Origin of the sequence: Sulfuricella denitrificans skB26 (assembly GCF_000297055.2) — a bacterium.
Taxonomy (GTDB): Bacteria; Pseudomonadota; Gammaproteobacteria; order Burkholderiales; family Sulfuricellaceae; genus Sulfuricella; species Sulfuricella denitrificans.
The window spans coordinates 1,489,088-1,546,758 of the sequence record NC_022357.1 but is presented as its reverse complement, the minus strand read 5'-3'; the positions used below and the strand labels follow the sequence as shown (position 1 = coordinate 1,546,758).

Below are 57,671 nucleotides of genomic sequence, written 5' to 3'. Positions count from 1 at the left end.
GATGCACTGACGCAGCGCCTGTTGACTATTTCGATCAAGACGCCGCAAATTCCGGTGGTGCATAACGCCGATGTCAAAAGTCACGGCGATGAGGCTGGCATCAAGGATGCACTGGCGCGCCAACTGTACAGCCCGGTGAGATGGGTGGAAACAGTCAGAGGCTTTGCAGATCAAGGCATCGTCAAGCTTGCAGAATGCGGACCCGGGAAGGTGCTGGCCGGACTGAACAAGCGCATTAATGGCGACATGCAGGCATTTGTGCTGTCTGATGAAGCAGCGCTGCGCCAGGCAATGGATACATTGAAATAATCAGGAGAATAGTTAAATGCTGGATGGGCAAATTGCTTTGGTAACAGGCGCCAGTCGTGGAATTGGCCAAGCTGTCGCGCTGGAACTCGGCAAGCAGGGCGCAACCGTTGTCGGTACGGCGACCAGCCAGGCCGGCGCAGACAATATCAGCAGTTATCTGAGCCAAGCCGGCATCAAGGGTGCAGGGCTGGCTCTTAACGTCAAAGATCCTGCGCAGATCGAACAGGTGTTGCAAGCGATACGTGCCCAATTCGGTGAAATCTCGATTCTGGTCAATAATGCCGGCATCACCCGTGACAATCTGCTGATGCGGATGAAGGAGGAAGAGTGGGACGATATCATGGATACCAACCTGAAGTCCGTATTCCGCTTGAGCCAGGCTGTTCTGCGCTCGATGATGAAGGCACGTTATGGCCGCATCATCAGCATTGCCTCGGTGGTAGGCGCGATGGGGAACGCCGGCCAGACTAATTATGCCGCTGCCAAGGCAGCTATCATTGGCTTCAGCAAGTCGCTGGCACGCGAAGTCGGCAGCCGAAATATTACGGTAAACTGTGTCGCGCCGGGTTTCATCGACACGGACATGACCCGCGCCCTGAGCGAGGAGCAGCGCAATGGCCTGCTAGGCCACATCCCGCTGGGACGACTTGGTACGGTCCAGGATATCGCAGCTTCGGTCGCGTTCCTAGCTTCGCCGCAAGCAGGTTATGTTACGGGTACCACAATGCACGTCAATGGCGGCATGTACATGAGTTGATTGGGCAAACTTCCCGTTTGGTGAAGTGGGCAATTTTTGGTAAAATGCGTCAGCTTTTTTATAGCGATTCAAGAGAGGGTACTTAGATGGAAAATATCGAACAACGCGTCAAAAAAATCGTTGCTGAGCAACTTGGCGTGAACGAAGCAGAAGTAAAGATTGAATCCTCCTTCGTCGACGACCTGGGCGCTGATTCCCTGGATACCGTTGAGCTGGTCATGGCACTGGAAGAAGAGTTCGACTGCGAAATTCCTGACGAAGAAGCGGAAAAAATCACCACCGTCAAACAAGCCGTTGATTACGTCAATGGTCATCTGAACTAAACTGTTCCATCTATCCTGTAACCACTCGCAACTGGAGCCGTCTTGTCTAAACGCAGAGTCGTCATCACCGGTCTGGGCATAATTTCGCCTGTCGGTAATACTGTTGAGCAAGCGTGGTCGAACATTCTTGCCGGCAAGTCTGGAATAAGCCGGATTACCCGGTTCGACCCCACAGCTTTTTCCTCCCAGATTGCCGGTGAGGTCAAAGGGTTCGATATCACCGAATACATTTCCGCCAAGGAAGCTCGCCGCATGGATATTTTTATCCATTACGGGCTTGCGGCGGGAGTGCAGGCGATCAAGGACTCCGGCATTGTGGTTACCCCGGAAAACGCCGAACGCATCGGCGTTAATATCGGTTCCGGCATCGGTGGTTTACCGATGATCGAGGTTACTCATAACACCTATCTGGAAGGCGGTCCGCGCAAAATTTCCCCGTTTTTCATTCCAGGCACGATCATCAATATGATCTCAGGCAATCTGTCCATCATGTTTGGACTAAAAGGCCCGAATCTGGCGATGGTTACAGCCTGTACCACGGCGACTCACTGCATTGGCGATTCCGCGCGCATGATCGAGTACGGCGACGCCGATATCATGATCGCGGGCGGAGCGGAATCTACTGTGACACCACTGGCGGTTGGCGGCTTTGCCTCGGCACGCGCGCTATCCACTCGCAATGATGATCCCGAAAGGGCGAGTCGCCCCTGGGATACCGGTCGGGATGGCTTCGTGCTTGGAGAAGGCGCAGGGATACTGGTGCTCGAAGAATACGAACACGCCAAGGCGCGCGGAGCGAGAATTTATGCCGAAGTGCCGGGTTTCGGCATGAGCGCAGATGCCAACCACATGACGGCTCCCTGCGAAGACGGTAGCGGCGCCGCTCGATGCATGACGAATGCCTTGCGTAACGCGGGTATTCCACACGATCAGGTTGATTTCATCAATGCCCACGGCACATCCACGCCTTTGGGCGATTTGGCAGAAACCAAGGCGGTCAAGCTGTGCTTTGGCGAACACGCCAAAAATATCGCAGTCAATTCGACAAAATCCATGACCGGGCATCTGCTTGGTGCTGCCGGCGGGGTCGAAGCGGTATTTTCTGCACTGAGCATATATCATCAAATTTCTCCGCCGACCATCAATATGGTCGAGCAGGACCCCGAGTGTGATCTTGACTATGTGCCGAATATTGCCCGCAAGATGAAAATCGATGTCGCCCTGTCGAATTCCTTCGGGTTTGGTGGCACCAACGGTACTCTGGTGTTTCGCAAGATCTGAGCCTGCAGGGGCTCACGTCTCTGGGGTTTTCTTGTCATTAAGGTAGCTTGTGCCCGTCATACAGCTCCCCGGTACGCCTGACTTGCTTGGCCTCCATGCGGCAAATCCGTTGCGCTATCCTTATCTGCTGCAAACCCTGAGTTGTCCTGGTTGGGATATTCTTTTCGCTTTTCCAGTGCAGTCACAAATATTCCCCTCCGATCCGGCAGGATTGGAAAAATCATTTTTTTTTGTTCTGGATGAAGAGTGGGGGAAATCCACGCGCCCACCAGAGCAGGAAGCGAGCAAGCTTCCCTTTCACGGGGGCTGGTTCGTTTATCTTGGCTATGAATTGCTACACCAACTAGAGCCCTCCGTCGCAGAAAGACAGCAGACAAGCCAATTCCCGTTGGCCGCCCTTGTCCGTATCCCTGCGGCGATCATGGTCGACCATGTCAAGAGGCAGACCTACTTGTTTGCTGAGGAGGCCCATTCGCATCTTCTTGAAGACCTGCGCACCGATTTGAGTGATGTTACCGAATATGAGAGCAACCCGGTAAGGGTGGAGGAACTTGAAGAGGAAGACGAACAGATTTTCCTGCAAGGGGTGGCTAAGATTAAGCGCTACATCCTGGAAGGGGACGTGTTCCAGGTCAATCTTGCACGCCAGTGGCAGGCACGGATCGAACATCAAGGCAGTGCGATCGGTGTTTACGCACGCCTGCGCGAGAGCAATCCGGCCCCTTTTGCGGGTATCGCCGACTTCGGCAGTTACCAGATTATCAGTTCTTCCCCGGAGAGACTGGCGAAGATACGTAGTGGCGTGATCGAAACGCGCCCGATCGCCGGCACGCATCCGCGTGCTCTGCTGGCAGAAGAGGATGAACTGTTGCGTCAACAGTTGATAGCCAGCCCCAAGGAACGCGCCGAGCACATCATGCTGGTCGACCTCGAACGCAATGATCTGGGGCGGGTGTGCGAGCCAGGCAGCATCGAGGTCAGTGAGTTGATGACGGTGTGCAGCTACGCTCACGTACATCACATCGAATCCAGCGTGCATGGCCGTTTGCGCGAGAACACGACTCCTTCTGAAGTGATACGTGCGTTGTTTCCAGGAGGCACGATTACCGGCTGCCCCAAGGTCCGTACCATGCAAATCATCAGTGAGCTTGAACCCTCATCCCGTTACGCTTATACAGGCAGCATGGGATATCTTAATCTCGATGGCAGCATGGATCTCAACATCTTGATCCGCAGCTTTATGTTCGAAGAGAATGCGCTGACCTTCAAGGCCGGTGCAGGTATCGTTGCTGACTCCGACCCTTTACGTGAACTTGCCGAAACTCGCGCCAAGGCAAAAGGGTTGCTCAGGGCGTTAGGAACTGCTCAATGATCCTGGTTAATGGTCTTCCGAGCGAATATGTCCGGGCCTTTGACCGAGGGTTGATGTACGGTGATGGGGTTTTTCGTTCTTTGCTGGTGAGAGCCGGCCATCCATTGTGCTGGCCACGTCATTATGACAAGCTGTACGCGGATTGTGCGGCGCTCAACATTGTTTGCCCGCCGGAAACCATCCTGGCTGTAGAAATGGCCCAATTGCTAGCGGAAGCACCAGACTGCGTGGTGAAAGTAATTGTCACTCGTGGCGAGAGCCAACGTGGCTATGCTATCCCAGAGCACATGGAACCGACCCACATCCTGATGGCGACTCCCGCTCCGCAGTATCCGGCAAGCTATTTGACAGAGGGGGTGAGGCTGCACCTTTGTTCCACGCGCCTTGGCATACAACCCCAGCTGGCTGGGATCAAGCATCTCAATCGACTGGAAAACGTGCTAGCGCGACGGGAATGGAGCAATTCCGAAATTGCCGAGGGTTTAATGCTCGACATAGGTGGAAATGTAATCGAAGGCACGATGAGCAATCTGTTTCTTCTTAAGGGCAAGACTTTGCACACCCCGGATCTCGTGCGTTGCGGCGTGGCCGGCGTGCAGCGGGAACGCATCATGGATCTGGCTGGCAGGCTCGGCATGGCGGTCAGGGTGGAAAACCTGCCGTTGGCCCGAATTTATGACGCGGACGAGGTTGTGCTTTGCAACAGCGTATTTGGCGTCTGGCAGGTCAGGGAACTGGCCGGAAAAACATGGCCGGCCGGCAAACTGGCGGCGCTCTTGAGGAATTTGCTGGATGATGACTGTCATTAAGCGCGGCGTTGCCACGCTCATTGTGTTGGGAATGATGGCTGCGGGCTGGATACTGTATTTTGCCAACACCCCTGTACACCTGCCCCAAGTGCCTTACGAGTTTACGCTCAAGCATGGTAGCAGCCTGCGTACCGTTGCCAGACAATTCAGTACTGAAGGACTGATTTCAGAGCCATGGAGCTTTATCACCTTGGCAAAATCCTTTAGAAGGGAAGGGGAAATCAAGGCTGGCAATTATCAACTGGATCATGAAATTACCCCGTTCCAACTGCTTCAAAAGATCACGAAGGGCGATGTCAGCCAGAGCGCAATTGTGTTTATAGAGGGTTGGAATTTCAGCCAGATGCGCAAGGCGCTAGACGAGCATCCGGCTATCAGGCACGACACCACCGGCCTGAGCGACAGGGAGTTGTTAAATCGCCTGGGGATCGAGGAAGAGAGCGCCGAGGGGCTCTTTTTTCCAGACACCTATTATTTCAGCAACGGGATGAGCGACTTGTCAGTACTAAAACGGGCCTACCAGATCATGGGGCAACGACTAGCCGATGCCTGGCGTGAACGCAGCCCGAATCTGCCGTATTCCACACCTTACGAAGCTTTGATCATGGCCTCCATCGTCGAGAAGGAAACCGGGCAATCCGTAGAACGTCCGATGATCGCTGCCGTCTTTATCAATCGCCTGCGTATCGGCATGAGGTTGCAAACGGATCCAACAGTCATTTACGGCCTTGGCGAGACGTTTGATGGCAATTTGCATAAGAGCGATTTAACCGCCGATAATGCCTATAATACTTACACTCGCAGCGGACTTCCGCCCGGTCCGATTGCCATGCCGGGATCGGCTTCTATTCATGCGGCTTTACACCCTGACGAGACCTCCGCGCTGTATTTCGTAAGCAAGGGGGATGGCACCCACCAGTTTTCCCGCAGCTTGGCGGAGCATAATCAGGCTGTGGCGCGTTACCAGAAAAATTTATCCAGAAAAAAGATTAATTAAATATCGCAATATAATGATATTAAATACAAATAAATCAAAATTCATCACCCTTGAGGGAATTGATGGTGCCGGTAAGAGCACCCACCTGAATTGGCTGGCGGAGCGTTTGCGCAGTCAAGGTAAAAATGTCCTTGTCACCAGGGAACCGGGCGGAACGCCGCTTGGCGAAGCATTGCGCGAACTGCTCCTGCATCAAGCCATGCATCTTGAAACCGAGGCTCTGCTGATGTTCGCTGCCAGGCGGGAGCACTTGGACAAGGTCATTATTCCTGCGTTGAGTGCAGGAACCTGGGTAATTTCAGACCGCTTTACCGACGCCAGTTTTGCCTATCAGGGCGGGGGCAGGGGACTGGAAGAATCCAAACTGAAAATCCTTGAGCAATGGGTTCAGCAGGATTTGCAGCCGAACTTGACCTTGTTATTCGACGTTACACTCGAAGTTAGTCGGCAGCGCTTGTCCGGCAATGTTTCTCTGGACCGTTTCGAACAGGAAAAGCAGGAATTTTTCCAACGCGTGCGGGACGCATATTTGAAGCGCGCATCGCAATTCCCTGAACGAATCCGGGTGATCGATAGTGGGCGGACGTTGAATGAAATTCAAGTTGATCTTGAAGATATTATTTCATCGCTCTGATTAATATGATTTATTCATGGCAAATTAATATTTGGCGGCGACTAATGTCGACCAAGGCGACTTTGCCTGGCGCGCTGTTGCTGCAAGGCCGTGGTGGAATTGGGAAATTCAATTTGGCCTATACGCTGGCACAAGCGTTACTGTGTGAATCCCCACTGGATTCGGGTGAAGCTTGCGAACATTGCGGCTCATGCCATTGGTTCAAGATCGGCGGACATCCCGACTTTCGTCTGCTTGAACCTGAAGCACAGAGTTCTGCGGCTGAATCTACGGGCGAAACGGCAGAGCAGGGCAAGGCGACCGACAAAAAAGCGAGCCAATTTATTACTGTGGCCCAGATTCGTGAATTAGCGGATTTCGTCAACCTGACAACTCACCGCAATGGCATGCGCATTATTCTGGCTCACCCGGCGGAAGCGATGAATGTTCACGCAGCCAATGCGCTGCTGAAAACATTGGAGGAGCCGCCGCTTGGCACTTTGTTTATTCTTGTGTCACATCAGCCCCAACGCCTGCTTCCTACAGTTCGCAGCCGCTGCCAAAAGATTGATGCACCGCTTCCTGGGCGTGCAGAGGCATTGAAGTGGCTACGGGAGCAGGAGGTCGCAGAAGCGGAGGCTTGCCTGGCGCAATCGGGCTACGCACCCCTTGCCGCCCTTCGGTTAAGCGCAGAAGATTATCAGATTAAACGCCGTCAAATTCTGGAACAGCTTGGTGCGCCGGATCGATTTGACCCGCTTGCCTTGGCAGAGCAGGGCGACAAGATGGAGTTGGCCTGGATACTCAATTGGATGCAGCAGTGGGTCTATGATCTAGCAAGTATTGGTATGGCGGGACAGGCGCGATACCAGCCTGAGTCGTCAGCGGAAATGAATCGCTTGGCAAAAGCTGTTAACTTGATAGAATTGTTTCGGTTCCAGCAGGAGTTATTAACTGCACAGCGCGCTGTGCACCATCCGCTGAACACCAGATTGGTGCTGGAGCAATTGTTTTTTTCTTATTGGCAACTCGTGAATCGTCAGGAAGCCGCTTATGTCTGATTCAAAAACTTCAGCCTCTCCGCGGCCAGGTGTACTTTCTTTGAGCATCAAGGAAAAAACTGCACTGTATGCGGCATATATGCCTTATCTGAAGAACGGCGGGATCTTTATCCCAACCAACAAGCCTTATCGACTGGGTGATGAGGTTTTCATGCTGCTTTCCTTGATGGAGGATCCGAACAAGTTGCCGGTAGCTGGCCGTGTTGTCTGGATTACCCCGGAAGGGGCGCAGGGCAACAAGGTCCAGGGGGTAGGCGTGCAGTTCGGCGATAATGAAAGCGGTGTCTCGGCACGCAACAAAATCGAGGGCTTACTTGGCGGCAGCAAAACAACCCGCCCAACCCATACTATGTAGATAGTACTCCACTCAAACCACGCCGCCGCCCACGGGCGGCATACTCCCGTGCAAGCCATGCTAGTCGATTCCCACTGCCACTTAAATTTTCCTGAACTCGCCTCAAATCTGCCCGAGATATTCGCCAACATGGAAAACAATGGCGTCGGTCTTGCGCTATGCGTAAGCGTTAATCTCTCAGATTTTCATGCGGTTATCAGCCTGGCTGAAACCCACCCTCAACTCTACGCATCGACCGGAGTTCATCCCGACTATGAAGACGAGGAGGAACCGACAGTTGAAAAGCTGGTTGAATTTGCGAACCATCCCAAGGTGATTGCAATCGGTGAAACCGGTCTGGATTACTTCAGACTGAAAGGCGACCTAGAATGGCAAAGGGAGCGCTTTCGCAACCATATCCGGGCAGCAAGACTTTGCGGCAAGCCATTGATTATCCATACCCGCGAGGCCGCGGCCGATACGCTGCGCATCATGGAAGAGGAGGGGGCGGCAAGCGTAGGTGGGGTAATGCATTGCTTTACCGAAAGTCTGGAGGTTGCGGAACGTGCGATAGCTCTTGGATTTTATATCTCCTTTTCAGGCATAGTTACCTTTAAGAAGGCGATACAAGTTAAGGAAGTTGCAAAGGAAATACCGCTGGATAGAGTGCTGGTCGAAACCGATTCACCTTATCTTGCACCCGCTCCATTTCGTGGAAAAACCAACCAACCGGCATATGTGAAGCATGTCGCGGAGGAAGTCGCACGATTGAGAGGAATCAGTAATGAAGAATTAACTGAGGCCACCACTCGTAATTTTATGCGACTGTTTAAAGTAAAATGATATATAAAATAGTAGGTAAGGCGTTATTTATCCTAATGCTGGTTAGCAATATTTCTTTAGCTGATGGATTTATTGATGATTTATTTATATCGATACCTCTTGGTGATACTGGTGCAGTCCAGGATTTTCTTGCCAGGGGTGTCGATGCCAATGTAATGGATGCTAATGGCAACACGGCTTTAATTATTGCCGCACGCGAAGGGCAAAACACTATTTTACGTACGCTTCATATGTCCGGCGCGAAACTAAACACCAGAAACCAATTCGGTGAGTCGGCACTCATGCTTGCGGCGCTTAATGGACATATTCATGTAGTCAACACGTTGCTCGGCTTTGGGGCTGATGCAGGCCCAAATCATCAGGGCTGGACACCGATGATGTATGCGGCATTTTCTGGCCATAGCGAAATTGTCGGGATACTGTTGCGGGCTGGCTCGGAAGTTAACTCCGCGACCCGCAACGGTACAACCGCGTTGATGCTGGCATCAAAAGGCGGGCACATCGAAGTAGTTAAAGTGTTGCTCAATTATCACGCCAATGTAGGCATCAAAAATGAAAATGGAGCAACAGCCTGGAGTTGGGCAATGGAGAGCGGTAATACTGATATTGCCGATCTACTGCATGGAAAAAGGTAATTAGATGTTAAATGTCAAACATGAAAATATAAATTCACTTCGTATAATGTATATTATGTTAAATCGATCTGGTTTGATGAGCACTAAATAATGGTGTTGTAGCTCCCACGGAATTTCGGTAACCACCACTGAAATTTTAGTAGCCTACTCAAACCTGAGCCTACCATCACAGTAAAATAGCTTCTCGATTAACCGGATCGATGTCTTTAAAGAACTGGGCTCTTTAGAATTGGATTCTTATGAGCAATGGTTCTTCTATCTTCCAAGCCTGCACAAAATACTCCGCTACCTCTCGATGTTTTCTGATCAAACCTCTATAGGATGAACTAGGCTAAGGCTTAGATGTCGTTTGTTTAAGCTTACCCTGCCTCCGGCAGAACCGATCCGTGAGCATCAGACCCAGAGGCCGGTTCTATGCAATTGCCAGGATGTGCCACCGCCATCCAGATAGACTCCAATTAACAAACTGAGTATGGCAATAAATATGCTGGCAAAAAAAGCGGTCCAGAATCCCGAAATCGTGAAGCCCTTAACCAATGATGAAACCAGCTGTAGCATCAGCGCATTGATCACCAGCAGGAAAAACCCCAGCGTCAGCAAAGTGAACGGCAGGGTAATAATAATCAACAGCGGCCTGATGATGGCGTTGGCAAAACCCAGCAACAGAGCGGAAATGACAAGCGAGGGGGTATCCGCAAACCGGATTCCCTTGAACACGTAGCTTGCTACCCAGAGGGACAGGGACGTGATACCCCAGTGAATCAGAAACGGCATCAAATTGTGGAGCATGTGCAGGGCGTATCCTGGGCTAACGGCAAGGTATTAACAGCTTGATTCGGTAGAACGAAGACGGGTGGATTGTTGTCCGCCCGTCCTGGCACTACTTCTTCTTGGTTACGCCAGCAACGGCATCTTTCATTTTGCTGCCGACCTTGAATTTGACGACTCTCTTGGCGGGGATCTTGAGTTCCTTACCCGTAGCCGGATTGCGACCGATACGGGCGGCGCGTTCCTCAACAGCGAATGTACCAAAGCCGATCATCTGGACACTATTGCCACTAGTCAGCGAGTTTTGTATAACCGCCATAAACGCATTAAACATCTCTTCTGTTTGTGTTTTTGGGTGCTGGGTCATTTTAGACACAGCATCGATCAATTCGCCTTTGTTCATATTATGGACTCCCCTGAAATTAACTGTGAAGACATTGTAAGGCTATAAGAGTAGCACACCCTGAATCCCCCGGCTTTAGTAGACACTCTCCTGCCGGTTGAAAAACTATTTTTTTAACTCTACCGGAGTAGTCCGGTTGGCGTAACCATGACGGCGTTTTGGGTTATAAAAAAGCTCGATGTAATGAATCATGTCGCACCGAGCTTCTTCCCGGTCAATGTATATCTTCCGCAACAGGGGAGATTCATCCTTAGCCCCATTCTTGCCTAGTAATATTAAGGGAATCCCCTATTTGATAAAATCAGAATAGGCGTAGAGTCATGATCATAATTACTGGCGTAGCTAAATTATGAACAATCCAAAAAGAATGCCGCACTTTTCATATAATCTTTCAAGTCCATCGCAAAAGGATTTTGGATACATAGTGGCAGATGACACCCTGTTTCACCGTGTCAGTAATTTTGAGGATTTTTATAGGGCATTGGGCTACACAGATGAGATAAGGATGGCTGGTTCAATATTGCCAGATGAGTTTGTTTGGGATAGGTATACTCGTGATAATGCTGCAAAGTCCGTTCAATGCCTTCAATCCCAAATCACGGTATATTTAATGAACCAATCAGAAAGGTTTAGAAAAGAATTCGGTAGTGAATATGCCAATATGATTGGTCAATGTTTTTCTGGCCAAATGGATGACAGTGACTTTTGTGTTAACTGTCCCATGCATCCTCGCCTTATTTCATTATCTAGCCAGAGATCTCACCCCGTTTAAGGTTCCAGAGATAGGGTATTCCCCTGACACGCACGAAGCACGAACTGGACGCTTGAGATTTGAAGGTTGCCAGAATATTTTGAGTTGAATTTTCCGGAAATAAAGCGTATAAAATAAGTGTGGTTCTCGAGTAATCACGGGTTCTGTAAACAGGAGATGCCTATCGACACTTCAACGATTAATTGTCTGTAGTTGCTACCCTAGTCAGTATTCGATTACTGACCTAATCGGCATCCCTTAAGCCGACACATAACGCCGCTTCAAGCGGCGTTATTGTTTTAGTGTTATTCGCACATCCGAATCTAATCGAATGGCGCACCGTAATACAATTGGCCTCTTCGCCTGCCTTCTCGCGATTACACTAATCAGCGCCACCCTAATGTATCAAAACCAGATTTCCGGATAACGCCTTGAATTCGGAATATTATTTACCAGGATTGCTACCATCAGTAGAATCAGGGGGCCTACAGTGGCGGGTATCAATACGTACAAAAACCCCAAATCATGAATCTCTTTGGAACCTATTACTGCGATTAAAGCCGTGGCACCGCCAGGTGGATGCAGTGTCCGGGTAGCGTGCATGAGGGCTATCGCGGTAGCAACCGCCATCGCTTCCGCTAGCCATGGGTACGAATGAAGCAGTTTCCAGCAGATGACGCCAACGATTGCCGATATGACGTGTCCGCCCACCAAATTGCGCGGTTGGGCCAAAGGACTGCGCACCGCGCCGTAAACGAGTACGGCAGATGCGCCAAAAGAACCAATCATCAGAGATAGATCAATACCTTTGAAAAAAAGCTGATCCACCCAAGCCACTAGCGCAATGCCCAGGAATGCACCGGTCCAGGACCATACAATTTCGGTGTTGCTTACCCGCGGTGGGCTGCCCCGTGTGGTGCCACGCATCTTACGGAAATATTCAGGAATTTTCATCGAATATTTTCCAGATTATAGGCAGTAAAAAAGTCTTTGCGTAGCAGCAAGCCAAGCAGCCGTCCATCGCTTTCCACGACGGGTAGGCTGCGACCATTATGTTTGTGGAACGCACCTATAACTTCCCCAAAGCCGGCATCACGGGTTACCGTTATGGCGGGGGCGGTCATTGCTGAACTCACGGGTGTCTCATGACAACGATGCTTTAATTCGAATGCATTATCCAGCATGCTCAGCAGCAACTCCAGGAAAGTATCGACTTTTAGCCGCCGTAAGAAGTCGGTTTCAGTAAGCATTCCTATCACGCAGCCTTTTTTATCAACTACGGGAAGTGCCTTGTAGCCGGATCGAACGAGAGCCTTCGCCGCTTCGTCAAGGGGACTGTCGGCAAGTAGCGGTTCAATCCCCGCACGCATCAGATTTCCTGCCTTGAAATTGCCCAAAAGACGCCCCAACGCATGGCGATGCGCTAGGTGATAAATCGTCCGAAAATCTTCCGTAGTGATGTCGAGGTAGCCGGGAATGTGCCGCATCGCATCCAGAATGTCTGCGTCGGTCAATTCCAACTCCGGCATCTCATCGCCAACAGAATCAGCGTTGGAAGTGTCGTTAGAAGATTCTTGCATGGAGGGAAACCAACAGTAATGAAATTGCCATAATTTCGATATCCATCTTAAGATAGGGCATTAGGTTATAAGTGTAATAAACTGTATATATTTATATTTAATAAAATAAACTTTGAAAGTTCAGCCAGATAATTCTTAAGAGGCTTATATATTTTAATGATTGTTAGCGAAATTTCAAGGAAGCCACATTATCAACTCACGATTCGCTCTCAACCCATTGCACTGCAAACCTGACCAGTTCCGTAGCATTTTTTAGCCCCAATTTTTCCTTGAGATTGGCGCGATGCGCTTCGACGGTTTTCACACTGCGACTTAGCTCCGCAGCAATTTCACTGGTCCTGAGACCCTTCCCGATGAGCCGCAGAACATCAATTTCCTTGTCGCTTAGGTGAGAGACTGGGGACGATGGGGTTTCGAACCTGTTATCAATGATCCGCTGCAGTATTTTCGAACGCATTTTCTCACTAAGGTAAACTTCACCACTCAATATATGCCTGATTGCAATCAAGACTTTTGCTGTGGCTTCCTGCTTCATTATGTAGCCTTTTGCGCCGGCCCTTAACGCTCTTTCAGCATAGAGAGATTCATCATGAGTGGAAATTACCAGAATCTGTATTTCCGGGAAACGTGATCGCAGGGTTTTGACTAGCTCGAGACCAGATATGCCCGGCAACGACATGTCGACAAGTGCGATGTCAGTATTGCAACAACTGTCGCATTTAGCTATTTCTTCCAGGGCCTGATCCGCATCTCCCGCCTCGCAGCAGACTCGCATGTCGTCTTCGCGATTAATGAGTTGAGCGATGCCCTGCCGCACAATAGGATGGTCATCAACAATCAGTACATTGCTTTTTTTTCTGGGCGCAGTAGATATCTGATGTCGATCTGCTAGTGGCATTATTTTTTCCTTAGTGGCCACGAAGGGATATCTGTTCTTGTTTTTTTTGATTTCTTTTATTTTCGCACACTATCATGTGATCATGACATGTATAAAGTGCATTCAATTGACATCTTCTCATTGTTTTCTGTATTCCGAGAAGGAAACGCCATTCTTGACCGCGAAATCGGCAATCTGACCGAGCAACTTTGGCAACATCAGATTGGCAGCGATGACCCCTCCGTAAGGGTCATTGGTAGGCGCAGTTTCAACCGCATCGAATACCTGGGTTGCCAATACACGGTAATTCGACTGCTCAACCAACTGGACGCGCAGCTTCATGTGCAGGCGACTGGGTAAGGTAATAAATTCTTGTTGCAGCAAGGTGATTTCGGTATCCAGACGCACGTCACCCTTCACCATACCGTCAGAGGACGCTACCGCTTTGAAGCCTGTTCGCAGTTCCAACGCGCGCACCAGAAGTGGGCCCAGCATCTTTGCAGGCGCTTCTGCCCAGCGATTTTTGGCAAAATATTCGAGCATATGGGGCTGGCGTATAAAAGCCATATGCACGGCATCGTAACCAGGTACAGCGCGCGGTGAACTGACGATCAATACGAGGGGAATGAGTTTAACCTGTTCTTTAGGGTCAATTTGCGCTTCCAGCAGGTAGGTGTGCACCGATTCTGCTTCGATCGGGCGCAGGGCGGAACAACCTGTCAGCGCAAGGGTGAGCAGCGCTGCGGTGATTTTGACATCCCATTTTTTTTCGAGAAATTGTTTCAATTATCTGCCCTCCTCTATTCGCCTGGCCCTGGCTCAGGCTGAGGCTTGCCAAACAAAAGTGCGTTAGGGCTGCGTTCCAGTTGGTCACTGACACGGCGCAGAGAAGCGCTCAGCTCTCTCAGGTCGACCATCAGTAACTGTATACTCTGCAGCGTGCCGGGCACTGCAGCTGCAGTGCGGGAGGTCTCATTGGCCAGTCGCTCGACCGCTTCGGCGCTACGCCCTGCTCGTTCGATCAGACTGCTCAGCTCGGCACTGGCTCGAGCGCTGTGTTCCAGTGTTTTGGCGGCATTGCTCACGCTAGCTTCAATGGCCTCTGGACGGGCCGCCAGCGCGCGCGTTACCGTATCGATTTGTGCGAGGCTATGCTTGAAAGCGCGGCGGTTGTCTTCGTCAAGTACTGCATTAATGTTGTCAGAAACACGGCTAACGTTCGCCAGCAGGGTGCTCAGCGCGGTATCCATGCGCGTCATCAGCGATGGTCCAGTGTGAATCTCCGGATATTCCTCATCGTGCTTTGCCTTCAATAATGGGGATCGCAGGCTGCCACCAGCAAGCTCGACATAGGCGATACCAGTCAACCCCTGAGTGCGGAGTAGCGCCACTGAATCCTCCTTGACCGGCGTGCCGCGCTCAATTTTGAGAAGTAGTCGTACCCTTTCGGAGTTGGAGGGATCCAGTGTGATGTCGCGGACATTGCCAACTTCAACGCCGCGATATTTGATGGGTGCATTCAAATTCAGCCCTGAAACCGATTCGTTCATGTAAGCGTAATAGGTATCGTAAAGTTTGTAGTATCGGCCACCGGTTCCGAGCCAGAGGAGAATGGCAATCAGCGCTGCGACCAGCGTCAAGGTAAACAGTCCGACGATAGTGAAATTTACTTTCGATTCCACGTTTGCTCCCAAGCCGCACGCCCACGCGGTCCATAAAAATATTCACGCACCATGGGGTGATCCGATTTGGATAGATCCTTCATGGTGCCCTCCCCCAGCACGCGCCCCTCGCCCAGAATCGCAACCCGGTCCGCTACACCCCATAACAGATCGAGGTCATGGGTGATCATCAGGATGGTCAGTCCAAGCAATTCTTTCAAGTGCCGCACCAATTCGTCAAGGCTGCTGGCACTCAACGGGTCGAGTCCGGCAGTGGGCTCGTCTAGGATCAGCAGTTCCGGGTCGAGTGCGATGGCACGCGCCAGAGCCGCCCGCTTGCGCATACCGCCGGAAAGCTCGGCAGGGAATTTGGACCCGGCACTTTCCGGCAGCCCCACCAGAGCAATCTTGATGGCAGCGATCTCGTCGATCAATGCACTGCTCAGATCGGTGTGTTCACGCAGCGGCATACCGACATTTTCCGCTACCGTGAGTGCGCTGAACAGTGCGCCGCGCTCGAACATGACGCCCAGGCGGCGTCGCATGATCGTGGCCTGATCGCCGCCCATGCCCTGTACTTCACATCCAAACACCTTGATCGAGCCGGATTCAGGCTGCTGGAGCTGAATTATTTCGCGTAACAGGGTGGACTTTCCACAACCGCTGCTGCCAGCCAGTGCAAAAATTTCACCGCGTTGAACGATGAGGTTCACATCCTCATGCACCACCGCATTGCCAAAGCGGGTGTGAAGGTGGCAAATTTCAATAATTGGCTCGTTAGCACCACTCATATATTCAGCCAGCTGAGGATCACTGAAAACAAGGCATCGAAAACAATCACCAGAAAAATAGCCTGGACCACGCTGACAGTGGTCTGGCGACCCACGCTGTCGGCGCTGCCGCTTACCCGGAAGCCTTGAAAACAGCCTACCAGTACGATAATCGCGGCAAAAACAGGGGCCTTGCCAAGGCCAACCAGAAAAGAACTCATTTTGACAGCATCATCGAAGCGATCAAGAAAATCGGCAAAACTGACATTGAGTTGTGTTTGGCCCACGATCATTCCACCCAGCACGCCAAGGATGTCCGCATATACCGTAAGCAATGGTAGCGCCACCAACAGCGCCAGCATTTTGGGCAGCACCAGCAGTTCCATGGGTGAGACACCGATGGTGTGCAGGGCGTCGATTTCCTCAGTGACTTTCATGGTGCCGATCTGTGCCGCGTAAGCTGATCCGGAGCGTCCGGCGACGATGATGGCAGTCAGCAGTGGAGCCATTTCACGCAAAATGGAAAGTCCTACCAGGTCGGCCACAAAAATATTGGCGCCGTAGCGTACCAGTTGTATCGAACCCTGGTAGGCGACGACCACCCCTATCAGGAAGGCCAGTAACCCGACGATGGGCAGAGCATTGAATCCCGCGATCTGCAGGTTGTACAGGATAGCTCGCCAACGGATGAGTGATGGGTGTGCCAGAGAGCGCAGCATGGCAATGGAGATTTCACCCAGAAAGGCAATAAGTCCTTTGAATTCGTCGAGGTGGCTCCAAACATTGCGGCCGAGCTGATTCAAAAAACCGTGGTTTGGCAAGCCAGTCGCGCGTTCCCCGGATGCGTGAGATTGAATCAGCTGCAATAGTGCTTGATGATCCGGACGCAACCCCTGGGTTGTAACGATAAGCCCCATCCGTTCAAGCTGCCGCACTGTGCGGAAAATCAGCCATGCACCCGCGCTATCCAGGGAGGTAACGGCTGTGCAGTCAAAAATTACAGTGCCAGATACAGGCCAGACAAGTTGCGCGATATACCGCTCCAGCAGCGGGATGCCTTGCAGTATCCATGCCCCAGAGCAGCACATAATCACAGCCTCGTGCGTTATTTCGAGGTTTGCTTCAGCTTTCGGTAGGAGAGTGGAGGCGCTCATGGAAAGACCTTACAAAACAACCACAGGTTGTCAAACTTCGCGGCGCTCCAGGATGGCTTGTGCCAGGGTGCCGCTATCCACGTGCTCAAGTTCGCCGCCGACCGGTAAGCCGCGCGCTATGCGACTGGCTTTAACACCGCGAGAGCGCAAAATTTCGCCGATATAATGTGCTGTAGCCTCTCCCTCAACGGTGAAATTGGTTGCCAGGATCACTTCATTCACCGCCCCATCGGTGGCGCGCTGGATCAAACGGTCGAGATGAATCTCTTTCGGACCGATGCCGTCGAGCGGACTGAGCCGGCCCATCAACACGAAATACAGGCCATGGTAGCTCTGGGTCTGCTCCATCATCATCAAGTCGGCGGGCGTTTCTACCACGCATAGCAGGGAGGCTTCACGCCGCTCAGATCGGCAGAGAGAGCAGATTTCTTCCTCGGTAAAACTGTTGCACCGCCGGCAGTGGCGGATGGTGTCGAGAGCATGAGTCAGCGCACCAGCCAGTTTTGTTGCGCCTTTCTGGTCGCGCTGCAATAGATGGTATGCCATCCGCTGGGCGGATTTAGGCCCGACTCCAGGCAGGCAACGCAGGGCTTCGATCAGATTTTCGAGGCTGGACGGCGCTTTCACTTTAGAATGGCAGTTTCATTCCCGGAGGAAGGCCCAGTCCAGAGGTAAAGCCGCTCATTTTTTCCTGGGTGATGGTTTCCACACGTCGCACTGCGTCATTCACCGCGGCAGCCAGCAGGTCTTCCAGCATTTCTTTGTCCTCACCCATCAAGCTGTCATCGATACTCACCCGCTTAACATCGTGGCGGCAGGTCATCACCACTTTGACCAAGCCGGCGCCAGCTTGGCCTTCAACTTCAACCGAGGCCAGTTTTTCCTGCATTTTCTGCATGTTTTCCTGCATTTGCTGAGCCTGTTTCATGATATTGCCCAATCCGCCTTTCAACATCTTGCTCTCCTGTCACTCATAGAGGTTTAACCGAGGATTCAATGACCTTTGCGTCAAAATTTTCAACCAGCGTACGCACGAACGGATCCTGCTCGATCGCCGCCACTGCCAGTGACTGTTTTTCCTGTTTCTCACGACTTTCGATCTGGGCAGGGGTGTCGCCGGTTACGCTACCCTCGGTAATGCTGAGCCTGACTGGTTCGGCAAAGTGCTCGGTCACGGCTGCCCTGAGTTTGTCCTGGTAAGGCTTATCCATCAGGTGGCGGTGTTCCTGTGGCACACATAGTTCCATCAGGCCGTTCTCAAATGATTTAAGCTCGCAGTGCTGAGCTAGCATCTTGGCCATACCGCCCAGCTTGAGTTGGTTCACAAGGCCGTGCCAGTCGCCGGAAAAAGAGGAATTGTTTTTCAGGGGAGTAATTGACTTGGCAGCGGGAGCAGGTGTTTCAGCCGGGCGCTCCTCTTCACTCACAACAGCCTTCGCAGGAGGAGTCGAGCGCGGCATTTCGCGTCGAACCGCAGGCTGGGGCGCTTCCTCCAAGGTAAAAGCTAGCATCCGCAGCAAAGTCATGCTGAAACCGGCAAATTCATCCGGCGCCAGACTCAAGTCACGTCGGCCATGCAGAGCGATCTGGTAACACAACTGCACCTCATCAGCACCGAAAAGCTGCGCCAATTCAAGCAGTTTCGCCCGTTCCGGCAGGTCCTCGCCGAGTGCTTCCGGAATGGTCTGCGCCAGGGCAACCTTGTGCAGCAGCGCGCCCAAGTCCTGCAAAGCAGCTTCGAACGACAGACTGCGTTCTTCCATCCGTTCGGCCGCAGCAATCAGTGACGGACCGTCCTTGGCAGCCAAGGCACCGAGAATTTCAAACAGATAGGTCTGGTCGATAGAACCCAGCATATCGCGTACCTGAGTCTCCCCCACCATGCCACCGCTGTAGGCGATGGCTTGATCGAGAAGAGACAGTGCGTCGCGCATACTGCCCTGAGCGGCGCGTGCCAGAAGTTGCAACGCAGGCAGCTCGAAGGAGATGTTTTCCTTCGTCATGACGCTTTGCAAATGGCCGACAATCAACAGGGGAGGCATTTGCTTGAGATTGAATTGCAGGCAGCGTGACAGCACCGTGACAGGAATTTTCTGCGGATCGGTGGTGGCGAGTATGAACTTAACATGTTCAGGCGGTTCTTCCAGCGTTTTCAGCATGGAATTGAAGGCTGCCTTGGAGAGCATGTGTACTTCGTCGATCAAATAAACTTTGAACCGGCCGGCAGTTGGCGCGTACTGGGCGTTGTCCAATATCTCGCGCATATTGTCGATACCGGTGTTGGAAGCTGCGTCCAGTTCAAGCAGATCGACAAACCGCCCGCTGTCTATTTCGCGGCAAGCAGAACATAGTCCACACGGTGAAGAGGTCATACCGGTTTCGCAGTTGAGCGCCTTAGCCAATATCCTTGCCAACGTGGTTTTGCCAACACCTCGGGTGCCCGTAAGCAGATAGGCATGGTGCAGACGTTGCTGATCCAGGGCATTAGACAGCGCCTTGACAACGTGCTCTTGGCCCACCAGCTCAGTGAAAGTTTTGGGGCGCCATTTCCGCGCCAGGACTTGGTAACTCATGGGGGAAATTGTAACAGATTAAGACCCACCAGGCAGAGCGCCAAGCAGTTTAGGGGTGGCGAGCCCAACCCCCGGCACTTGCAATAAATAGCTGTGGCTGCTTCCTTCCGGATCTGACCAGGTTCACTACCTTGCAATGCGGGGAGGCCCGCCATAAATCTGGCGGAGAGGGCGGGATTCGAACCCGCGTTAGGCATTAACCTAAACACGCTTTCCAGGCGTGCGACTTAAACCACTCATCCACCTCTCCGAAGAGCCGGGAAGGATAAACTAGAACCGGGCTCGAATCAACATCTGAAGGAAATTAGTTTCCTTCAGATGTTGGAGTTGCCGGCCGCATCAGCAGTGCCGGAATCGGTTTCTTCGCGGTCTGGCGCGATTTAGCGTGAGATGTGGACGCGGGCTGAACCGCTTCTTGCTTGATAGGTGGCGTAACATAGGGCGCATCCAGCGGATTGACAGGGGAGCGGGGGGGCGCACCTCTACTCTCCCTGACGTCCCGCCCTTCCCTGTTGCGGGAATGTTCCGCAGGCCGTGGCTCACGCCGGGGCCTGTCTGCGAATCCTGCTCGGGCTGCAATCTGGGCGGCCGCACCAGGCTCGAAGCCGGGCACGGTTATTCTGGGCAATTCACGCTTCAACATGGACTCGATTTCCGCCAGCATCCTCAGCTCGTCCGCACACACCAGCGAAATTGCTTCACCGCTACTGCCTGCACGCCCGGTCCGTCCGATGCGATGGACATAATCTTCCGGCGCGTTAGGCAAGTCGAAATTCACCACATGGGGAAGCTGGTCGATATCCAGGCCACGAGCGGCGACATCGGTCGCAACGAGCACCCGAACCGTGCCATCCTTGAACTCCGCCAGCGCCTGGGTGCGTTGCTGCTGGCTCTTGTCACCGTGAATCGCGGTGGCGCTGATGCCGTCCTTCTCCAGTTGTTGGGCCAGACGACTGGCGCCGTGCTTGGTTCGGCTGAACACCAGAACTTGCTGCAGATTTTCAGACTTGATCAGGTGCGCCAGCAGTTCGCGCTTGCGCTCGTGGTCGACCGGATAGATCACCTGGGTGACATTCTCGGAAGCGGCATTGCGGCGCGCCACCTCGATCAGCACCGGGTCTGTGAGCAATTGATCAGAAAGTTTCTTGATTTCGCCGGCGAAGGTAGCGGAAAACAGCAGGTTTTGCCGCTTCGCGGGCAATAGCGCGATGATGCGCTTGATATCGGGGAGAAAACCCATGTCCAGCATGCGGTCTGCCTCGTCCAGCACCAGTATTTCCACCTTGGACAGATTGACGGTTTTTTGCTCGACGTGGTCAAGCAATCGCCCGGGCGTTGCCACCAGAATTTCCACTCCGCCTTTCAGTGCAGCGATCTGTTCTTTAATGTTGACTCCGCCAAATACCACGGTGGATTTTAATGGTAGGTATTTGCCATAAGTCTGTACGCTTTCTTCTACCTGCGCAGCCAATTCACGCGTAGGCGTGAGGATCAGTGCGCGTACAGGGTGTTTGGCTGGCGAAGTACTGGTATTGGCATGGATGCTCAACAACTGCAGCAAAGGCAGCGTAAAACCGGCCGTTTTACCGGTACCGGTCTGTGCGCCACCCATAAGGTCGCGCCCTTCAAGGACGACCGGAATGGCTTGCGCCTGGATCGGCGTGGGCTCGGTATAACCTTGATCGGTAACCGCGCGCAGCAATTCGGCTGAAAGGCCGAGATTTTCAAACGACATGTATTGCATCTCCTAAACGTCGGCCCACAATTATTTGGCCGGTCCAGGCAGATCGTGACAAAGTTAAAACTTGGGGTGGGGTATACTACGCGGGCTTGTGCGGCAGACCGGATTGCACGACAAATCCTTGCCGAATGATTATACGCCAGCCAAATCAATTTACCAAGTGACTGATATATCGATTTTTTTCAACCGATTGCAGAAAAACTTCCGGCACTGGTCGAAGTGGGCAAATCGGCGCGGCGTCAGCTGCTACCGTGTCTACGACCGCGACGTGCCGGAGTTTCCGGTTGCTCTGGATCTGTACGAGCAAAAGGCGCACCTGCAAGAATTCGACACAGGCTGGCAAATCAGCGAGGAAGAGCATGAACGCTGGGTGGAAAGCGTGCGCACCGCGGCGAGCGAAGTACTGGCCCTGCCTCTTTCCTCTATTTACTTCAAGCAAAGGCGGCGTCAGCGCGGCCTGCTGCAGTACGAAAAAACCGGCGCCCGGGGCGAAGATTTTATCGTGCATGAAGGCGGCCACCGATTTATCGTCAACCTGGAAGAGTATCTCGACACCGGCCTGTTCCTCGACCACCGCAATACCCGGCGCATGGTTCAGGAGAAAGCCGCCGGCAGACGCTTTCTCAATCTGTTCGCTTATACCGGCAGTTTCACAGTCTACGCTGCAGTGGGTGGCGCCATCCGCTCCACCACCGTTGATCTGTCCAATACTTATCAGGATTGGACGCGTCGCAACTTCGAGCTGAACGACATGAATCTGGAGCAGCATGAATTGGTGCGCGCCGATGTATTCGGTTTTCTGGATGATGAAGTAAGGCGTGGTGAACATTACGACCTGATCGTCATGGATCCCCCCACTTTCTCGAATTCCAAAAAAATGAGCGGTGTGCTAGATGTGCAGCGCGACCACGCCCGACTGATCAACCAGTGCCTGAAGCTTTTGCCGGAAAGCGGCGAACTGTTCTTCTCAACCAACCTGCGTAGTTTCCAACTCGACGAGGCAACGCTGGCAACGAAAAACATCAGGGAAATTTCCAATCAGACCGTCCCGGAAGATTTCCGCAACAAGAAAATACATCGCTGCTGGCTGATCAGAAAGCGCTAAAACCTCACCGAGAGGTTACTGACGTGCAGGCCACAACTTTGTTCCTGCCATTGAGTTTGGCCTGATACAACGCATCGTCGGCAGCTTTGATCAGGGCGCTAAAATGCGGCATGGTCGGGTTGTATTGGGCGACGCCGATGCTGACATTTATTTTTACACGGTCTGCTCCAGCATTAATCAAACTGTCTTCAAATGTCCTGCGGATCAGCTCGGCATACTGCGCACCCTCTTTCAGCTGGGTATCCGGGCAAATCACCATGAATTCCTCGCCACCTATGCGGGAAACGATATCCTGCGTACGCGCGGCATTTTTCAAAATCTTGGCGGCTTGCTTCAGTGCGACATCGCCAGTGTCGTGACCGTAAGTATCGTTAATCTGCTTGAAGCGATCCAAATCGATCAGCATGCAGGTCAAGGGGCGGGCGCTGTTTTTGGCCGCCTCCCACTCCTGCTCCAGACTATCCATGCCATAACGCCGATTGGGCAGCAAAGTCAGAGGGTCCGTCAGAGCCAGACGTTGCAGGCGACGATTGGTGACGGCCAGTTCCGAAGCGATCCGGCGTACCTCTTCCCGTTCCCGGCTGATCTCCTCTTTGAGCTGAGTCAACCTTTGACCGGCACGCAAGCGTGCCATCAGCACTTTTACACTGAAAGGCTTGACCAGGTAATCATCCACCCCGGCCTCGAATGCCTCGACCAGCCGGTCTTCATCGGCCAGAGCCGTCAGAATGATGAAGTAAAGTTCTCGACCACCCCGGGTCGTGCGCAAGGATTTGCAGAAGGCGATACCATCCATGTTCGGCATTACCCAGTCGCTGATAACGAGCTGAGGATTGTATTCGATCACCTTCTCCAGCCCCTCCTGCCCATCAGCAGCAGAGAACACTGTATGCCCATGACTGGCCAGAAGCTTTTGCAGATAATTTGAAACGGCCTTGTCGTCGTCCACAATCAGGATGCGCAGCGGAAGTTCCGCTTGATCGGTTTTTCCTGATGCTTCGCTGCCGGCAACCTCGACCAGGGGTGGCAAGGAGGCCGCCATTTCGGCAAAGGACGGCAGTTCCTGGGTTGGTACGTCGAGAATCTTACCCCACTGCTGCCACTCGCTGACGACATGGTCGCTCAGCGTCATCAGCGCTTCAGCATCGATGCCGAGGCGAGCGCCAAGCACGTACAAACCCGGCAGCAACGCGCGGCGCGAACCTTCGTCCGCTATACAGAGGTTTGCCAGGCTGCGGGACAAGGATAACGAATGCACCAGCGTATAGGCCCGTGAGCCCGCCTGAAAATCCCCTTTTTCCGGATTCTCATGATGATAGATCGTTTCAATGAGAATGAGGGGGAACCCCCATTCCTTGAGCAGAGCGGCAGCCAACTCATTATGATCGGTGTCAAATTGTTCCTGCTCCAGACGGTTCAATTCATCGGGAGGTGCGCCTGCTGCGGTGCTGAGAACTGTTGCATACTTGTCGGGAAACAGGGTGGCCAGCGTTAGCCTTCCAATCCCGCTCAGCAAACCACAGGTAAATGTTTCCTCGCTCGATGTTTTGGCCTGTGCGCTCAGCGCTTGGTTGGCGATGGCTGTAGCCAGTGAGCACGACCAGAATTGCTGGTAATTGAAAGCATTGCATTTGCCATTGCGATGATCGGATAAAACCGAAAATCCCAGCACCAGTTGGCGCACCATAGGCAGGCCGATCATCATCACCGCTTCGGAAACCGAAGCGATGGGGCGGCGCGTATTGAAATGAAGCGAATTGGCGAATTTGATCAAGCGCCCGGAAAGGGCTGGGTCGGTTTGAACAACATGCGCAATACTCTGGATTGTAACGTCTTCCTGCTGCATCAAATTGAGCAAGGCAAGTGCCACGCCCTTCGGTGAGGGCAACTGTCCCGTTGCCTTCAGTTCTTTGAAGCGGCTCTGGTTGATAGCTTCCATTACAGACCTGTGATTTTTATATTGATTGAGTATAGGTTACGGAATAGCTCCTGATAATACAAATCGTGAGCTCCAAATAGTCACTCTTTTCGCCATTGTGCAATGACATTCCGAACCAGTTCAAGAGAAGCCGGATCATCCAGCGTGGTCAAATCTCCGGGTTCACGCCCTTCCGCCAGCGCCTGCATACTGCGGCGCAGGAGCTTGCCGGAGCGGGTTTTCGGCAACGCAGAAACGAAATGCACCTTGGCGGGACGTGCGATGGCGCCTAGCTCCTTGTCTACGGTCGCCATCACTTCCTTTTCCATCTGGGCAGCACTTTCCGGAGTTGAAGTGCGGCTCGCATCCTTGGCCACAGCGAAGGCCATGACTGCCTGCCCCTTCAACTCGTCGTGAATGCCAACCACTGCCACTTCGGCGATGTTGGGATGGGCCTGAATGGCCTCTTCGATCTCGCGCGTGCCCAGGCGATGTCCGGCGACATTGATAACATCGTCGGTGCGGCCAAGAATGAAATAGTAGCCATCCTCGTCACGGGTTGCCCAATCGAAGGTGGAGTAGACCATTTCGGTCTCGAAAGTCGAGAAGTAGGTGTTAACGAAGCGCGTGTCGTCACCCCATACCGTGGACAAACAACCCGGTGGCAGCGGAGGCACCGCTACCAGTACGCCCTTCTCGTTGACGCCAACCTCCTGACCAGTACTCTCGTGCAGCAGTTTCAGGTTAAAACCGTACACCTGGAAACTTGGCGAGCCGAACTTGCGCGGCGTATCTTCTATGCCCGGCACGCTGGACAGGATCGGCCAACCGGTCTCGGTCTGCCAGTAGTTGTCGATAATATTAACCTTGAGCGCATCGGCAATCCAGCGCGCGGTCGGTTCGTCCAGTGGCTCGCCGGCAAGATACAGATTGCGCAGCGAAGAGACGTCATGCTTATGCAGGAATTCAGGCGGCTGCTTTTTCAGCACGCGAATCGCGGTGGGCGATGAAAACATGACGCTGACCTTGTTCTCCTCTACGATCTTCCACCAGATTGCCGGATCGGGCCGGATCGGCAGACCCTCATACAGGATAGTCGTCATACCGTTGATCAGCGGACCGTAGACAATGTAGGAATGGCCCACAACCCAACCGATGTCGCTGGTGGTAAACATGGTTTCGCCCGGCTGCCCTGCGTAGATGTGGCGCATGGAAGCCGCCAGCGACACCGCGTGGCCACCAGTGTCGCGCTGTACGCCCTTGGGTTTGCCGGTGGTGCCGGACGTGTACAAAATATAACTGGGCTCGGAAGACTCCAGCCACACCGGATCGACCCGATCATCCCTATGCTGTTCGCGCAGGCTGGCATAATCCAGATCGCGCTCGGTGGTAATCGCCATTTCCTTGTCGAGACCCCGGTTGACGATCAACACCTTCTGCGGCGGGTGGCTGGACAGCCGCAGCGCTTCGTCCACCAGGTGCTTGTAGGGAATGATCTTGCCTCCGCGCATTCCGGCGTCGGCGGTGATCAGCAACCGGGGTTGGGCATCGTCGATGCGGGTCGCCAGACTGGCCGAAGCGAAGCCGCCGAACACCACGGAATGGATGGCGCCCAGCCGCGCACAGGCGAGCATGGCAAACACCGCTTCCGGGATCATCGGCATGTAGATAATGACACGATCCCCCTTCTCCACGCCCTGCGCGCGTAACACAGCGGCAAAACGGCTGGTCTCGGCATGCAGCTCGCGGTAGGTGTAAGACTGCTGCTGGCCGGTTTCGGTGGAGATGTAAACCAGTGCATTCTGCTCTGGACGGTCTTTCAGATGGCGATCCACGGCGTTATGGCACAGGTTGGTGAGGCCGCCGACAAACCATCGGGTAAATGGGGGCCGGCTGTAGTCCAGCACCTGGTCAAACGGCCTGTGCCAGTCGATCAGCTTGGCCTGCTCGGCCCAGAATTCATCAGGCTGGTCAATCGATTTCCGGTAAAAGTCCTGGTACTTGCCCATTTTTTCCCCTCATGCCTGAATTTCAACCACCACTCTGCCCTTTACCGCCCCCTTCAACAACGCGTCGAAAGTTTCTGGCAATTGTTCGAAATGGATGGTGCGCGTCATTTCCTTGAGATGACGTGGCCGCATGTCGCTCGCCAGTCGCTCCCAGACGCTGCGCCGCAACGCCATCGGGCACTGCACCGAATCGATGCCGAGCAAACTGATGCCGCGGAGGATGAACGGCATCACCGTGGTGTGCAGTTCGATCCCTGCCGCCAGGCCGCAACTCGCAATCGTTCCATCCTGTTTCATAGTGCGGGTAAGCCAGGCCAGCATCTCGCCCCCAACCGGATCAACCGCACCAGCCCAGATAGTCTTTTCCAAAGGTTTTTTGCCCATTTCCAGAGTATGGCGTGACAGTACCTGGGACGCACCCAGATGGCGCATATATTCGTGTTGATCGTCTTTGCCGCTGATTGCGGTCACTTCGTACCCCAGTCCGGCAAGCAAATCCACGGCCACGCTACCCACTCCGCCCGAAGCACCGACCACCACCACAGGGCCGTTGGCTGGCTTGAGGCCATTCTGCTCCATGCGCATGATCGCCAGCGCAGCGGTAAATCCCGCCGTGCCGATCGCCATCGCATCGGCAGAGCTCATTTCCAGAGGAAGAGGCACAACCCAGTCGGCAGGCACGCGGGAATATTCCGCATAGCCACCGTCATGCTCCACCCCCATGCCATACCCGGTGACCAGTACGGCTTCGCCTTCCCAGAAACGCGTATCGCCGGAGGTGACGACCACTCCCGCCACGTCAACCCCTCCTATGACCGGAAAACGACGGACAACTCTGCCCGTACCGGTGGCGGCAAGGGCATCCTTGTAATTGACGCTGGAGTGGCTGTTCCGGATCAGCACCTCGCCCGGATCGAGATCATCAATTCCGAGCTCGACCAACCGGGCCGATACCTGACCCTCCTTTTCGAAAATTCGGTAAGCGTTAAATCGATGCATATTCCTCCCTCAAGGCAAATGCGGTTGAGCCAGGTACTGATGCGTCTGCATTTCCGTTAACCGGCTGACAGTACGATTGAATTCTTCTGCATGCGGACCGCCCTGATACAGTTCCTGCGGCGGCACCTCTGCCGACACGATCAACTTCACCCGCCGGTCGTAGAATTCATCAACCAGCCAGGTAAAGCGCCGTGCTTCAGCCGCCTGCTCAGGCGTCATTTTCGGAATCCCGGAAATCAGCACGGTATGGAAGCGCCGGGCAATTTCAATATAGTCCGCCTGACCTCGCGGAGCACCGCAAATACTCAGAAACTCGAACCAAACCACGCCGGGCGCTGTGCGTGTTGCTATGATCTGGCGACCCTCTATCTCCAGGGAAATATGGCTAGCCCATTCACCGCCGGCAAGACTGGAAAAAGCAGCAGCCAGATTGGCTTCAGCTGCCTCATCGAGGGGGAGATGATAGGCCTTGACCCTTTCCAGCATACGTAGCCGGTAGTCGACGCCGGCGTCGATTTCAACAACATCCAGCCGTTCCCTGAGAAGGGCGATGGCGGGCAGAAATCGACTGCGCTGCAGACCGTGCATGTAAAGTTCATCCGGTTTATGATTCGAAGTGGCGACCAGTACCACTCCTTGCTGCAGTAGTTCGCGCAGCAACCGCCCCAGCAGCATGGCATCGGCGATATCGCTAACGTGGAATTCATCGAAACAGATCAGACGCGCCTGCTGTGAAATGCGCTGCGCCACGATCACCAGCGGGTCGGCGTGATGCTTGATGGTGTCGAGCTCGGCATGAACATCCTGCATGAAGCGGTGAAAATGCACCCGCTTCTTCTGCTCAAGTGGCACACTGGAGAAAAAAACATCCATCAGGAAGCTTTTCCCGCGACCGACCCCGCCCCACAAGTACAGTCCGCGTACATGATGCTGTTTTCCGCCGAACAATTTATGCAGAAACCGGTTCTTGTGCGCTTCGCTTTCAAGCAAGGAATCGTAAAGACGCTGCAGACGGTTCACCGCGTGCTGTTGCGCCTCATCCAGCACTATACTGAGTTGACTGGCCCGCAGGTGGACGCATTCCACCAGATTCATGTTCAATACATCGTCAGCAAACATTAAATATGGATCGATCGCTTGGTTACGCCCAGTGCCGCCTCATGCAAGGATTCCGAAAGCGAGGGATGGGCATGCACAATGCGAGCGAGGTCTTCACTGCTCGACGCGAACTCCATAGCCACCACCGCTTCCTGGATCAATTCAGAGGCACACGGGCCGATAATATGGACACCGAGGATGCGATCTGTTTTTGCATCGGCCAGCACTTTGACCAGGCCCGTCGTTTCCTGCAAGGTATGGGCGCGGCCATTGGCGCTGAAAGGAAAGATTCCCTTGCTGTATTCCACTCCAGCAATCTTCAGCGCTTGCTCGGTCTGCCCTACCCAGGCGATTTCCGGTGAGGTATAGATCACCCACGGGATAGTTTCGTAATTGACATGCCCGGCCTGTCCAGCGATCAACTCGGCCACTGCAACCCCTTCCTCCGAACCCTTGTGTGCCAGCATGGGCCCGCGCACCACATCACCAATAGCGTAAATATTCGACAGGTTGGTGCGGCAATGCTCGTCCACATCGATGTATCCATGTTCATCGAACTTGAGTCCAACCTTGTCGGTATCCAGGCCGGCAGCATTGGGAGCACGCCCGATCGCCACAATCAGCTTGTCGAACAACAGCTTCTGGACACCTTCCTTGTTTTCGAATTCAACAGCGACGTTTTTTCTGCTCACCTTGATCGCGGAGAGCTTGACGCCACGATGGATCGCCAGTCCTTGGCGCGTAAAGATGCGCAACGCCTCGGCTGCGAGTTGGTCATCCACGCTAGGCAGGAAGGTATCGTTTGGCTGGAAAAGGGTGACGTTCGAACCCAGCCGGCGCCATACGCTGCCCAGTTCCAGACCGATGACGCCGGCACCGACGATGCCAAGCCTTTTCGGCACTTCCTTGAAGTCGAGCGCACCGACATTGTCCACCACCCGCTTGTTGTCCACTGGCACCTGTGGCAGCTGGCGCGGAGTAGAACCGGTAGCGATGATCACATGCCTGGCCTCAACCGATTCCACCTTTCCGTCATGCTGCACAACTTCGAGCTTCCATGGTGCGCCTCCGCCAGTAAAACTGGCTTTGCCATGGATGATGGCCACCTTGTTCTTCCTGAGTAGCACCGAAATGCCGTCGGTCAGGGTGTGCACGATCTTTTTCTTGCGCGCCAGCATGGTGCCGACATCCAGTTTCAGACCCTCGACCGTGATGCCGTGCGCGGGAAAGTTGTTCTGGATACGCTCGTAGTTCTCCGAGGATTCGAGCAGCACTTTGGAGGGAATACAGCCAACATTGAGACAGGTTCCGCCCAGGCTAGCCTTGCCATCCTCATTTTTCCAATCGTCGATGCACACTGTATTCAGCCCGAGCTGAGCGCAGCGGATAGCCGAAACATAGCCCGCCGGGCCAGCACCGATTACCGCCACATCATAGGTTACGGACATGATTTCCCTTTCTCCTAAATCTGCAGCAGCATGCGCGCCGGATCCTCCAGCGCTTCTTTGATTGCCACCAGCGACAGCACCGCCTCACGACCATCGATGACGCGATGATCGTAGGATAATGCCAGATACATCATCGGCCGGATGACGATCTGGCCGTTTTCCGCCACGGGGCGATCAGTGGTCTTGTGCATGCCAAGGATGGCTGACTGAGGAGGATTCAGGATGGGGGTCGACATCATCGAACCGAAAACACCGCCGTTGGAGATAGTGAAGGTGCCGCCGGTAAGCTCCTCGATGGTCAGCTTGCCGTCTTTGGCGCGGACTCCGAAATCGGCGATTTTCTTCTCGATCTCGGCGATGGAAAGCTGGTCGGCGTCGCGCAGGATCGGCACCACCAGGCCCCGTGGGCTGCCTACCGCGATACCGATGTCGTAGTAACCGTGGTAGACAATGTCGTCGCCGTCGATAGAGGCGTTGACGATCGGGTATTTCTTCAGCGCCGCAATTACTGCCTTGACGAAGAAGGACATGAAGCCCAACTTGACGCCGTGCTCTTTCTCGAATTTTTCCTTGTAACGGTTGCGCAGTTCCATCACTGGCTGCATGTTGGCTTCGTTGAAGGTGGTGAGTATGGCAGCAGTTTGCTGGGCCTCAACCAGGCGCTCGGCGATGCGTGCGCGCAGCCGAGTCATCGGCACGCGCTGCTCAGGACGTGAGCCAGCAGGTATTGCAGTCGCCACAGATGGGATATTCGCTGGCTCAGCATGAGTCACTGGGTTAACCGATTTTTCGAGGTGGGCCAGCACGTCTTCCTTCGTGATGCGTTCGCCTTGGCCGCTACCTCTGATTTCCACCGGATTGAGATGATGCTCGGTCACCAGCTTGCGTACTGCCGGGCTGAGCGAGAGTGCTGAGTTCGGTGTTTTCTCTGGACTCAGGACTGCTGTTAACTCAGGACTGGTATTGGCTTCGGTATCTATCACGGCGATCACCTCATTACCGGTCACGGATAGTCCATCGCCCTTGATGATTTTTGCCAAAATGCCGGACTGAGGCGCGGGCAGTTCCAGCACCACCTTGTCGGTTTCAACGTCGATCAAGATCTCGTCGCGCACTACGGAATCACCCACTTTTTTGTGCCATGAAAGCAGGGTGGCCTCGGAGATGGATTCAGATAAAACCGGTATTTTAACTTCAACTAGCATCTTAACTATCTCCGATAACTTAATGAATTAATTATTGTTGAAATTTGTTTAGTGCTGCGTCTATCAAGGCTTGTTGTTGCTCTTGATGCTTTGCGGCATAACCCACTGCAGGCGATGCTGACGCGGGGCGTCCGGCATAGAAAAGCGGCTGATTGGCCAACAAACATTCGCGTACATGATGCTGGGTCTGATACCAGGCGCCCTGGTTCATCGGTTCTTCTTGCGCCCACACCAGTTCCTTGACCTTCTTGTAGCGTTGCAACTCGGCCGTGAATTGCACTGCAGGGAAAGGATAAAGCTGCTCGATACGGATGATGGCGATGTGATTGAAATTGCGCTCGCGTCGTGCCGCCAGCAAATCGTAGTAGACCTTGCCACTACACGCCACAATGCGAGTGACCCGGCCTGGATCCGTGGCATCCACTTCGCCGATAACCGGATGAAATTTCCCTTTTGCCAGATCTTCCAGCGACGACATTGCATCCTTGTGGCGCAGCAAACTCTTCGGGGTCATCACGATCAATGGTTTTCGATAGGGGCGCACCATCTGGCGGCGCAGCAAATGGAATATTTGTGCTGCCGTAGTGGGCATGCATACCTGGATGTTGTCTTCGGCACACAATTGCAGGTAGCGTTCCGGTCGCGCCGACGAGTGTTCAGGACCCTGCCCCTCGAAGCCGTGCGGCAGCAGCATCACCAAGCCACACAACCTGCCCCATTTGGCCTCGCCGGCACTGATGAACTGGTCGATCACCACTTGGGCGCCATTGGCAAAATCACCGAACTGCGCCTCCCAGATCACCAGTTCGTTCGGCTCGGCCGACGCATAGCCATACTCGAAACCGAGCACCGCCTCTTCCGACAGCACTGAATCGATAGCCAGAAAACGGGGTTGATTTTCAGCGATGTTCTGCAAAGGCAAATAGGCACCGTCATCCCATTTTTCGCGGTTCTGATCGTGCAAAACCGCATGTCGATGGAAGAAGGTGCCTCGCCCGCTATCTTGCCCGGATAAGCGAACCGCAAAACCGTTTTCCAGCAGGGTAGCGTAGGCCAGATTTTCAGCCATACCCCAATCCAGCGGTAACTTGCCCTCCCCCATCAGGCGGCGATCGGCAATGATTTTTTCAACCCTGGGGTGCAGCTTGAAATCTGGGGGTGTGGTTGTCAGCAAACCCGACAGGCGCCGCAGGTCGGCTTTCGGCACACTGGTGTTGGCTGGATCGGTCCATTTGCCTTTTTTGAAGGGCGCCCAGTCAGTCGCAAATGACTGCTTGAAATTGGTCAACACGCTTCTGTTCACGGAAACGCCGGCATCAAGATCCCGGCGGTAGGCAGCGATCATTTCCTCGGGATCGTGCGGTGAAATTACGTTTTCAGCGATCAGCCTGTCGGCATAGAGCTGGCGAGTGGTGGGATGCTGTGCGATAGCCTTGTACATTAACGGCTGGGTCACCATCGGCTCATCCTGCTCGTTGTGCCCAAGCCGCCGATAGCACACTAGGTCGATGACCACATCCTTGTGGAAGTTCATGCGAAAATCGAGTGCGATTTCGGTGACCAGCAGAACTGCCTCGGGATCGTCTCCATTGACGTGAAAAATCGGTGCGCCCACCATCTTCGCCACGTCGGTGCAATACAGCGTGGAACGGGTGTCGCGCGGGTCGGAAGTGGTGAAGCCAATCTGATTGTTGATGACGATATGCACCGTGCCACCGGTGCCGAAGCCTCGCGTTTTGGACAGATTCAGGGTTTCCATCACCACGCCCTGGCCGGCAAAGGCGGCATCGCCGTGGATCAGCACCGGCACCACCTGGTCACCCACCATGTCATAGCGGCGCTGCTGGCGTGCGCGCACCGAGCCTTCCACCACCGGGTTGACGATTTCCAGATGCGAGGGATTGAACGCAAGCGTAAGGTGCATCGACCCGCCTGGAGTAGCGACGTCGGTGGAGAAACCCTGGTGATACTTGACGTCTCCGGAAGGCAGGCGAATATGTGCGGTATGTTTGCCTTCGAATTCCAGGAACAGGTCACCCGGCAACTTGCCGATGGTGTTCACCAGCACGTTGAGACGGCCGCGGTGCGCCATGCCGATCACCATCTCCTGCACGCCCTGACTGCCGGCACGCTGAATCAGGTGATTTAGCAAAGGGATCAGGCTGTCGCTGCCTTCCAGTGAAAATCGCTTCTGTCCGACATAGCGGGTGTGCAGGTATTTTTCCAGCGTTTCCGCTGCGGTGAGCTGCTCCAGAATGCGTCGCTTGCTCTCAGGAGAAAACTGCGGTTGCGCACGGTTGGGTTCGATCCGGTCCTGGATCCAGCGCTTTTGCATGGTATCCGAAAGGTACATGTATTCGGAACCGATATTGCCGCAGTAGGTTTCCCTGAGTATCCGCAATATATCGTGCAGGGTCGAAGAATCCGGGGCCAGAAAAGATCCTGTTTTGAATTCATGGGACAAATCGGCATCGTTCAGTCCGTAAAACTCAGGCAGCAGTTCGGGCACGTCAGGCAACTCGCGGCGCTTGAGCGGGTCGACGTTCGCCCGCATCATGCCGCGGAAGCGATAAGCATTGATTAGTTGAAGGACGGCAATCTGTTTGTTGACCAGGGCATCGACATCTGCGCCCTGCACCGGAACACAGGGATGCCTGGCACGTTCAGCGAACGACTGCACCACCGGGGCGTGGGGAACATCCGTTGCAACCGCCCCAGGCATTTTCTGCAGGCGGTCAAAATACGCCCGCCATTCCTCGCTAACCTGTGCAGGATTGCCCAGGTAAAGCTCGTACTGCTCCTCGATGAACGGTGCATTGCCGCCATAAAGAGCCGAGTTGTCCTGCATCTCCTTCATTACGCCCATGCTCTTTTCCATTACACCAAGTGAGGGGTAAGGAGTGAGGGGTGAGGAGAAAAGCCAAAATCGACGCTGGCCGAGATTTTGCTCCTCACTCCTCACCCCTCACCCGCTTCGCGGGTTACCTACGTTGCGAAATCGGTACGAAATCCCGCTTTTTCGGACCCAGGAACAGCTGGCGCGGCCGCCCAATTTTCTGTTCCGGGTCGGCAATCATTTCATTCCATTGGGTAATCCAGCCAATGGTGCGTGAAATGGCAAAAATTGCGGTGAACATATTGGTTGGGATGCCAATGGCCCGAAGCACGATACCCGAATAAAAATCCACGTTCGGGTAGAGCTTTTTCTCGATGAAATACTCGTCTTCCAGGGCAATGCGTTCTAACTCAAGGGCAATCTGGAACAGTCGGTCATCCTGACAGCCCAACTCATTGAGCACTTCATGGCAGGTTTGTCGCATCAGGTTGGCACGCGGGTCGAAATTCTTGTACACACGGTGACCAAAGCCCATCAGGCGGAATGGATTACTCTTGTCCTTGGCGCGCTCAATGAGCTCCGGAATTTTAGATACATCCCCAATCTCTTCCAGCATGTTGAGCACTGCCTCGTTGGCGCCGCCGTGAGCTGGCCCCCACAAGGAAGCGATGCCGGAGGCGATGCAGGCGAAAGGATTGGCGCCGCTGGAACCAGCGAGGCGAACGGTGGAAGTGGAGGCGTTCTGCTCATGATCGGCATGAAGCGTAAAAATCCGGTCCATCGCCCTGACCATCACCGGGTTGGGTACGTATTCCTCGCACGGTGTGGAGAACATCATATGCAAAAAGTTTGCTGCGTAGGAAAGCGAGTTTTTCGGGTAGGCGAAGGGCTGCCCAGTGTTGTATTTGTAGCTCATCGCCGCGATGGTAGGCACCTTGGCAAGCAGCCGGTGGGCGGAAATTTCGCGGTGGCGCGGGTCGGACACATCCCCGGAATCCGGGTAGAAGGCAGACAGCGCTCCTGCAACCCCAACCATTGAAGCCATAGGATGGGCGTCGCGACGGAATCCGCGGTAAAAGTTGTTGACCTGGTCATGCACCATGGTGTGATGGCGTATGATCGAATCGAACTCCTGCTTCTGTTCCTGGGAAGGCAGTTCGCCGTAATAAAGAAGGTGGCAGACCTCGATGAAGTCGGCATGCTCTGCCAACTGCTCTATGGGGTAGCCGCGATAAAGCAAGATGCCCTCGTCGCCGTCGATATAGGTGATTTTCGAACTGCAACTGGCCGTGGATTGGTAGCCAGGATCGTAAGTAAATATCCCGTATTTTCCCAAGCCGCGGATATCGATCACATCCGGGCCGAGGGTACCGGAAAGAATCGGCAATTCGATTGCCTCACCACCGTCGATTTGGAGATAAGCCTTGCGTTCACCCATGTTTCGTAATCCTCTTCAGTTAATATTGGCGCAGCAACAGCAACACCCTTCTTTCGTTATCATCCACGCCGATTTCACCGCCCTGGATCAGGCCCCATAAATCCGGGTCTGAATAAGCCAGCAGTTCCTTGAATGCGTCCACTTCCTGCAGCGTAAGCCGATTGAAATTCTGCGCCATAAATCGCGCCAGAACAATGTCGAGTTCCAGCATGCCGCGACGGCAGTCCCAGCTAATACGGCCGTGAGGGGTGAGGGGTGAAGAGTGAGGAGTAAAACAACCCTTGCTATTTTCGCCATCTTCCTCCTCACGCCTCACTCTTCTCTCCTCACTCATACCGTGCGTTTTACCAGCATTTCCTTGATTTTACCGATCGCGCCGGTGGGATTCAGCCCCTTCGGACAGACATCCACACACGTCATGATACTGTGGCAGCGAAATAACCGGTAGGGGTCTTCCAGGTTGTCCAGGCGCTCGTTGGTAGCCTGGTCGCGCGTATCGGCGATAAAACGATAAGCCTGCAGTAACCCGGCCGGCCCGACGAATTTGTCCGGGTTCCACCAGAACGATGGGCAGGCAGTTGAGCAGCATGCACACAAAATGCACTCGTACAGACCGTCCAGCTTTTCCCTGTCTTCGGGTGATTGCAGACGCTCGATTTCCGGTTCCGGTTCGTTGTTGATGAGGTAGGGTTTGATCGAGCGGTATTGCTTGTAGAACTGGCTCAGATCCACCACCAAGTCGCGAACCACCGGTTGGCCAGGCAACGGGCGCAGTTCGATCGGCTGCTTGAGCCCGGACAGTGGCGTAACGCAGGCGAGCCCGTTGCGTCCATTGATGTTCATGGCGTCCGAGCCGCACACTCCCTCGCGGCAGGAGCGGCGTACGCTCAGGGTCTCGTCCTGTGCCTTGAGCAGCAGAATGGCGTCGAGCAACATCATGTTGCCGGCCTCGATATCCAGCTCATAGTCCTGCATGCGAGGCTTGGAATCGGTTTCCGGGTTATAGCGGTAGATCGAGAAACGCATTTAATTCTCCTGGTGATGAGAAATGAGTAATGGGGAAACCCATCACCGTTTACCCATTACTCAATATACCCTCGCCTTCGGCTTGAAAGGCTCCACCGTCAACGGCTTCAGCCGCACCGGCTTGTAATCCAGCCGGTGTCCTTCGCTGAAATACAGTGTATGCTTCAGCCAGTTGTTATCATCGCGCAGCGGGTAGTCATCGCGCGCATGGGCTCCACGGCTTTCCTGGCGCGCAGCGGCCGAAATCATCGTCGCCAGCGCTACGCCCATCAGGTTTTCCAGTTCCAGCGCTTCGATCCGGCCAGTGTTGTAGATCTTGCTGTGATCGCGCAGCATTACATCCGGCAGGCGCGCAGCAATTTCCAGCATTTCCCTTACCCCTTCCTGCAGTACCTCTTCCTTGCGGAACACGCCGCAATGCCTTTGCATGGTCTTGCGCATCTGTTCGCGCAACTCGTCCACGGTAATACCGTCGCGTTTGGTATCCCAGCGGCTCAGGCGCGTCATAGGCAGATCCAGGGCGCCATCCGGTATGGGGCGCGGGAATGGGTTTTCCTTCAGGTATTCGATGACATGGTTGCCTGCAGCGCGTCCGAACACGATCAGGTCGAGCAGTGAATTGCTGCCCAGGCGGTTGGCGCCATGCACCGAAACGCAGGCGCATTCGCCGATGGCATAAAGCCCGAGCACGGCCTCCTCCGGGGCGGTAGTGGTCGGCATTACCACCTGCCCTTGCAGATTGGTGGGAATGCCGCCCATCATGTAGTGTACCGTAGGCACCACGGGGATCGGCGCCTCGATCGGGTCGACATGAGCAAACTTGATGGAAAGATCACGAATGCCCGGCAGGCGATGCTGGATCACCTCCGGCCCGAGATGGTCGAGCTTCAACTCGACGTAATCGCCGTCCTTGCCGCAGCCGCGCCCTTCGTGGATTTCCACTGCCATGGCACGGGACACCACATCGCGCGAAGCAAGGTCCTTGGCGCTGGGCGCGTAGCGCTCCATAAAACGCTCACCATCCTTGTTGACCAGGTAGCCGCCCTCGCCGCGCGCCCCTTCTGTCACCAGCACACCGGCCCCGGCAATGCCCGTCGGGTGGAACTGCCAGAATTCCATGTCCTCGAGCGGAATACCGGCGCGCAGCGCCATGCCGAGGCCATCTCCGGTATTGATCAGGGCATTGGTCGTGGCGCTGAAGATGCGCCCGGCGCCCCCCGTTGCCAGCAGCGTGGCGCGCGCCTCGATAAAGATCGGCTCGCCTGATTCAATCTCGATCGCCACCGCACCCAGTGCATAGCCGTGACCATCCATCACCAGATCGACCGCGAAGTATTCCTCGAAAAAATGGGTCTTGGCAGCGATGTTGCGCTGGTACAAGGTATGCAGCATGGCGTGGCCGGTTCGGTCGGCTACGGCACAGGTGCGCATCACCGGCTCTCCGCCATAATTCTGCGTCATTCCGCCGAACGGCCGCTGGTAGATTTTACCATTGGGCAGGCGGTCGAACGGCATGCCGAAATGCTCCAGCTCGATCACTGCCTCGTTGGCCTGTCGGCACATGAATTCAATGGCATCCTGGTCGCCCAGGTAATCCGATCCTTTCACCGTGTCGTACATGTGCCAGTGCCAGTTGTCCTCGCTGACGTTGCCCAGGGACGCGGCAATGCCGCCCTGGGCGGAAACGGTATGGGAGCGGGTCGGAAAGACCTTGGACACCACCGCCACCTTCAGATTGGCGTGGGACAGTTGCAGCGCCGCACGCAGGCCCGCCCCACCGCCACCGATAATCAATGCATCAAAAGTACGCTTGGCGATGGCCACTATCGAATACTCCATAAAATCTGCACCGACCACGCAGTACAGCCGACCAGCGCGAGTATGACCAGCGCCTCGAGTGTCAACCTGAGCACGGTAGGGTGCACATAATCCATCAAGATGTCCCTGACCCCGACCCAGGCGTGGAGGTAAAGGTTGAGCAGGAAAAGCAGGCTGGCAAGGCGCATCCACTGATTTTGAAACAGACCGCTCCATTCCTCGAACTGAAGCGGCTGATGAGTCAGCAGAAAGGCCACCATGAAAAGCGAGTAAAGCGCCATGGCGACGCCCGTGACGCGTTGCATCAACCAGTCGCGCAGGCCGTAATGGGCTCCGCTGACGATGCGCTCTACCATAATAGCCACCCCCCTGTTATCGCCGTCAGGGTCAGGCTGGAAGCCATAACCAGCCAGCTGTTCCGACGGGTCTTAGCGAGTTCCACACCGAGACCCATATCCATGGCGATGAAGCGCAAGCCAGCAAAAAAATGATGAGAATAGCCCCACAACAGGGCTATCAACACCAATTTGACCAGCGGACTTTCAAATCCCTGTGTCACTGTGTCGAAGTCTGCCTGAGAGCCTAGCGTAAGTTGGAGTGCAGCAAGGAACAGGGGGATGGCGATAAACAGCAGAGCTCCGCTGACCCGGTGCAGGAAGGAGACGATACCCGGCAAGGGCAACTTGATCCTGAACAAATTAAGATACATGGGGCGTTTTCTTGCCATAGTCGCCTCCGAATGATTTAAGCACAATCAACAAAAATGCCCTTGCCACAGAGCACACCAAGTATAGGGCGATTAAAAACCCTGGTTTTTCTCCGTGGCCTCTATGAGCTCTGTGGCCGGTTGTTCATCTTCCAGGTCAATCAGCAGCTTTCGCCACTGCCGGCGGAATGCGCTCGATCAAGCGAGGATCGAACGGCTTGGGCAGGATGTAGTCCTTGCCGAAAGTCATTTCCTTGGCGTTGTAAGCCTTGAGCACCTCTTCCGGCACCGGCTCGCGCGCCAGTTCGGCCAGCGCTTTTACGGCGGCTATCAGCATTTTCTCGGTGATCTGCTTGGCGCGTGCATCCAGCGCACCGCGAAAAATAAACGGGAATCCCAGCACATTATTGACCTGGTTGGGAAAATCGGAGCGTCCTGTGGCCATAATCAGGTCATCGCGCGCCGCGTGGGCTTCACTAGGCAGTATTTCAGGATCGGGATTTGCCATGGCGAACACGATCGGCCTGGGCGCCATACTTTTTATCATGTCCTGGCTGACCAGGTTGGAACCGGAAACGCCAATAAACACATCCGCGCCATGCATGGCTTCCGTCAGCGTGCGTAGCGGGGTATCTTTGGCAAATTCCTGCTTGTAGACGTTCAGGTCGCTACGTTCGGCATGGATCACCCCCTTGCTGTCCACCAGCAGCATGTTTTCCTTTTTTGCACCCATAGAAATCAGCAGGCGCATTCCTGCCAGTCCGGCAGCGCCGGCGCCGAGGCATACCAGTTTCACGTCCTCCAGCTTCTTGCCCTGTATCTCCAGCGCGTTGAGCAGGCCTGCGCAAATGATCACCGCGGTACCGTGCTGGTCGTCGTGAAAAACCGGAATATCCAGCCGTTCCTTGAGCGCTTTCTCGATCACGAAGCAGTGGGGTGCAGCGATATCCTCCAGGTTGATGCCGCCGAAGGTCGGCGAAATATTAACCACGGTTTCGATAAAGGACTCGATACTGGGCGCGTTGACCTCGATATCGAACACGTCGATATTGGCAAAGCGCTTGAACAGAATACCCTTCCCCTCCATCACCGGCTTGCTCGCCAGTGGCCCCAGATTGCCCAATCCAAGAATGGCGGTACCATCGGTGATTACTGCAACCAGGTTGCCCTTGTTAGTGTAGCGGTAGGCGTTTTCCGGGTTTTTGGCGATTTCGCGCACCGGCTCGGCTACGCCAGGGGTGTATGCCAGGGAAAGGTCCTGTGCTGTGGCACAGGGTTTGGATGACTCTACCGAAATTTTTCCCGGTCGAGGAAACTCGTGATAATCAAGAGCCTGTTGATTCAAGGTAGTCATGTTGTTTAATCCTGAGTTCTTTAAAAGTCCTGAGTCCTGAGTCCTGAGTCCTGGTCCGCTAATTACTCAGGACTCAGCACTGAATTTAACTCAGGACTATTTTTAGCCCAGATCGTTCAGATAGCAGTGATGTTGTGTGTTGCAGCGGCTAACGCGCCATTCCACCGGTTGATCACCGTAAGTATAAGCCACCCGGTCGATATCCAGCAGCGGTGCATTTGGCGGGATGCCGAGCAGGCCTGTAACAGTTTCGTCCGCCACGACGGCCCGGATACGCTCCTCGGCGCGGATGATCCGGGTGCCATAGCGGGATTCGTAAAGGCTGTAGAGCGTACCCTCAAACTCAGCGATCAAAGCATCGTTGAGTCCTTTGAACAGGGTAGCGGACAGGCAGATATCATCCAGAATCACCGGCTCTCCAGAAAACCGGAGCAGACGGCGCACCATCATGATCGGCGCTCCACGCTTCAGTCCGAGTCGCTCCGCGGCAATGCTGTCGGCCTTGCCGCGCTCACAATGCAGCAACTCGCTGACCGGGAATTCTTTCTTGCCGCTCAGCTCGACGATGCGCAGGAAACGGTACTGCGTATGCTCTTCGGTGTGGGTGGCGACAAATGTCCCCTTCCCTTGGCGCCGCACCAAAATATTATCCGCTGCGAGCTCGTCGATCGCCTTGCGCACTGTTCCCTGACTGACCTTGAACCGGCTCGCCAGTTCCAGCTCGCTGGGGATTACTTCGCCGGGACGCCATTCGCCAGCCACAAGGCTTTGCGTGATCAGAATCTTGATCTGCTCATAGAGCGGTCTGAATGTAGGAGTCGAATGCGATTTAGTCATGATTTGCCCTTGCCTTTTTTAACCCTAGCACGATCAATAAAAATTATCCACTGTCTTATATAAGACATATTACATAAGCTAATTATTGACATATACTTTATTCGATAACATTATACTCATTCCTCGAATTTATGCTTTGCAAAACAACAGCGATTCCCACAAAGGGTAAGACATGACAGAGATTTTATCCGCTGGCGCGCGCTTCCGCGTCGCCGTTGCCGCTGAGAAACCTCTGCAGGTCATCGGCGCGATCAATGCCTACCATGCCAAACTGGCAGAACATACGGGCTACAAGGCGCTCTATATCTCGGGCGGCGGTGTAGCGGCGGGCTCGCTCGGTTTGCCCGACCTCGGCATCTCCACCCTCGACGACGTGCTAACCGACGTACGTCGCATTACCGACTCGACCAACCTGCCGGTTCTGGTGGATATCGATACCGGCTTCGGTGGCGCCTTCAACATCGCCCGCACCGTCAAGGCCATGATCAAATTTGGCGCAGGCGCCGTGCATATCGAAGATCAGGTGCTGGCCAAACGCTGCGGCCATCGTCCTGGCAAGGCGATAGTCTCGCAGGCGGAGATGGTGGATCGCATCAAGGCTGCTGTGGACGCCAGAACAGATCACGGTTTTGTCATCATGGCCCGTACCGATGCCTTGGCGGTGGAAGGCTTGCAGTCCGCCATCGATCGCGCTTGCGCCTGCGTCGAGGCGGGTGCGGACATGGTCTTCCCGGAAGCGATCACCGAGCTTCCCATGTACAAAAAGTTTTCCGAAGCAGTAAAAGTGCCCGTGCTCGCCAATATCACCGAATTCGGCTCGACACCGCTCTATACTGTTGAGGAGTTAGCTGGTGCGGACGTTTCCCTGGTGCTTTATCCTCTGTCCGCTTTCCGAGCAATGAACAAGGCCGCGTTAAACGTCTACGAATCCATTCGACGTGAAGGAACGCAGAAGAAAGTGCTCGACCAGATGCAAACGCGCATGGATCTTTACGAGCACCTTGGCTACCATGAATACGAGCAGAAACTGGATCAGCTGTTTTCTCAAGAAAAAAACAATTAACCACAGAGGCACAGAGAAACCCCATATCTCAAAAAACTGTGCATCTGCGGATCAGTGATTGACTGCATTTGGAGACCACACAAATGAGTGAAACGGATAACGCTCCAAAAAAGAAAAAATCAGTCGCCCTGTCTGGCGTGGTGGCCGGAACCACGGCAGTGTGTACCGTCGGCCACAGTGGCAACGACCTGCACTACCGCGGCTACGACATCCTGGAACTGGCAGAAATGTCCACTTTCGAGGAAGTCGCTTACCTGCTGATTCATGGCGCACTGCCCACCCAATCCGAGCTGGACGGTTACAAGCACAAGCTGAAATCGCTGCGAGGCCTGCCAGAGGCTTTGAAAACCGTGCTCGAACAAATCCCTTCCTCTGCACATCCGATGGACGTGATGCGCACCGGCTGCTCGATGCTGGGCATCCTGCAGCCCGAGAACCCCGACCGCAATCTCCAGAGTGCGCAAGACATCGCGGACAGTCTGGTCGCCTCTTTCGGCTCGATGCTGCTGTACTGGTATCAGTATTCGCACAACGGGAAACGCATCGAGCTGGAAACGGACGACGACACCGTGGCCGGCCATTTCCTCCATCTTCTGCACGGCAAAGTGCCTTCTGACCTCCAGAGCAAGGCGCTGGATATATCGCTGATCCTGTATGCCGAACACGAATTCAATGCTTCCACCTTCACCGCACGGGTCATTGCCGGCACGCTATCCGATATCCATTCCTGCATCACTGGCGCAATAGGCGCGCTCAGAGGCCCGAAGCACGGTGGCGCCAACGAGGCTGCAATGGAGATCATCCAGCGTTACCGCAGCCCGGACGAGGCGGAGGCCGACATCCGCAGCCGCATCGCGCGCAAGGAAATCATCATCGGCTTCGGCCATCCGGTCTACACCATCGGCGATCCGCGCAACGTGGCAATCAAGACCGTATCGCGCCTGTTATGCGAGGATGGCAGCAACATGAACCTGTTCAACATCTCCGACCGCATCGAATCGGTGATGTGGGAAACCAAGAAGATGTTCCCCAACCTCGACTGGTATTCAGCCTCCAGCTACCACATGATGGGCGTTCCGACCGAGATGTTCACCCCCTTGTTCGTGATCGCCCGCACCACCGGATGGGCGGCACATATCTTCGAGCAGCGCATCGACAACAAGATCATCCGACCGAATGCCGAATATATCGGGCCGGAAAATCGCCCTTACCTGCCCATTGAAAAAAGAGGCCAAACCCATTAACCGCAAAGGACGCAAAGGTTCGCGAAGGAATGCAAGCTAGATTTTCCTTTGCGTCCTTTGCGGTAAAAATTGTTTTTCTAGCTAAAAGGAAACCGCATGTCCTCCCACACCTCCAACGTCCGCCCAGAACCCGATCAGGTTCTGGTGGACATTGCCGACTACGTCTGCGATTACGAAATCAAATCCGCGGAAGCTTACGATACCGCCCGATACTGTTTGATGGACACCCTGGGCTGCGGCTTGGAGGCGCTCTCCTACCCGGCCTGCACCAAGCTGCTCGGGCCGATAGTGCCCGATACGGTGGTGCTTAACGGCGCCAGGGTGCCGGGGACGCAATTCCAGCTCGACCCTGTCAAAGCCGCGTTCGATATCGGCGCCATGGTGCGCTGGCTGGATTTCAACGACACCTGGCTGGCCGCCGAATGGGGCCACCCTTCCGACAACCTGGGCGGCATCCTTGCCACCGCCGATTGGCTTTCTCGCACCCGCGTAGCACACGGAAAATCCGCGCTGACCATGAAGAGCGTGCTGACCGCCATGATCAAGGCACATGAAATTCAGGGCGTATTGGCGTTGGAAAACAGCTTCAACCGGGTTGGGCTCGATCACGTAATCCTGGTAAAAATCGCCTCCACTGCCGTTGTAACCAAGCTTCTGGGCGGCTCGCGGGATGAGATCATCGACGCCGTGTCCAACGCCTGGATCGATGGCCAAGCCCTGCGTACCTATCGCCACTCGCCCAACACCGGCCCGCGTAAATCCTGGGCGGCGGGTGATGCCACCAGCCGTGCAGTGCGCCTGGCGCTGATGACGCTGAAAGGTGAAATGGGTTACCCCTCTGCCCTCACTGCCAAGACCTGGGGTTTCTACGACGTCTTGTTCAAAGGCAACGCCTTCAAATTCCAGCGTCCCTACGGCTCTTACGTGATGGAGCAGATTCTGTTCAAGATTTCCTTCCCCGCCGAATTCCATTCCCAGACCGCAATAGAAGCCGCCTTCCAACTTCATGCCCAGGTGGGCGACCGTCTGAACACGCAAGAGAAGATCGCGCAGATCGGCAAGATCGTCATCACCACCCACGAGTCAGCGATCCGCATCATCGACAAGAAAGGCCCGCTGCACAATCCGGCCGACCGCGACCACTGTATCCAATACATGGCCGCAATTGGCCTCCTGAATGGCAATCTTACCGCCGCCGATTTCGAAGACGCGGCTGCCGCCGACCCGCGCATCGACGCCCTGCGCGACAAGATGGAATGTGTCGAGAATCCTCAATACACCCAGGATTATCTCGACCCCGAAAAGCGCTCCATCGCCAACGCCCTGCAAATCTTCTTCAAGGATGGCAGCCACTCCGAAAATATCGCGGTCGAATACCCGATCGGACATCGCCGCCGCCGCGCGGAAGGCATCCCCGAGCTGGTCAAGAAATTCAGGGTGAACCTGGCGCGGAGATTTCCCGCCAAGCAGTCGCATGCGATCCTTGGATTGTGCATGGATGCAAAACGCCTTGAAACGACGACGGTGAACGAATTTATGGACATGCTGGCGATCTAGTCAGTCACGTTGAATCGCATAGATGCAGCACAGTCATGACGCCTACAAAATCAAGCACAAACTGCCCGAACCCACGGCTTGCCCGTCTATCACGAAGGATGCTGGCAATGGGCATCCAAGCCGGCTCAGGCTCACGAAGAAATGTGCCCAGCCTGCCATCGCATCCATGATGAGCTCCCGGCTGGGTTTGTGACTGTGAGCGGGCAATTCTTCAAGGAACGCCGGGAGGAATTACTGCACAGAGTGAAAAGCGAGGAAGAAAATCCAATACCTGCATCAAAGGCAGGTTGGAAGACATTTAACGCAAGATTCATTCAGACAACGCCGCCACAAATCTCTCAAGTACCAAAAATCCATTTTTAGTCCGATACCACGCCATAAATAAAAGCGAGTTTTTCAACAGAATTTGCACAAAGCGCCAGTTTAGCCATGCGCCCCAAAGCGGACATCGGCAGATTGCCAGCATTCTCCAACGAATACCCGTTCTGGCCGAAGAGCGGATACCCTTTTTTGTTTCAACTGCCGAAAGCCATCGTCAGGGCCGCAATCATATAGGCGAGGTCATGAACACCGGCGCTTTCGCGCGCGCTATGCATCGCCCACATGGGCGAACCGACGTCCACGCTGGCGACACCCAGTTGTGCCGCCACCACAGGACCGATGGTACTACCGCAACCCAGGTCGCTGCGATGCGCGTACTGCTGGTACGGCACCCCGGCCTTCTCGCAAAGACCCATGAAGCGGGCTGACGTCTCCGCGTTAGTGGTGTAGCGCTGATTCACGTTGGTCTTTATGACCGGTCCGCCGTTCACCATCACTTTGTGACCGGGTTCATAGGCATTCGGAAAATTCGGATTGTAGGCATGGGCCATGTCGGCGCTGATGAAGAAGCTGCGCGCCATGGCACGGCGCCTGTCCTCCTCGTCCAGTTCCGCCTGGAAACCGATGCGGGTCAGTACGTCGCTGACGAAACTGCCACCGGCCCCGGTGGCGCTCTCGCTGCCGACTTCCTCGTGATCGAAGAAGGCCGCCACACAGGTAGCCGTCGGCTGCTCCGTCATGATCAGGGCCGCGAGGGCAGCATAAGTGGATGCCAGATTATCCAGCTGGCGACTGGCGATGAACTCCTCGTTCGCGCCCCACAGGCAACCCTTCTGCACGTCATAGACATTCAGTTCCCAGCTCAGCAGGTCTGCCGCCTCCCCCTGCACTTTATCGGCCAACAGCTTGCGCAACTGCACTTCCGCATCATCGCCTTCACCCAGCAGGCCCAGAATCAGCGGCAGTTCGGTCTGCTTGTTGAGCTTCAGGCCTTGTTCATTCACTTCCCGGTTCATGTGTATAGCCAGGTTGGGCAACCGCACCAGTGGGCGCTCGAAGCGCAACAACCGCGTTTCCTGACCTGACGCCGTACGCAACACGACGCGCCCGGCCAAACTCAAGTCCCGGTCGGTGAATGTAGCCAGTATTGGCCCGCCATATACTTCAACCCCCAAGCGCGCGACACCATCACCGGCCAAGGCCGCCTTCGGCTTGAGCCTCAGCCCCGGGGAATCAGTATGGGCACCGACGATGCAAAAACCGGCTTCAGCCATCGGCCGACTGCCCAGCACGAACGCAATCATCGATGCACCGCCGCGCACTGCGTAATAGCGACCACCCACCGCGAGTTGCCACCGCTCCCCCTCCTCAAGCCGGGTGAAGCCGTTCGCTAGCAGGCGCGCCTCGGCACTCGCCACTGCGTGCCAAGGGCTGGGGCTGGTGTCAATGAAGTCGATTAGCTCATGGGCGGAGGTTCGGGATTGGGCGATCACGGACATGGTGGGTAACAGTGAGTGTCAATATTAGGTGAAGTATACAAGAGGAGCCTCGCCTACCGCACGATCTCTTCGACCGGTCTGCGAACCAGATACTGAATCACCCTATATCAGATAAACATCAAGAGAAAATCCACGAACAGCACTCCCACTGTTAAAATAGCAGCATGAAACTCTACGGCATCCCCAACTGCAATACCGTCAAGAAGGCCCGCACCTGGCTGACGAAAAACCACATCGACATCCCTTTCCACGACTTCAAGAAACAGGGCGTGAGCGAGGAACTGCTCAAGGCCTGGCTGAAGCAAGTCAATTGGGAAAAACTGGTTAACCGTCAGGGCACCACTTGGCGCCAACTGCCTGACGAAGCCAAGGCTGCAGTCTGCGATGAATCCAGCGCGATTCGCCTGATGCTGGAAAAATCCAGTGTGATCAAGCGACCGGTGCTGGAAATGGATGGCAAGATTATCCTTGGCTTCGACGAAGCCATTTATCAAACTCTATTCAGGACCAAATGATGGACAACTGTACACTGGAATTGGCCAAAGCCCTTATCGCCCGCCGCTCGCTCACACCGGATGATGCCGGCTGCCAGGACATTCTGATTGAGCGCCTGGAAAAACTCGGCTTCAAAATCGAGCGCATGCGCTTCGGCGATGTCGACAATTTCTGGGCGCGCCGCGGCACCACAGCCCCGGTGATCTGCTTTGCCGGCCACACCGACGTAGTGCCGACTGGTCCGGTGGAAAAATGGGGTAGCGAGCCCTTCACCCCGACCATACGCGACGGCATGCTCTACGGGCGCGGTTCTGCCGATATGAAAACATCTATCGCTGCCTTCATCACTGCAATCGAGGAATTCGTCGCTGCGAATCCCGATGCACCCGGCTCCATCGCCCTGCTGATCACCTCGGATGAGGAAGGCGTGGCGGTCGATGGCACCGTGCGTGTGGTCGAAGCACTGCAGCAACGCGGCGAAGGAATCGACTACTGCATCGTCGGCGAGCCCACCTGTGTCTCCAAACTCGGCGACACGCTCAAGAACGGCCGTCGTGGCTCACTCTCCGGCGACCTGACGGTGAAAGGCATCCAGTGCCACATCGCCTACCCGCATCTGGGCAAGAACCCAATCCATCTCGCCGCCCCGGCCATCGCCGAACTAGCGAAAACCACCTGGGACGAAGGAAACGAATATTTTCCCCCGACGACCTGGCAGATTTCCAACATCCGCGGTGGCACCGGCGCTACCAACGTCGTACCCGGTACGGTGGATATCGAGTTCAATTTCCGTTTCTCCACCGCGAGCACGATCGACAGCCTTAAAGCCAAGGTTCACGCCATCCTTGACAAACATGGCCTGGACTATGATCTGGAATGGGCGCTCTCAGGCAAGCCCTACCTCACTCCCAAAGGAAGCCTGGTGGATGCTGTCGCCCAGGCAATCAAGGACACGACCGGGGTGATCGCTGAACTTTCCACCAGCGGCGGAACCTCTGATGGACGATTCATCGCCGATATCTGCCCGCAGGTGCTCGAAATTGGCCCACTCAATGCCACCATCCACAAGATCGACGAATGCGTGGCCGTAGCCGACATTGAGCCGCTGAAAGAAATCTACCGACGCACACTGGTTAATGTATTGGTGAAGAAATGAACTTCGAAGATGCGAAAAGTCGGCTGACTACCGTACGCGACCTGCTGCGCTTCGCAGTGAGCCGCTTCAACCAGGCCGAGCTATTTTTCGGCCATGGCACCACTAATGCCTTTGACGAGGCGGCCTACCTGATCCTGCACACACTTCACCTGCCGCTGGACCGGCTGGAACCATTTCTCGATGCTCACCTGCTGCAGGAGGAAGTTGATTCCGTGGTAGAAATACTCCGCCGCCGAGTCGAAGAACGCCAGCCCGCACCCTATCTCACCCACGAAGCCTGGCTGGGTGACCTCCGCTTTTATGTCGACGAGCGCGTAATCGTGCCACGTTCCTTCATCGCCGAGTTGCTGCGCGAACAGCTACAACCCTGGGTGGAAGACCCTGAAGCTATTACCAGCGGCCTGGACATGTGTACTGGTTCGGGATGCCTCGCCATCCTGATGGCGCTCACCTTCCCCAATACCCTGATCGACGCGGTCGACCTATCCACCGATGCGCTCGATGTGGCACGGCGCAATGTCGCTGACTACGGCCTGGAAGACCAGTTGAGCCTGATCCAGTCCGACCTGTTCACGGCACTGGAAGGACGGCGCTACGACCTGATCGTGAGCAACCCACCCTACGTCAACGCACCCTCGATGCAGACTCTACCCGAGGAGTACCGGCGCGAACCGGTTGCCGCCCTGGCCAGCGGCGAGGATGGTCTGGAGCATGTACACACAATCCTGCGCGAGGCTCCCAAACACCTGAACAAGGGTGGACTACTGGTGGTGGAAATCGGCCACAATCGTGATGCACTGGAAGAAGCCTTCCCCGAACTGCCATTTACCTGGCTGGAAGTCAGCGCGGGGGACGAGCATGTCTTCCTGCTTACCCGCGAACAACTGGCATAACCCCGACACTATTCAACCGCTCCGTTCATGCTTAAATTCAAAGCATGGGCGAGAATCATGGTGTTGATTATTAAAGCGGTCAAAAATGATGTCGACTTCTTTACTATGTTTTTCTAGGCTATATTAATATAGGCGTCGACTTTTGGATGGTTGAACGTTGGCCACAACCCATTGATTTCAGGATGAACGAATGTCTTTGTCGCTAATAATTCCATTAATAAATCGTTTCGCAAAAACGTCAGAATAGGTTCTTTGGCCAATATGCGTTTCAAATATTGTCGAATAACTTTACACAATTAATGCCCTGATTTCAGAATTACAGAACGAGCAAGACTTAACTAATTGTATTATATATGGTTGTATGCAGTGGTACATTTATTGCTATTCCTTCTAACAAGAGATCCTTGTGACCACCAATTTGTTATAGTGGTTGAAGCGAAAAATGAAATTACTTGTAGTAAAGAAATTTAAAAAAACTGGAGGATGTATGTCAATGAACAAATTTAAAGCCATGAGAAAGCGTAATGTGTTCTCGGGAGTTCCTGCAGCTTTGGTATTGTGCGTCGCAACTGCTTTGTCCGCCAATGTCCATGCGTCATCCTATGCTGTCGCCACCAATAGCATTACCAATTTCGGGATGACCTTTTCGCCCTCAACCAGTTTTACTGGATTTACTTTTTCATCTGATACGGCGGCTCAAGGCAATACTGGCACCGGAAATGCAGCTACGATGGACGCAGCAGCATCCTGCATTGGCTGCAGCTACAACAACTCCTTTATGGCTCATGGTATGGTTTCCGACTATTCTTATGGCGATGCGCAAATTACAAACAATAATGTGCTGCTAGGCACTGGCAGTGCATCCGTCATAGGCGAGTCCTCAGTAAGCAATGGCGTGGGCTCGGGTTCTGGCATCAACACTATGGTTGGCTATTTTTCGGTAACCGCCCCTACAACAGTGAATTTCGGTTTTGATGCTACGCCCTATCTGCAAAGTCAGATTACGGCGGGTGGCTTGGCTTCAGTTGCCAACATCAACATGACAGTTACCATCAGTAATATGCTTACAAATCAAACTGTATTTTCCTGGGCGCCTAACGGGAGTCTGGATGCAGGTGAAACAGCGGATGCATTTAACCTCAATTGGGGATTGGGCTTGGTGAATACTGGCAACGCCGTGTTCAACCCAGGATCGGGCCATTTTGCATCTAGCGCCAACTTGGCCGCCATTGGGCCTTATAGCCTGAATATAACGATGAATAATTCTGCTTTTGTTAGCGCCGTACCCGTGCCAGCGGCAGCGTGGCTACTTGGCTCCGGTTTGATCGGGCTGGTCGGTATTGCGCGTCGCAAAGTTAGCTAAGCAGCATTTGTCGGAAAATCTTACACTCCAGATCATCAGCATTGAAAGAAATATTTTCAGGCAAGCCATTTTGGATCTGTAACAGAGAATTACGTGATGGAATTGTTTCTTAAACTTGAGGGTAGCACCATGAAGGCGCTCAATAAATATGATATTTCCGAACAGAAACCGGTGCAGCGTTTAAGTAAAGTTGCGCTGTTTTTGGTGGCTGCATTAGGCTTTTGTAGCCCAGCTGGTGCAGGAGCAATTGCCTCTTCTTCTACAACGCTTTCCAACTTTAGCCTCGGCTTTTCGAATCCAAATTCAATTGCATTTTCTGGGTTTTCCAGTGGTTCAGCCTCAATTACTGCTCCACCTGGGCCTTATGGCGGGGCTACCGCCACGGTTCAGGCATCGGGTAACGGGGCCGGTTTTGGTACTAACACCTGGGTTGGCACCTTTTTTGTAACGGCGCCGACATCTGTTGAATTTGGCTTCACAGCAGATTCCAACATGCTCACGGACCTGACGCCAGGCGGGTTAGCCGCGGCCGCGAATCTCAACATGACGATAAGTATTAACGATCTTTTCACTAACACTTCGGTATTTTCATGGGCACCGAATGGGATGGCGGGTGGGATAGTGGGCGGTATCGAAACGATGGATGCCTTTGATCTTAACCATGGAATAAGTCAGTTTGGCACCTTGGGTACTACAACCTTCCAACCAGGAAGCGGGCAGTTTTCTGCTTATAGTGCATTATTGGGGCAGGGTTTTTATCTAATGAATATATCCATGTCCAATTCTGCCTTTGTGTCTTCTGGTGGCTTACCGATTAGTGCAGTGCCGGAACCCACCGCTTTATGGCTGCTTGGCATTGGTTCTCTCGCTTTTTTCATTTCCCGACGCAAATACTTACAATAAAAGTTTTTCGTCACTGAATTTATAGTGATGATCTCGAGCCAGCGAACTTCGCTGGCTTTTTTATGTTGTGAGGAGTTTGAATCAATGGGCTCTGTTGATCTTGAGTTGATTGCATCACCCCATTGATTCCGCGCAAATATAAGTAGGATCAGGCAAGGTTTGTGTCTCAACCTTACCCAGCGCTCAGAAAATCAGCGGGATGGCGGCGCTTTGCGTACTGGACGGCGAGCCGGTTTTTCTGGTGCCACAGGCGGGTGTGACCTGATCCGGCTGACTCTCTTCTCCTCGTCTGGGCGCGACTGTTTGTCTGCGATGGTGGGAGCTTCGATCCCCGCCCATTTCAGTATCTGACGCACCTGTAGCGGATCCAGCTCCATGGTTTGCCCGCGTTTCAGGCGCGGCGGCAGGTTGATCGCACCGAAACGCACCCGCATCAACCGGCTGACAGTCAGGCCGACTGCTTCGAACATGCGCCGCACCTCGCGGTTACGGCCCTCACGCAAGACGACACGGTACCAGTGGTTGATGCCTTCACCGCCTTGGTCGGAAATCGTATCGAAATTTGCCGTGCCGTCCTCAAGCTCGATCCCCGCCGTAAGTTGCGTCAACTGCTCGGGTGTGAGCGTGCCCAAGGTGCGCACTGCGTATTCACGCTCCACTTCGAAACGCGGGTGCATCAAATGATTGGCCAGTTCGCCGGAGGTGGTAAAAATCAGCAGGCCGCTGGTGTTGAAGTCCAGGCGCCCGATGGCAATCCATTTCGATGTTCTCATCTGCGGCAGACGATCGAACACGCTGGCGCGGCCTTCCGGGTCGTCACGACTGACGATCTCGCCTTCCGGCTTATGGTAGAGCATGATGCGCGGCATCTTGCCCGCCGCGCGAACCCGGACGTTCTTGCGATCCACTCGCACCATGTCCTCATCGCTGATGCGCGCGCCCAGTTCGGCCACCTGACCATTGACCGTAACCCGTCCAGCCTTGATAAGTTCTTCCATGTCGCGGCGCGAACCCAATCCAGCCTGTGCCAGAATCTTCTGCAACTTCTGCGTAGGTAGACCTCGGCGCCCACGCGGCGTGCCTAATTTTTCAGCGACGTCATCGCTTTCCTCAACTTCATGGACGTAGATAGGAGCGGGAACTTCCTCCTCTCTGGCGGGTTTCTCTTCGCTTTGTGCCTTCAGTGGCTTGCGAAACGGCGTCTTCTTGCCACCACGGAATTCCTGGTTGCTCGCTTTCTTCCTTGGCGGTGAATCGGAGCGCGGTCCGGTGGAATCCTTCTTATCTGGCATATCGTCCTGCTTTCCGTTATTCGTTAGATGTTGCAAGTAAATTCACGTCGGTCTGTTCCATCTGTGGCAACTCCTCCAACGAGCGCAATCCGAGATCGTCGAGCATTTGTCTGGTAGTGGCAAATAGTGCCGGCCGGCCCGGTACGTCGCGATGGCCCACCGCATCAATCCAGCCACGCTCTTCCAGCGTCTTGATCACCTGGCTGCTGACCGTAACGCCGCGAATATCCTCTATATCACCACGCGTCACCGGCTGCTTGTAAGCAATGATCGCCAGGGTTTCCATGACCGCGCGGGAATAGCGCGGCGGCTTTTCCGGATTGAGGCGGTCGAGATGTTTCTGATATTCGACACGCGCCTGGAAGCGCCAGCCACTCGCTACGCTGACCAGCTCGACGCCCCGCCCCGTCCAGTCCTGGCGCAGCTCTTCCAATAGTTTGCGCAAAATATCCGTGTTCAACTCAAAGTCGAAGAGCTTTTTCAACTCATGCAGGGAAAGCGGCTCCTGACCTACCAACAGAGCGGTTTCCAGCACCAGTTTAATCTCTTTCAAATTAGGTGTCTGCATGGTTCAGTTTCACATAAATTAGTGCGAAAGGTTCCTGCTGGGTGACCACCACCAAGGACTCCCGCACCAGTTCCAGCACGGCGAGAAAGGTCACCACCAGTTCCGGCACACCGCGTGACGGGTCGAACAGCGCACCAAACTCGGCGAAGCGCTCATCCTTCAGGTGGCGCAGAAGGCGGCTCATGTGTTCGCGCACCGATAGCTCCTCACGGCTCACCTTATGATGGCGATTGACCCTGGCACGAGCCAGCACGCCCAGCCAGGCCTGTTTCAGATCATCCAGGCTGACTTCCGGCAAGCGCTTTGCCGCTGCCTGCTCCAGCCACACCTGAACCAGAGCGAAATCGCGCCCGGCGATGGGAAGTTCATCCAGTCGCTGTGCCGCCAGCTTCATCTGCTCATATTCCAGCAACCTTCTCACCAGCTCGGCGCGCGGATCGGTTTCGTCCTCGGTACTTTCGTCGCGGCGCGGCAGCAGCATGCGCGACTTGATCTCGATCAGCAGCGCCGCCATCAGCAGATATTCGGAAGCCAGCTCTAGTTGTCCTGCATGCATCATTTCAACATAGTGCATGTACTGCCGTGTCAGCTCTGCCATCTGGATATTGAGGACATCCAGATTCTGGCGACGGATCAGGTACAGCAGGAGATCAAGTGGGCCTTCGAAAGTTTCGAGAAAAACCTCGAGCGCTTCGGGTGGAATGTAGAGATCATGCGGCATCTCGGTGAGCGGCTCACCGTGGATGCGGACAACGTGGGTTTCATCAATTACAGACATTCATTCTCATCGCAGAGGACGCGGAGGAAAACCCTCCCTGCCTTTAACTTCCGCGTCCTCCGCGTCCTCTGCGGTTTAAGGGGTGACCTTTAACCAAACACAATCTTCACCACATCTTTGAATTGTCTCACAAAATGCGCCGTCACGCCTTCCTTTATATGATCCGGCAGCTCGTCAAAATCGCGCCGGTTGGCTTCCGGGAAGATCAACTCTGTAATGCGGATGCGCCGCGCCGCAATCACCTTCTCGCGCAGCCCACCGATAGCCAGCACTTCACCGGTCAAGGTCAGTTCGCCAGTCATGGCGAGCGGACGGGAAATTTTCTCGTGGCGCGCCAGAGACAATAGCGCGGTGGCCATAGTGACGCCCGCGCTCGGACCGTCCTTGGGCGTCGCGCCTTCCGGCACATGCAAGTGGACGAAGGCTTCGTCGAAGAATGCAGGGTTACCCTTGAACACCTTGAGGTGCGATGAGATGTAACTGTAGGCGATCTCAGCCGATTCGCGCATCACCTCGCCGAGCTTGCCGGTCATTTTGAAACCCCGGTTCTTAGTATGCACCAGGGTTGCTTCGATCGACAGCGTGGCACCGCCCATCGCCGTCCAGGCCAGGCCCGTTACCACACCGATGCCGGTGATCGGCTTTTCCGGTATGAACACCGGCTTGCCCAGATATTCTTCAACCTCATCGACGCCCAGGCGAATTGGTTGCTCCTCGCCGCCGACGATCTTAACCACCGCCTTGCGTACCATGCTGCCTAGCTGTTTTTCCAGGTTTCGCACCCCGGCCTCACGCGCAAAGCCCTCGATGACGCGCTTCAAAGCGGCTTCGGTAATGGTCAGATCGCCGCGCTTCAGCCCTGCTTTCTTGAGCTGCTTGGGCCACAGATGGTGTTTGGCAATCTTCACCTTCTCGGCAGTGATGTAGCCGGACAGGCGAATCGTCTCCATCCGGTCCAGTAGCGGCGCGGGAATGGTATCGAGTTGGTTGGCGGTGCAAATGAAAAGTACCTTGGACAGGTCGAAACGCACGTCCAGGTAGTGATCCAGGAAATCGACGTTCTGCTCGGGATCGAGCACTTCCAGCAGCGCCGAGGCTGGGTCTCCCTGATAAGAAGCGCCGATTTTGTCGATCTCGTCGAGCATGATCACCGGGTTGGTCACGCCACATTCCTTGATCGCCTGGACGAACTTGCCAGGCATGGCGCCGATGTAGGTACGGCGGTGGCCTTTGATCTCGGCTTCGTCGCGCATGCCACCCAGAGAGAAACGGTAGAATTTTCGTCCCAAGGCATTGGCGATGGATCGCCCGATAGAAGTCTTGCCCACACCGGGCGGCCCCACCAGCAAAATAATGGAACCGGCAATTTCGCCTTTGAGCGAACCCACGGCAAGGAATTCGACAATGCGCTCCTTGACGTCGTCGAGACCATCATGATCGTGGTCGAGAATTTTGCGCGCACGCGCCAGATCGAGCTTGTCTTTAGAGAATTTACCCCACGGCAGCTGGCTCAGCCAATCGAGGTAGTTACGCGTCACCGCATATTCCGGCGAGCCGGATTCAAGTACCGAAAGCTTCTGCATCTCCTCATCGACACGTTTTTTCGCCGAATCGGAAAGCTTCAGCTTGGCCAGTCGCTCCCTGAAGCGTTCGACGTCAGCGGTTTTGTCGTCCTTGGCCAGGCCTAGCTCTTTCTGAATTTCCTTGAGTTGCTCGCGCAGGAAAAACTCGCGCTGCTGCTTGGTCATCTTCTGCTCGACCTGCTCGCGGATCTGCGACTGCAGCTTGGCGACCTCAAGCTCTTTTTTGATCAGCACCAGCACCTTCTCCATGCGGCGGCGCAGGTTGAAGGCATCCATCACCGACTGCAATTCCTCTTTCGAGGCAGTCGTCAGGGAAGCAGCAAAATCGGCCAGCAGCGACGGTTCATTCGGGCTGAAACGGTTGAGGAAGAACTTGAGTTCCTCACTATACAGCGGGTTGAGGGGCATCAACTCCTTGATGGTGTTGATGATCGCCATTGCGTACGCTTTCAGCTCATCCTCGTTGCGCGCGATTTCAGAAGGGTATTCAACCTGCACCACATAGGGTGGCTTGCTGGAAAGCCACTTGACGATACGAAAGCGGCTCTGGCCCTCGGCAATAAACTGGATCTTGCCTTCGGCTCGTACCGGGTGATGCATGCGCACTAGCGTGCCGATAGAGTAGAAATCCTCTGGTGTGGCGCCTTCAGTATGAGGAAGATTGACCAGGATAATACCTGCCATCTGCTGCGGCGTTTCACCGATCTTCTTCACCGTTTCCAGCCACGGCCCCTCGTTCATTAGCAACGGCAGGCTCTGTGCCGGAAAAAATGGGCGCTCCGACAGGGGCAACAAGTAAAGCGTAGTGGGATAAATGCCGGCAGGAACCAGCGGTGTGGCGTCCTCTCCGGCATCCGTGGAACGTAGAACCTCACCTTCGAGGAGTTCCTGGTCTAGCGTGGTTTTCTTTTTTCTCGGCATGATGCCTCTAACATGGCGCTAATCTAGCCGTAATTCAACCCCATCGCTTCGCGAACATCGCGCATGGTTTCGAATGCCAGTTCGCGCGCCTTTTCACAACCATCAGAAATGATGTTGCGCACCTGGGTGGGATCGTCCATGTACATCTGCGCCCGTTCGCGCATCGGCCTTTGCTCTTCCAGCACCGCGTCGATTACCGGTTGTTTGCATTCCAGACAGCCGATGCCGGCGGTCGTGCAGCCCTGCTGCACCCATTCTTTTCGACTTTCTTCAGAATAGACCAAATGAAACTGCCAAACCGGACATTTCTCTGGCGTGCCGGGGTCGGTGCGCCGAATACGTGCTGGATCGGTCGGCATGGTGCGGATTTTCTTTGCCACGCTGTCTTCATCCTCGCGCAGGGAAATGGTGTTGTTGTAGGACTTCGACATCTTCTGCCCATCCAGCCCCGGCATTTTTGAAGCCGCAGTGAGTAGCGCCTGAGGCTCTGCCAGGATCATCTTGCCGCCACCTTCGAGATAGCCGAACAGCCGCTCGCGGTCGCCCAAAGACAGGTTCTGCTGGTCATTAAGCAAGGCCCGTGCTGACTCAAGCGCCTTCTCGTCACCTTCCTGCTGATAGCGCGT

The 57,671-nt window shown here is 54.5% G+C and carries 56 protein-coding genes, 1 tRNA gene, 1 other RNA gene and 1 pseudogene (2 of these 59 running past the window's edge); 22 read left to right on the top strand and 37 right to left on the bottom strand.

Features of this window, described 5'->3' with window-relative positions; all coding sequences use genetic code 11:
* The 12 genes from fabD to SCD_RS07540 all read left to right on the top strand — a co-directional run.
* Positions 1 to 309, top strand: the end of a protein-coding gene (fabD, locus tag SCD_RS07595; protein ID WP_009205687.1) for an ACP S-malonyltransferase. The gene continues 621 nt to the left of window position 1, outside the view; the window shows 309 of its 930 coding nt (coding positions 622-930); its start codon lies off the left edge, out of view; it ends in the stop codon at positions 307 to 309.
* Positions 310 to 325: 16 nt separating this feature from the next.
* Positions 326 to 1,066 carry a 3-oxoacyl-ACP reductase FabG gene (gene fabG, locus SCD_RS07590; RefSeq protein WP_009205688.1) on the top strand — a complete coding sequence of 247 codons (741 nt, stop codon included), beginning with the start codon at positions 326 to 328 and terminating at the stop codon, positions 1,064 to 1,066.
* A gap of 86 nt (positions 1,067 to 1,152) precedes the next feature.
* Entirely contained in the window at positions 1,153 to 1,389 is a 237-nt protein-coding gene (acpP, locus tag SCD_RS07585) for an acyl carrier protein (protein ID WP_009205689.1), read from the top strand.
* 42 nt (positions 1,390 to 1,431) lie between these two features.
* Positions 1,432 to 2,670, top strand: a complete 1,239-nt coding sequence (fabF, locus tag SCD_RS07580) for a beta-ketoacyl-ACP synthase II (RefSeq protein ID WP_009205690.1) — start codon at positions 1,432 to 1,434, stop codon at positions 2,668 to 2,670.
* Positions 2,671 to 2,719: 49 nt separating this feature from the next.
* Positions 2,720 to 4,042, top strand: a complete 1,323-nt coding sequence (locus tag SCD_RS07575; protein ID WP_009205691.1) for an aminodeoxychorismate synthase component I — start codon at positions 2,720 to 2,722, stop codon at positions 4,040 to 4,042.
* Positions 4,039 to 4,851 (top strand): aminodeoxychorismate lyase, encoded by an 813-nt coding sequence (pabC, locus tag SCD_RS07570; protein ID WP_009205692.1) that lies wholly within the window; start codon positions 4,039 to 4,041, stop codon positions 4,849 to 4,851. The genes SCD_RS07575 and pabC overlap by 4 nt, the downstream gene beginning before the upstream one ends.
* Entirely contained in the window at positions 4,835 to 5,848 is a 1,014-nt protein-coding gene (mltG, locus tag SCD_RS07565) for an endolytic transglycosylase MltG (RefSeq protein WP_009205693.1), read from the top strand. Before pabC ends, mltG begins: the two co-directional genes overlap by 17 nt.
* Positions 5,849 to 5,861: 13 nt before the next feature.
* Positions 5,862 to 6,482, top strand: a complete 621-nt coding sequence (gene tmk, locus SCD_RS07560; RefSeq protein WP_041673387.1) for a dTMP kinase — start codon at positions 5,862 to 5,864, stop codon at positions 6,480 to 6,482.
* A 44-nt stretch (positions 6,483 to 6,526) separates the two neighbouring features.
* Positions 6,527 to 7,522, top strand: a complete 996-nt coding sequence (gene holB, locus SCD_RS07555) for a DNA polymerase III subunit delta' (RefSeq protein WP_009205696.1) — start codon at positions 6,527 to 6,529, stop codon at positions 7,520 to 7,522.
* Positions 7,515 to 7,877, top strand: a complete 363-nt coding sequence (locus SCD_RS07550; protein WP_009205697.1) for a PilZ domain-containing protein — start codon at positions 7,515 to 7,517, stop codon at positions 7,875 to 7,877. The genes holB and SCD_RS07550 overlap by 8 nt, the downstream gene beginning before the upstream one ends.
* Before the next feature lie 57 nt (positions 7,878 to 7,934).
* Positions 7,935 to 8,699: a TatD family hydrolase gene (locus SCD_RS07545; protein WP_009205698.1), complete on the top strand. Its 765-nt coding sequence runs from the start codon at positions 7,935 to 7,937 to the stop codon at positions 8,697 to 8,699.
* Positions 8,700 to 8,734: 35 nt separating this feature from the next.
* Complete coding sequence (locus tag SCD_RS07540; RefSeq protein ID WP_161626928.1) at positions 8,735 to 9,334, top strand: ankyrin repeat domain-containing protein; 600 nt, start codon at positions 8,735 to 8,737, stop codon at positions 9,332 to 9,334.
* A 393-nt stretch (positions 9,335 to 9,727) separates the two neighbouring features.
* Here SCD_RS07540 and SCD_RS07535 read toward each other — a convergent pair whose 3' ends face one another.
* From SCD_RS07535 to SCD_RS16850, 3 genes and pseudogenes are all read right to left on the bottom strand, one after another.
* Complete coding sequence (locus SCD_RS07535) at positions 9,728 to 10,123, bottom strand: phage holin family protein (protein WP_009205700.1); 396 nt, start codon at positions 10,121 to 10,123, stop codon at positions 9,728 to 9,730.
* A 91-nt stretch (positions 10,124 to 10,214) separates the two neighbouring features.
* Positions 10,215 to 10,505 (bottom strand): HU family DNA-binding protein, encoded by a 291-nt coding sequence (locus tag SCD_RS07530; RefSeq protein WP_009205701.1) that lies wholly within the window; start codon positions 10,503 to 10,505, stop codon positions 10,215 to 10,217.
* Positions 10,506 to 10,610: 105 nt separating this feature from the next.
* Positions 10,611 to 10,736 (bottom strand): annotated as a pseudogene (locus SCD_RS16850) (IS3 family transposase); the annotation flags it as partial.
* Positions 10,737 to 10,854: 118 nt separating this feature from the next.
* Here SCD_RS16850 and SCD_RS16395 point away from each other — a divergent pair.
* Positions 10,855 to 11,277 carry a hypothetical protein gene (locus SCD_RS16395; RefSeq protein WP_023506883.1) on the top strand — a complete coding sequence of 141 codons (423 nt, stop codon included), beginning with the start codon at positions 10,855 to 10,857 and terminating at the stop codon, positions 11,275 to 11,277.
* A gap of 384 nt (positions 11,278 to 11,661) precedes the next feature.
* On the opposite strand, the gene SCD_RS07525 is transcribed toward SCD_RS16395, so the two are convergent.
* From SCD_RS07525 to SCD_RS07470, 13 genes are all read right to left on the bottom strand, one after another.
* On the bottom strand, positions 11,662 to 12,210 hold the full coding sequence (locus SCD_RS07525; protein WP_009205703.1) for an HPP family protein: 549 nt from the start codon (positions 12,208 to 12,210) through the stop codon (positions 11,662 to 11,664).
* Positions 12,207 to 12,836: a CBS domain-containing protein gene (locus SCD_RS07520; protein WP_009205704.1), complete on the bottom strand. Its 630-nt coding sequence runs from the start codon at positions 12,834 to 12,836 to the stop codon at positions 12,207 to 12,209. Before SCD_RS07520 ends, SCD_RS07525 begins: the two co-directional genes overlap by 4 nt.
* A 196-nt stretch (positions 12,837 to 13,032) precedes the next feature.
* On the bottom strand, positions 13,033 to 13,734 hold the full coding sequence (locus SCD_RS07515; RefSeq protein ID WP_009205705.1) for a response regulator: 702 nt from the start codon (positions 13,732 to 13,734) through the stop codon (positions 13,033 to 13,035).
* Positions 13,735 to 13,851: 117 nt separating this feature from the next.
* Complete coding sequence (locus SCD_RS07510) at positions 13,852 to 14,499, bottom strand: ABC-type transport auxiliary lipoprotein family protein (RefSeq protein ID WP_009205706.1); 648 nt, start codon at positions 14,497 to 14,499, stop codon at positions 13,852 to 13,854.
* Positions 14,500 to 14,513: 14 nt separating this feature from the next.
* Positions 14,514 to 15,395: an MlaD family protein gene (locus tag SCD_RS07505; protein WP_009205707.1), complete on the bottom strand. Its 882-nt coding sequence runs from the start codon at positions 15,393 to 15,395 to the stop codon at positions 14,514 to 14,516.
* Positions 15,380 to 16,165: an ABC transporter ATP-binding protein gene (locus tag SCD_RS07500; protein ID WP_009205708.1), complete on the bottom strand. Its 786-nt coding sequence runs from the start codon at positions 16,163 to 16,165 to the stop codon at positions 15,380 to 15,382. Before SCD_RS07500 ends, SCD_RS07505 begins: the two co-directional genes overlap by 16 nt.
* Positions 16,162 to 17,298 carry an MlaE family lipid ABC transporter permease subunit gene (locus SCD_RS07495; protein WP_009205709.1) on the bottom strand — a complete coding sequence of 379 codons (1,137 nt, stop codon included), beginning with the start codon at positions 17,296 to 17,298 and terminating at the stop codon, positions 16,162 to 16,164. The genes SCD_RS07500 and SCD_RS07495 overlap by 4 nt, the downstream gene beginning before the upstream one ends.
* Positions 17,299 to 17,328: 30 nt before the next feature.
* Entirely contained in the window at positions 17,329 to 17,925 is a 597-nt protein-coding gene (gene recR, locus SCD_RS07490) for a recombination mediator RecR (protein ID WP_009205710.1), read from the bottom strand.
* A gap of 1 nt (position 17,926) precedes the next feature.
* Entirely contained in the window at positions 17,927 to 18,250 is a 324-nt protein-coding gene (locus SCD_RS07485; RefSeq protein WP_173391749.1) for a YbaB/EbfC family nucleoid-associated protein, read from the bottom strand.
* A gap of 19 nt (positions 18,251 to 18,269) precedes the next feature.
* Complete coding sequence (gene dnaX / locus SCD_RS07480) at positions 18,270 to 19,871, bottom strand: DNA polymerase III subunit gamma/tau (protein WP_009205712.1); 1,602 nt, start codon at positions 19,869 to 19,871, stop codon at positions 18,270 to 18,272.
* 54 nt (positions 19,872 to 19,925) lie between these two features.
* An RNA gene (gene ffs, locus SCD_RS15975) (signal recognition particle sRNA small type) lies at positions 19,926 to 20,024 on the bottom strand.
* A gap of 7 nt (positions 20,025 to 20,031) precedes the next feature.
* Positions 20,032 to 20,121, bottom strand: a tRNA-Ser gene (locus SCD_RS07475).
* Between the two features lie 54 nt (positions 20,122 to 20,175).
* Positions 20,176 to 21,606, bottom strand: coding sequence for a DEAD/DEAH box helicase (locus SCD_RS07470; protein ID WP_009205713.1), 1,431 nt, complete (start codon positions 21,604 to 21,606; stop codon positions 20,176 to 20,178).
* A gap of 166 nt (positions 21,607 to 21,772) precedes the next feature.
* On the opposite strand from SCD_RS07470, the gene SCD_RS07465 reads away from it, so the two are divergent.
* On the top strand, positions 21,773 to 22,717 hold the full coding sequence (locus SCD_RS07465; protein ID WP_023506882.1) for a class I SAM-dependent methyltransferase: 945 nt from the start codon (positions 21,773 to 21,775) through the stop codon (positions 22,715 to 22,717).
* A gap of 4 nt (positions 22,718 to 22,721) precedes the next feature.
* On the opposite strand, the gene SCD_RS07460 is transcribed toward SCD_RS07465, so the two are convergent.
* The 15 genes from SCD_RS07460 to SCD_RS07390 form a co-directional block, all read right to left on the bottom strand.
* Positions 22,722 to 24,656, bottom strand: a complete 1,935-nt coding sequence (locus tag SCD_RS07460) for a diguanylate cyclase (protein ID WP_009205715.1) — start codon at positions 24,654 to 24,656, stop codon at positions 22,722 to 22,724.
* An 80-nt stretch (positions 24,657 to 24,736) separates the two neighbouring features.
* A complete protein-coding gene (locus SCD_RS07455) occupies positions 24,737 to 26,644 on the bottom strand; it encodes a propionate--CoA ligase (RefSeq protein ID WP_009205716.1) in 1,908 nt (635 codons plus the stop codon).
* A 9-nt stretch (positions 26,645 to 26,653) separates the two neighbouring features.
* Positions 26,654 to 27,643: an acrylyl-CoA reductase family protein gene (locus SCD_RS07450; protein ID WP_009205717.1), complete on the bottom strand. Its 990-nt coding sequence runs from the start codon at positions 27,641 to 27,643 to the stop codon at positions 26,654 to 26,656.
* 9 nt (positions 27,644 to 27,652) lie between these two features.
* On the bottom strand, positions 27,653 to 28,762 hold the full coding sequence (zapE, locus tag SCD_RS07445) for a cell division protein ZapE (RefSeq protein ID WP_009205718.1): 1,110 nt from the start codon (positions 28,760 to 28,762) through the stop codon (positions 27,653 to 27,655).
* Positions 28,762 to 30,189 carry a dihydrolipoyl dehydrogenase gene (gene lpdA, locus SCD_RS07440; RefSeq protein ID WP_009205719.1) on the bottom strand — a complete coding sequence of 476 codons (1,428 nt, stop codon included), beginning with the start codon at positions 30,187 to 30,189 and terminating at the stop codon, positions 28,762 to 28,764. The genes zapE and lpdA overlap by 1 nt, the downstream gene beginning before the upstream one ends.
* Positions 30,190 to 30,203: 14 nt before the next feature.
* The gene (gene odhB, locus SCD_RS07435) at positions 30,204 to 31,394 is read right to left on the bottom strand and encodes a 2-oxoglutarate dehydrogenase complex dihydrolipoyllysine-residue succinyltransferase (RefSeq protein WP_009205720.1); all 1,191 of its coding nucleotides are present in this window, start codon (positions 31,392 to 31,394) and stop codon (positions 30,204 to 30,206) included.
* 31 nt (positions 31,395 to 31,425) lie between these two features.
* On the bottom strand, positions 31,426 to 34,251 hold the full coding sequence (locus SCD_RS07430; protein ID WP_084607583.1) for a 2-oxoglutarate dehydrogenase E1 component: 2,826 nt from the start codon (positions 34,249 to 34,251) through the stop codon (positions 31,426 to 31,428).
* 124 nt (positions 34,252 to 34,375) lie between these two features.
* A complete protein-coding gene (gene gltA, locus SCD_RS07425; RefSeq protein ID WP_009205722.1) occupies positions 34,376 to 35,668 on the bottom strand; it encodes a citrate synthase in 1,293 nt (430 codons plus the stop codon).
* A gap of 19 nt (positions 35,669 to 35,687) precedes the next feature.
* Positions 35,688 to 35,984 (bottom strand): FAD assembly factor SdhE, encoded by a 297-nt coding sequence (locus tag SCD_RS16100; protein WP_232504444.1) that lies wholly within the window; start codon positions 35,982 to 35,984, stop codon positions 35,688 to 35,690.
* A gap of 14 nt (positions 35,985 to 35,998) precedes the next feature.
* Positions 35,999 to 36,694, bottom strand: a complete 696-nt coding sequence (locus SCD_RS07415; RefSeq protein WP_009205724.1) for a succinate dehydrogenase iron-sulfur subunit — start codon at positions 36,692 to 36,694, stop codon at positions 35,999 to 36,001.
* A gap of 60 nt (positions 36,695 to 36,754) precedes the next feature.
* On the bottom strand, positions 36,755 to 38,518 hold the full coding sequence (sdhA, locus tag SCD_RS07410) for a succinate dehydrogenase flavoprotein subunit (RefSeq protein ID WP_009205725.1): 1,764 nt from the start codon (positions 38,516 to 38,518) through the stop codon (positions 36,755 to 36,757).
* Positions 38,518 to 38,868 (bottom strand): succinate dehydrogenase, hydrophobic membrane anchor protein, encoded by a 351-nt coding sequence (gene sdhD / locus SCD_RS07405; protein ID WP_009205726.1) that lies wholly within the window; start codon positions 38,866 to 38,868, stop codon positions 38,518 to 38,520. Before sdhD ends, sdhA begins: the two co-directional genes overlap by 1 nt.
* Positions 38,862 to 39,239 carry a succinate dehydrogenase, cytochrome b556 subunit gene (gene sdhC, locus SCD_RS07400; RefSeq protein ID WP_009205727.1) on the bottom strand — a complete coding sequence of 126 codons (378 nt, stop codon included), beginning with the start codon at positions 39,237 to 39,239 and terminating at the stop codon, positions 38,862 to 38,864. The genes sdhD and sdhC overlap by 7 nt, the downstream gene beginning before the upstream one ends.
* Positions 39,240 to 39,375: 136 nt before the next feature.
* Entirely contained in the window at positions 39,376 to 40,572 is a 1,197-nt protein-coding gene (locus tag SCD_RS07395; protein WP_009205728.1) for a malic enzyme-like NAD(P)-binding protein, read from the bottom strand.
* A gap of 102 nt (positions 40,573 to 40,674) precedes the next feature.
* Complete coding sequence (locus SCD_RS07390; RefSeq protein WP_009205729.1) at positions 40,675 to 41,409, bottom strand: GntR family transcriptional regulator; 735 nt, start codon at positions 41,407 to 41,409, stop codon at positions 40,675 to 40,677.
* Positions 41,410 to 41,581: 172 nt separating this feature from the next.
* On the opposite strand from SCD_RS07390, the gene prpB reads away from it, so the two are divergent.
* From prpB to SCD_RS07375, 3 genes are all read left to right on the top strand, one after another.
* Complete coding sequence (prpB, locus tag SCD_RS07385) at positions 41,582 to 42,472, top strand: methylisocitrate lyase (protein ID WP_009205730.1); 891 nt, start codon at positions 41,582 to 41,584, stop codon at positions 42,470 to 42,472.
* Positions 42,473 to 42,555: 83 nt separating this feature from the next.
* On the top strand, positions 42,556 to 43,716 hold the full coding sequence (gene prpC / locus SCD_RS07380; protein WP_009205731.1) for a bifunctional 2-methylcitrate synthase/citrate synthase: 1,161 nt from the start codon (positions 42,556 to 42,558) through the stop codon (positions 43,714 to 43,716).
* A gap of 96 nt (positions 43,717 to 43,812) precedes the next feature.
* A complete protein-coding gene (locus SCD_RS07375) occupies positions 43,813 to 45,273 on the top strand; it encodes a bifunctional 2-methylcitrate dehydratase/aconitate hydratase (RefSeq protein ID WP_009205732.1) in 1,461 nt (486 codons plus the stop codon).
* 515 nt (positions 45,274 to 45,788) lie between these two features.
* Here the strand turns inward: SCD_RS07375 and SCD_RS07370 are convergent.
* Entirely contained in the window at positions 45,789 to 47,093 is a 1,305-nt protein-coding gene (locus SCD_RS07370) for a M18 family aminopeptidase (RefSeq protein ID WP_009205733.1), read from the bottom strand.
* Positions 47,094 to 47,257: 164 nt separating this feature from the next.
* Between SCD_RS07370 and SCD_RS07365 the strand changes: the two genes are divergently transcribed.
* From SCD_RS07365 to SCD_RS07345, 5 genes are all read left to right on the top strand, one after another.
* A complete protein-coding gene (locus SCD_RS07365) occupies positions 47,258 to 47,608 on the top strand; it encodes an ArsC family reductase (protein ID WP_009205734.1) in 351 nt (116 codons plus the stop codon).
* Positions 47,608 to 48,744, top strand: a complete 1,137-nt coding sequence (dapE, locus tag SCD_RS07360; RefSeq protein WP_009205735.1) for a succinyl-diaminopimelate desuccinylase — start codon at positions 47,608 to 47,610, stop codon at positions 48,742 to 48,744. Before SCD_RS07365 ends, dapE begins: the two co-directional genes overlap by 1 nt.
* Positions 48,741 to 49,637: a 50S ribosomal protein L3 N(5)-glutamine methyltransferase gene (prmB, locus tag SCD_RS07355; protein WP_009205736.1), complete on the top strand. Its 897-nt coding sequence runs from the start codon at positions 48,741 to 48,743 to the stop codon at positions 49,635 to 49,637. The genes dapE and prmB overlap by 4 nt, the downstream gene beginning before the upstream one ends.
* 442 nt (positions 49,638 to 50,079) lie before the next feature.
* Positions 50,080 to 51,000 (top strand): VPLPA-CTERM sorting domain-containing protein, encoded by a 921-nt coding sequence (locus tag SCD_RS07350; RefSeq protein ID WP_148290756.1) that lies wholly within the window; start codon positions 50,080 to 50,082, stop codon positions 50,998 to 51,000.
* A 129-nt stretch (positions 51,001 to 51,129) separates the two neighbouring features.
* Positions 51,130 to 51,903 carry a PEP-CTERM sorting domain-containing protein gene (locus SCD_RS07345; RefSeq protein ID WP_161626927.1) on the top strand — a complete coding sequence of 258 codons (774 nt, stop codon included), beginning with the start codon at positions 51,130 to 51,132 and terminating at the stop codon, positions 51,901 to 51,903.
* A gap of 191 nt (positions 51,904 to 52,094) precedes the next feature.
* Here the strand turns inward: SCD_RS07345 and rluB are convergent, their stop codons facing one another.
* The 5 genes from rluB to SCD_RS07320 form a co-directional block, all read right to left on the bottom strand.
* Entirely contained in the window at positions 52,095 to 53,195 is a 1,101-nt protein-coding gene (gene rluB, locus SCD_RS07340) for a 23S rRNA pseudouridine(2605) synthase RluB (protein WP_009205739.1), read from the bottom strand.
* Positions 53,196 to 53,211: 16 nt separating this feature from the next.
* On the bottom strand, positions 53,212 to 53,763 hold the full coding sequence (gene scpB, locus SCD_RS07335; protein ID WP_009205740.1) for an SMC-Scp complex subunit ScpB: 552 nt from the start codon (positions 53,761 to 53,763) through the stop codon (positions 53,212 to 53,214).
* Positions 53,750 to 54,541 (bottom strand): segregation and condensation protein A, encoded by a 792-nt coding sequence (locus SCD_RS07330; protein ID WP_009205741.1) that lies wholly within the window; start codon positions 54,539 to 54,541, stop codon positions 53,750 to 53,752. Before SCD_RS07330 ends, scpB begins: the two co-directional genes overlap by 14 nt.
* Positions 54,542 to 54,630: 89 nt before the next feature.
* Positions 54,631 to 57,045, bottom strand: a complete 2,415-nt coding sequence (gene lon / locus SCD_RS07325; RefSeq protein WP_009205742.1) for an endopeptidase La — start codon at positions 57,043 to 57,045, stop codon at positions 54,631 to 54,633.
* Positions 57,046 to 57,068: 23 nt separating this feature from the next.
* On the bottom strand, positions 57,069 to 57,671 hold the 3' portion of the coding sequence (locus tag SCD_RS07320; RefSeq protein WP_009205743.1) for a tryptophan--tRNA ligase. Its footprint extends 600 nt past the window's final position; only the last 603 of its 1,203 coding nucleotides appear in the window; the start codon falls outside the window, past its right edge — the gene reads right to left on this strand; its stop codon occupies positions 57,069 to 57,071.

Bases quoted from the DNA above. Each gene is read 5' to 3' on its own strand.
- fabG (WP_009205688.1), top strand. From the start codon at position 326: ATGCTGGATGGGCAAATTGCTTTGGTAACAGGCGCCAGTCGTGGAATT.
- acpP (WP_009205689.1), top strand. From the start codon at position 1,153: ATGGAAAATATCGAACAACGCGTCAAAAAAATCGTTGCTGAGCAACTT.
- pabC (WP_009205692.1), top strand. From the start codon at position 4,039: ATGATCCTGGTTAATGGTCTTCCGAGCGAATATGTCCGGGCCTTTGAC.
- mltG (WP_009205693.1), top strand. From the start codon at position 4,835: ATGATGACTGTCATTAAGCGCGGCGTTGCCACGCTCATTGTGTTGGGA.
- tmk (WP_041673387.1), top strand. From the start codon at position 5,862: ATGATATTAAATACAAATAAATCAAAATTCATCACCCTTGAGGGAATT.
- holB (WP_009205696.1), top strand. From the start codon at position 6,527: ATGTCGACCAAGGCGACTTTGCCTGGCGCGCTGTTGCTGCAAGGCCGT.
- SCD_RS07550 (WP_009205697.1), top strand. From the start codon at position 7,515: ATGTCTGATTCAAAAACTTCAGCCTCTCCGCGGCCAGGTGTACTTTCT.
- SCD_RS07545 (WP_009205698.1), top strand. From the start codon at position 7,935: ATGCTAGTCGATTCCCACTGCCACTTAAATTTTCCTGAACTCGCCTCA.
- SCD_RS07540 (WP_161626928.1), top strand. From the start codon at position 8,735: ATGCTGGTTAGCAATATTTCTTTAGCTGATGGATTTATTGATGATTTA.
- SCD_RS07535 (WP_009205700.1), bottom strand. From the start codon at position 10,123: ATGCTCCACAATTTGATGCCGTTTCTGATTCACTGGGGTATCACGTCC.
- SCD_RS07530 (WP_009205701.1), bottom strand. From the start codon at position 10,505: ATGAACAAAGGCGAATTGATCGATGCTGTGTCTAAAATGACCCAGCAC.
- SCD_RS16395 (WP_023506883.1), top strand. From the start codon at position 10,855: ATGAACAATCCAAAAAGAATGCCGCACTTTTCATATAATCTTTCAAGT.
- SCD_RS07525 (WP_009205703.1), bottom strand. From the start codon at position 12,210: ATGAAAATTCCTGAATATTTCCGTAAGATGCGTGGCACCACACGGGGC.
- SCD_RS07520 (WP_009205704.1), bottom strand. From the start codon at position 12,836: ATGCAAGAATCTTCTAACGACACTTCCAACGCTGATTCTGTTGGCGAT.
- SCD_RS07515 (WP_009205705.1), bottom strand. From the start codon at position 13,734: ATGCCACTAGCAGATCGACATCAGATATCTACTGCGCCCAGAAAAAAA.
- SCD_RS07500 (WP_009205708.1), bottom strand. From the start codon at position 16,165: ATGAGTGGTGCTAACGAGCCAATTATTGAAATTTGCCACCTTCACACC.
- SCD_RS07495 (WP_009205709.1), bottom strand. From the start codon at position 17,298: ATGAGCGCCTCCACTCTCCTACCGAAAGCTGAAGCAAACCTCGAAATA.
- dnaX (WP_009205712.1), bottom strand. From the start codon at position 19,871: ATGAGTTACCAAGTCCTGGCGCGGAAATGGCGCCCCAAAACTTTCACT.
- SCD_RS07470 (WP_009205713.1), bottom strand. From the start codon at position 21,606: ATGTCGTTTGAAAATCTCGGCCTTTCAGCCGAATTGCTGCGCGCGGTT.
- SCD_RS07460 (WP_009205715.1), bottom strand. From the start codon at position 24,656: ATGGAAGCTATCAACCAGAGCCGCTTCAAAGAACTGAAGGCAACGGGA.
- SCD_RS07455 (WP_009205716.1), bottom strand. From the start codon at position 26,644: ATGGGCAAGTACCAGGACTTTTACCGGAAATCGATTGACCAGCCTGAT.
- SCD_RS07450 (WP_009205717.1), bottom strand. From the start codon at position 27,643: ATGCATCGATTTAACGCTTACCGAATTTTCGAAAAGGAGGGTCAGGTA.
- zapE (WP_009205718.1), bottom strand. From the start codon at position 28,762: ATGTTTGCTGACGATGTATTGAACATGAATCTGGTGGAATGCGTCCAC.
- lpdA (WP_009205719.1), bottom strand. From the start codon at position 30,189: ATGTCCGTAACCTATGATGTGGCGGTAATCGGTGCTGGCCCGGCGGGC.
- odhB (WP_009205720.1), bottom strand. From the start codon at position 31,394: ATGCTAGTTGAAGTTAAAATACCGGTTTTATCTGAATCCATCTCCGAG.
- SCD_RS07430 (WP_084607583.1), bottom strand. From the start codon at position 34,251: ATGAAGGAGATGCAGGACAACTCGGCTCTTTATGGCGGCAATGCACCG.
- gltA (WP_009205722.1), bottom strand. From the start codon at position 35,668: ATGGGTGAACGCAAGGCTTATCTCCAAATCGACGGTGGTGAGGCAATC.
- SCD_RS07415 (WP_009205724.1), bottom strand. From the start codon at position 36,694: ATGCGTTTCTCGATCTACCGCTATAACCCGGAAACCGATTCCAAGCCT.
- sdhD (WP_009205726.1), bottom strand. From the start codon at position 38,868: ATGGTAGAGCGCATCGTCAGCGGAGCCCATTACGGCCTGCGCGACTGG.
- sdhC (WP_009205727.1), bottom strand. From the start codon at position 39,239: ATGGCAAGAAAACGCCCCATGTATCTTAATTTGTTCAGGATCAAGTTG.
- SCD_RS07395 (WP_009205728.1), bottom strand. From the start codon at position 40,572: ATGACTACCTTGAATCAACAGGCTCTTGATTATCACGAGTTTCCTCGA.
- SCD_RS07390 (WP_009205729.1), bottom strand. From the start codon at position 41,409: ATGACTAAATCGCATTCGACTCCTACATTCAGACCGCTCTATGAGCAG.
- prpB (WP_009205730.1), top strand. From the start codon at position 41,582: ATGACAGAGATTTTATCCGCTGGCGCGCGCTTCCGCGTCGCCGTTGCC.
- prpC (WP_009205731.1), top strand. From the start codon at position 42,556: ATGAGTGAAACGGATAACGCTCCAAAAAAGAAAAAATCAGTCGCCCTG.
- SCD_RS07375 (WP_009205732.1), top strand. From the start codon at position 43,813: ATGTCCTCCCACACCTCCAACGTCCGCCCAGAACCCGATCAGGTTCTG.
- SCD_RS07370 (WP_009205733.1), bottom strand. From the start codon at position 47,093: ATGTCCGTGATCGCCCAATCCCGAACCTCCGCCCATGAGCTAATCGAC.
- SCD_RS07365 (WP_009205734.1), top strand. From the start codon at position 47,258: ATGAAACTCTACGGCATCCCCAACTGCAATACCGTCAAGAAGGCCCGC.
- dapE (WP_009205735.1), top strand. From the start codon at position 47,608: ATGGACAACTGTACACTGGAATTGGCCAAAGCCCTTATCGCCCGCCGC.
- prmB (WP_009205736.1), top strand. From the start codon at position 48,741: ATGAACTTCGAAGATGCGAAAAGTCGGCTGACTACCGTACGCGACCTG.
- SCD_RS07350 (WP_148290756.1), top strand. From the start codon at position 50,080: ATGAAATTACTTGTAGTAAAGAAATTTAAAAAAACTGGAGGATGTATG.
- SCD_RS07345 (WP_161626927.1), top strand. From the start codon at position 51,130: ATGAAGGCGCTCAATAAATATGATATTTCCGAACAGAAACCGGTGCAG.
- rluB (WP_009205739.1), bottom strand. From the start codon at position 53,195: ATGCCAGATAAGAAGGATTCCACCGGACCGCGCTCCGATTCACCGCCA.
- scpB (WP_009205740.1), bottom strand. From the start codon at position 53,763: ATGCAGACACCTAATTTGAAAGAGATTAAACTGGTGCTGGAAACCGCT.
- SCD_RS07330 (WP_009205741.1), bottom strand. From the start codon at position 54,541: ATGTCTGTAATTGATGAAACCCACGTTGTCCGCATCCACGGTGAGCCG.
- lon (WP_009205742.1), bottom strand. From the start codon at position 57,045: ATGCCGAGAAAAAAGAAAACCACGCTAGACCAGGAACTCCTCGAAGGT.